This window comes from Anabaena sp. AL93, from assembly GCF_001672085.1.
GTDB lineage: Bacteria > Cyanobacteriota > Cyanobacteriia > Cyanobacteriales > Nostocaceae > Dolichospermum > Dolichospermum heterosporum.
In genome coordinates, this window is sequence record NZ_LJOU01000028.1 from 1 (window position 1) to 53,653 (window position 53,653).

The 53,653-nt window shown below is 38.4% G+C and carries 46 protein-coding genes, 1 tRNA gene, 1 pseudogene and 1 riboswitch; of the genes and pseudogenes, 17 read left to right on the plus strand and 31 right to left on the minus strand.

The window, feature by feature from the left end; genetic code table 11:
* Positions 1-436: 436 nt before the first annotated feature.
* Positions 437-1,543, minus strand: coding sequence for an RIP metalloprotease RseP (gene rseP / locus AN486_RS09340; RefSeq protein ID WP_039200560.1), 1,107 nt, complete (start codon positions 1,541-1,543; stop codon positions 437-439).
* A gap of 397 nt (positions 1,544-1,940) precedes the next feature.
* Between rseP and AN486_RS09345 the strand changes: the two genes are divergently transcribed.
* From AN486_RS09345 to AN486_RS09360, 4 genes are all read left to right on the plus strand, one after another.
* A complete protein-coding gene (locus tag AN486_RS09345; protein ID WP_168465170.1) occupies positions 1,941-2,561 on the plus strand; it encodes a Uma2 family endonuclease in 621 nt (206 codons plus the stop codon).
* Positions 2,562-3,452 (plus strand): ABC transporter permease, encoded by an 891-nt coding sequence (locus AN486_RS09350; protein WP_053539409.1) that lies wholly within the window; start codon positions 2,562-2,564, stop codon positions 3,450-3,452.
* A gap of 153 nt (positions 3,453-3,605) precedes the next feature.
* Positions 3,606-3,770 carry a hypothetical protein gene (locus AN486_RS09355; protein ID WP_168465168.1) on the plus strand — a complete coding sequence of 55 codons (165 nt, stop codon included), beginning with the start codon at positions 3,606-3,608 and terminating at the stop codon, positions 3,768-3,770.
* Between the two features lie 65 nt (positions 3,771-3,835).
* Complete coding sequence (locus AN486_RS09360; protein ID WP_290600312.1) at positions 3,836-4,735, plus strand: ROK family protein; 900 nt, start codon at positions 3,836-3,838, stop codon at positions 4,733-4,735.
* Positions 4,736-4,988: 253 nt separating this feature from the next.
* Here the strand turns inward: AN486_RS09360 and AN486_RS09365 are convergent, their stop codons facing one another.
* Positions 4,989-6,623: a CTP synthase gene (locus AN486_RS09365; protein ID WP_168465166.1), complete on the minus strand. Its 1,635-nt coding sequence runs from the start codon at positions 6,621-6,623 to the stop codon at positions 4,989-4,991.
* A gap of 208 nt (positions 6,624-6,831) precedes the next feature.
* Between AN486_RS09365 and AN486_RS09370 the strand changes: the two genes are divergently transcribed.
* The gene (locus tag AN486_RS09370; protein ID WP_290600315.1) at positions 6,832-8,586 is read left to right on the plus strand and encodes an N-acetylmuramoyl-L-alanine amidase; all 1,755 of its coding nucleotides are present in this window, start codon (positions 6,832-6,834) and stop codon (positions 8,584-8,586) included.
* Positions 8,587-8,632: 46 nt separating this feature from the next.
* Here AN486_RS09370 and AN486_RS09375 read toward each other — a convergent pair whose 3' ends face one another.
* The 12 genes and pseudogenes from AN486_RS09375 to AN486_RS09430 all read right to left on the minus strand — a co-directional run bounded on the left by AN486_RS09375 (position 8,633) and on the right by AN486_RS09430 (position 19,150).
* Positions 8,633-8,878 (minus strand): HNH endonuclease, encoded by a 246-nt coding sequence (locus AN486_RS09375; protein ID WP_053539405.1) that lies wholly within the window; start codon positions 8,876-8,878, stop codon positions 8,633-8,635.
* A gap of 165 nt (positions 8,879-9,043) precedes the next feature.
* A complete protein-coding gene (locus AN486_RS09380; RefSeq protein ID WP_081424369.1) occupies positions 9,044-9,166 on the minus strand; it encodes a KGK domain-containing protein in 123 nt (40 codons plus the stop codon).
* Positions 9,167-9,296: 130 nt separating this feature from the next.
* Positions 9,297-9,515 (minus strand): type II toxin-antitoxin system HicB family antitoxin, encoded by a 219-nt coding sequence (locus tag AN486_RS09385; RefSeq protein WP_053539403.1) that lies wholly within the window; start codon positions 9,513-9,515, stop codon positions 9,297-9,299.
* The gene (locus AN486_RS09390; RefSeq protein ID WP_168636932.1) at positions 9,508-9,720 is read right to left on the minus strand and encodes a type II toxin-antitoxin system HicA family toxin; all 213 of its coding nucleotides are present in this window, start codon (positions 9,718-9,720) and stop codon (positions 9,508-9,510) included. Before AN486_RS09390 ends, AN486_RS09385 begins: the two co-directional genes overlap by 8 nt.
* 286 nt (positions 9,721-10,006) lie before the next feature.
* Positions 10,007-10,381: a KGK domain-containing protein gene (locus AN486_RS09395; protein WP_053539402.1), complete on the minus strand. Its 375-nt coding sequence runs from the start codon at positions 10,379-10,381 to the stop codon at positions 10,007-10,009.
* A gap of 157 nt (positions 10,382-10,538) precedes the next feature.
* Entirely contained in the window at positions 10,539-10,907 is a 369-nt protein-coding gene (locus AN486_RS09400) for a KGK domain-containing protein (RefSeq protein ID WP_053539401.1), read from the minus strand.
* An 86-nt stretch (positions 10,908-10,993) separates the two neighbouring features.
* Positions 10,994-11,936 (minus strand): annotated as a pseudogene (locus AN486_RS09405) (dynamin family protein).
* 54 nt (positions 11,937-11,990) lie between these two features.
* Positions 11,991-14,480 (minus strand): U32 family peptidase, encoded by a 2,490-nt coding sequence (locus AN486_RS09410; protein ID WP_053539398.1) that lies wholly within the window; start codon positions 14,478-14,480, stop codon positions 11,991-11,993.
* A gap of 59 nt (positions 14,481-14,539) precedes the next feature.
* Positions 14,540-16,648 (minus strand): TonB-dependent receptor, encoded by a 2,109-nt coding sequence (locus AN486_RS09415; RefSeq protein WP_290600320.1) that lies wholly within the window; start codon positions 16,646-16,648, stop codon positions 14,540-14,542.
* Positions 16,649-16,905: 257 nt separating this feature from the next.
* Positions 16,906-17,793 (minus strand): hypothetical protein, encoded by an 888-nt coding sequence (locus tag AN486_RS09420; protein ID WP_290600322.1) that lies wholly within the window; start codon positions 17,791-17,793, stop codon positions 16,906-16,908.
* A gap of 60 nt (positions 17,794-17,853) precedes the next feature.
* Entirely contained in the window at positions 17,854-18,363 is a 510-nt protein-coding gene (locus AN486_RS09425) for a hypothetical protein (protein WP_053539395.1), read from the minus strand.
* Positions 18,364-18,502: 139 nt separating this feature from the next.
* Entirely contained in the window at positions 18,503-19,150 is a 648-nt protein-coding gene (locus AN486_RS09430) for a class I SAM-dependent methyltransferase (protein WP_053539394.1), read from the minus strand.
* 111 nt (positions 19,151-19,261) lie between these two features.
* On the opposite strand from AN486_RS09430, the gene AN486_RS09435 reads away from it, so the two are divergent.
* A complete protein-coding gene (locus tag AN486_RS09435) occupies positions 19,262-20,914 on the plus strand; it encodes a glycosyltransferase family 39 protein (RefSeq protein WP_053539393.1) in 1,653 nt (550 codons plus the stop codon).
* A gap of 332 nt (positions 20,915-21,246) precedes the next feature.
* Positions 21,247-22,113, plus strand: a complete 867-nt coding sequence (locus AN486_RS09440) for a hypothetical protein (RefSeq protein ID WP_290600327.1) — start codon at positions 21,247-21,249, stop codon at positions 22,111-22,113.
* Between the two features lie 189 nt (positions 22,114-22,302).
* Here AN486_RS09440 and AN486_RS09445 read toward each other — a convergent pair whose 3' ends face one another.
* The 5 genes from AN486_RS09445 to AN486_RS09465 all read right to left on the minus strand — a co-directional run bounded on the left by AN486_RS09445 (position 22,303) and on the right by AN486_RS09465 (position 28,309).
* Entirely contained in the window at positions 22,303-23,136 is an 834-nt protein-coding gene (locus tag AN486_RS09445) for an ABC transporter ATP-binding protein (RefSeq protein WP_053539391.1), read from the minus strand.
* A gap of 17 nt (positions 23,137-23,153) precedes the next feature.
* The gene (locus AN486_RS09450; RefSeq protein WP_053539390.1) at positions 23,154-24,596 is read right to left on the minus strand and encodes an ABC transporter substrate-binding protein; all 1,443 of its coding nucleotides are present in this window, start codon (positions 24,594-24,596) and stop codon (positions 23,154-23,156) included.
* Positions 24,597-24,663: 67 nt separating this feature from the next.
* Entirely contained in the window at positions 24,664-25,509 is an 846-nt protein-coding gene (ntrB, locus tag AN486_RS09455) for a nitrate ABC transporter permease (RefSeq protein ID WP_053539389.1), read from the minus strand.
* Between the two features lie 98 nt (positions 25,510-25,607).
* Positions 25,608-25,804: riboswitch (cyclic di-AMP (ydaO/yuaA leader) on the minus strand.
* 510 nt (positions 25,805-26,314) lie between these two features.
* Positions 26,315-26,992 (minus strand): ribonuclease III, encoded by a 678-nt coding sequence (gene rnc, locus AN486_RS09460; RefSeq protein ID WP_290600331.1) that lies wholly within the window; start codon positions 26,990-26,992, stop codon positions 26,315-26,317.
* A 600-nt stretch (positions 26,993-27,592) separates the two neighbouring features.
* Positions 27,593-28,309 carry a GUN4 domain-containing protein gene (locus AN486_RS09465; RefSeq protein ID WP_027401595.1) on the minus strand — a complete coding sequence of 239 codons (717 nt, stop codon included), beginning with the start codon at positions 28,307-28,309 and terminating at the stop codon, positions 27,593-27,595.
* A gap of 309 nt (positions 28,310-28,618) precedes the next feature.
* Between AN486_RS09465 and AN486_RS09470 the strand changes: the two genes are divergently transcribed.
* Positions 28,619-30,040, plus strand: coding sequence for an NADP-dependent isocitrate dehydrogenase (locus tag AN486_RS09470; RefSeq protein WP_027401596.1), 1,422 nt, complete (start codon positions 28,619-28,621; stop codon positions 30,038-30,040).
* Between the two features lie 139 nt (positions 30,041-30,179).
* On the opposite strand, the gene AN486_RS09475 is transcribed toward AN486_RS09470, so the two are convergent.
* Complete coding sequence (locus AN486_RS09475) at positions 30,180-30,641, minus strand: hypothetical protein (RefSeq protein ID WP_039200761.1); 462 nt, start codon at positions 30,639-30,641, stop codon at positions 30,180-30,182.
* A 769-nt stretch (positions 30,642-31,410) separates the two neighbouring features.
* On the opposite strand from AN486_RS09475, the gene AN486_RS09480 reads away from it, so the two are divergent.
* Together AN486_RS09480 and AN486_RS09485 are read left to right on the plus strand one after the other, a co-directional pair.
* Positions 31,411-31,914: a DUF4112 domain-containing protein gene (locus tag AN486_RS09480; protein WP_039200762.1), complete on the plus strand. Its 504-nt coding sequence runs from the start codon at positions 31,411-31,413 to the stop codon at positions 31,912-31,914.
* 19 nt (positions 31,915-31,933) lie between these two features.
* Complete coding sequence (locus tag AN486_RS09485) at positions 31,934-32,869, plus strand: alpha/beta hydrolase (RefSeq protein WP_039200763.1); 936 nt, start codon at positions 31,934-31,936, stop codon at positions 32,867-32,869.
* Positions 32,870-33,374: 505 nt separating this feature from the next.
* On the opposite strand, the gene AN486_RS09490 is transcribed toward AN486_RS09485, so the two are convergent.
* Positions 33,375-33,869 carry a hypothetical protein gene (locus tag AN486_RS09490; protein WP_290600336.1) on the minus strand — a complete coding sequence of 165 codons (495 nt, stop codon included), beginning with the start codon at positions 33,867-33,869 and terminating at the stop codon, positions 33,375-33,377.
* Between the two features lie 91 nt (positions 33,870-33,960).
* Positions 33,961-35,022, minus strand: coding sequence for a D-alanine--D-alanine ligase family protein (locus AN486_RS09495; protein WP_053539385.1), 1,062 nt, complete (start codon positions 35,020-35,022; stop codon positions 33,961-33,963).
* 224 nt (positions 35,023-35,246) lie between these two features.
* Between AN486_RS09495 and AN486_RS09500 the strand changes: the two genes are divergently transcribed.
* Positions 35,247-35,441: a hypothetical protein gene (locus AN486_RS09500; RefSeq protein ID WP_290600338.1), complete on the plus strand. Its 195-nt coding sequence runs from the start codon at positions 35,247-35,249 to the stop codon at positions 35,439-35,441.
* Positions 35,442-35,486: 45 nt separating this feature from the next.
* Here the strand turns inward: AN486_RS09500 and AN486_RS09505 are convergent, their stop codons facing one another.
* Entirely contained in the window at positions 35,487-36,896 is a 1,410-nt protein-coding gene (locus AN486_RS09505) for a 1-acyl-sn-glycerol-3-phosphate acyltransferase (protein ID WP_290600341.1), read from the minus strand.
* 116 nt (positions 36,897-37,012) lie between these two features.
* On the opposite strand from AN486_RS09505, the gene AN486_RS09510 reads away from it, so the two are divergent.
* Positions 37,013-37,645: a DUF938 domain-containing protein gene (locus AN486_RS09510; protein WP_053539383.1), complete on the plus strand. Its 633-nt coding sequence runs from the start codon at positions 37,013-37,015 to the stop codon at positions 37,643-37,645.
* A 75-nt stretch (positions 37,646-37,720) separates the two neighbouring features.
* Here AN486_RS09510 and AN486_RS09515 read toward each other — a convergent pair.
* Positions 37,721-37,793 (minus strand) — tRNA-Ala (locus AN486_RS09515).
* 79 nt (positions 37,794-37,872) lie between these two features.
* Here AN486_RS09515 and AN486_RS09520 point away from each other — a divergent pair.
* The 3 genes from AN486_RS09520 (at position 37,873) to AN486_RS09530 (ending at position 43,590) form a co-directional block, all read left to right on the plus strand.
* Positions 37,873-38,775, plus strand: coding sequence for a rhodanese-related sulfurtransferase (locus AN486_RS09520; RefSeq protein WP_290600344.1), 903 nt, complete (start codon positions 37,873-37,875; stop codon positions 38,773-38,775).
* A gap of 132 nt (positions 38,776-38,907) precedes the next feature.
* Positions 38,908-41,769: an aminomethyl-transferring glycine dehydrogenase gene (gene gcvP, locus AN486_RS09525; RefSeq protein ID WP_290600346.1), complete on the plus strand. Its 2,862-nt coding sequence runs from the start codon at positions 38,908-38,910 to the stop codon at positions 41,767-41,769.
* A 186-nt stretch (positions 41,770-41,955) separates the two neighbouring features.
* Positions 41,956-43,590, plus strand: coding sequence for an ATP-dependent endonuclease (locus tag AN486_RS09530; RefSeq protein ID WP_290600348.1), 1,635 nt, complete (start codon positions 41,956-41,958; stop codon positions 43,588-43,590).
* Positions 43,591-44,237: 647 nt separating this feature from the next.
* Here the strand turns inward: AN486_RS09530 and AN486_RS09535 are convergent.
* The 7 genes from AN486_RS09535 to AN486_RS09565 all read right to left on the minus strand — a co-directional run bounded on the left by AN486_RS09535 (position 44,238) and on the right by AN486_RS09565 (position 51,329).
* Positions 44,238-44,633 carry a GxxExxY protein gene (locus tag AN486_RS09535; RefSeq protein WP_053539380.1) on the minus strand — a complete coding sequence of 132 codons (396 nt, stop codon included), beginning with the start codon at positions 44,631-44,633 and terminating at the stop codon, positions 44,238-44,240.
* A gap of 450 nt (positions 44,634-45,083) precedes the next feature.
* Positions 45,084-45,431, minus strand: coding sequence for a type II toxin-antitoxin system RelE/ParE family toxin (locus tag AN486_RS09540; protein ID WP_053539379.1), 348 nt, complete (start codon positions 45,429-45,431; stop codon positions 45,084-45,086).
* Entirely contained in the window at positions 45,428-45,682 is a 255-nt protein-coding gene (locus tag AN486_RS09545) for a hypothetical protein (protein ID WP_053539378.1), read from the minus strand. The genes AN486_RS09540 and AN486_RS09545 overlap by 4 nt, the downstream gene beginning before the upstream one ends.
* Positions 45,683-46,358: 676 nt before the next feature.
* Positions 46,359-47,603, minus strand: coding sequence for a DUF4912 domain-containing protein (locus tag AN486_RS09550; protein WP_290600353.1), 1,245 nt, complete (start codon positions 47,601-47,603; stop codon positions 46,359-46,361).
* 484 nt (positions 47,604-48,087) lie between these two features.
* The gene (locus tag AN486_RS09555) at positions 48,088-50,376 is read right to left on the minus strand and encodes an IMS domain-containing protein (RefSeq protein ID WP_290600354.1); all 2,289 of its coding nucleotides are present in this window, start codon (positions 50,374-50,376) and stop codon (positions 48,088-48,090) included.
* A 251-nt stretch (positions 50,377-50,627) separates the two neighbouring features.
* Complete coding sequence (locus AN486_RS09560) at positions 50,628-50,936, minus strand: DUF3067 family protein (RefSeq protein ID WP_015078574.1); 309 nt, start codon at positions 50,934-50,936, stop codon at positions 50,628-50,630.
* Positions 50,937-51,188: 252 nt separating this feature from the next.
* The gene (locus AN486_RS09565; protein ID WP_290600356.1) at positions 51,189-51,329 is read right to left on the minus strand and encodes a hypothetical protein; all 141 of its coding nucleotides are present in this window, start codon (positions 51,327-51,329) and stop codon (positions 51,189-51,191) included.
* Between the two features lie 318 nt (positions 51,330-51,647).
* Here AN486_RS09565 and petC point away from each other — a divergent pair, with 318 nt between their 5' ends.
* Complete coding sequence (gene petC, locus AN486_RS09570; RefSeq protein ID WP_148761332.1) at positions 51,648-52,187, plus strand: cytochrome b6-f complex iron-sulfur subunit; 540 nt, start codon at positions 51,648-51,650, stop codon at positions 52,185-52,187.
* Between the two features lie 124 nt (positions 52,188-52,311).
* Positions 52,312-53,313, plus strand: a complete 1,002-nt coding sequence (gene petA, locus AN486_RS09575) for a cytochrome f (RefSeq protein WP_053539374.1) — start codon at positions 52,312-52,314, stop codon at positions 53,311-53,313.
* Positions 53,314-53,653 lie beyond the last annotated feature (340 nt).

The following is a 53,653-nucleotide window of genomic DNA, read 5'->3' on the forward strand; positions in this document are numbered from 1 at the left end:
AATTCTTAGTCATCTTGAGATGACTTTTGCTATTAGACTGGGAATTCATTCCCAGGCGGGCTATGGGTTTTACTTAAGTTAGAAATGGCTTATCTGTTTGCTGCCACACCCGCCCTGAAATTCATTTCAGGTCTAATAGCCAAAGTTTACTAAAGTAAACTGAGGATTTAGACAATTCTTAGTCATCTTGAGATGACTTTTGCTATTAGACTGGGAATTCATTCCCAGGTGGGCTATGGGTTTTACGTTAAGTTGACACATATCAGCTTTTGCTTTAAGTAGGTGAACAGAAAAATTTAAAGGTATATAACGGTATGTAAAGTTGTCTCAATGCGAGATTCTGATTGGGTTTCAGCCATTTTACAAAACGCAATACCCCTCATTTTTATTTTGTTTACCTACTTACCCCTACAATTCCTATTGAGAATAGCTGGAGTTACAATTTTTGAAACAATTGTTGTACCCATTCTAGCTGGGATGTTAATTGGGTTGTTTCTTTGACAATTAGGAAAATACCTAATCCTAAAAGTAACACTAAGCCAGTTTGCATCACACCTTCTTGAATTTTGTTAGGTAAAGGCTTACCAAATAATCCTTCAATGAGTAAAAATGCTAATTGTCCACCATCTAAAGCGGGAAGAGGCAAAATATTAATAATTGCCAAGTTAATACTAATAATTGCCGCAAAAGAAAATAAATTGGTACTATCACTAGCTGCTAATTGTGCGCCAATTTGGACGATTTTCACGGGACCAGAAACTTGTCCCACCGTTTGCCCAAAATTAGTAATTAACTGCCCAAAACCTTGAAATGTTCCTACAACTAACTGTTGGAAGCGATTAGCAGCAACTTTGATAATCTCGACAATATCTTGAGGACGACGATAAATTGCTTTACCATTTGGACCCAATTCAATTCCTACCACACCTTTACCATCAGCACCTTGTTTGGGTGTTAGTTTCAGGTTGGTTTGTTGGGTTTCGTGTTGAATTTTCAGGTCAATTTCTTGATTAGGGTGGGTTTGGATTTCCTTGGTTAATAATGTGGTTGCATCTTTACCTAGTGGAATTTCTTGACCATTCACAGCTATAATAATGTCTCCTTCCCGAATCCCTGCTTGATAAGCGACGGATTGTTCGTTTACAGGTTTGACAAGTACACCTGGTTGATACTGAAATTCTTGGGGTATACCAACGATTCCCAGTTGTAAAGCCAACATTAAATACGCAAAGATTAAATTGGCGATTACACCAGCACTAATGACTATAGCACGGTCTAAAACTGGGCGGTTACGCAGCAAGTTCGGGTCATTGGGGGGAATTTCGCTATCTGGATCATCATCGGGAAAGCCGACAAAGCCACCCAAAGGGAAGGCACGGATAGTGTATTCTGTTTCTGATCCTTGGTACTTTAAAAGAATCGGACCAAAACCCAAGGAGAAGCGGTTAGCATAAATGCCTTGAGAACGGGCGGCTATGAAATGTCCCAACTCATGTACTAAGATCAAAATAGCCAAGACTGCGATCGCTGCTAAAACTGACATAGAGCAAATTAATCAAAATATTCGGATATATATTCTTATTCTAGTTTGGGAATGGGCAGACAGAACCCATTTCCTGTATTAGTTTTGTCTCAGTTGGGCTATCCTTGCCCAGATAATGCAGTTACGTTACTTTTTTGATATAATCATGGGCTGCAAATATGATATGGTGTGATCCACTTGAATGGAGTATAAAAATTAGGTCAAAAGCCATATATCACGGTACTCTTATGGTTAAACATAGCTAACTCACTCTACAATTTTATAGGCGGGTAAGTAGGTGAACACAATAAAACCAATCTGTGTAAAGAAAAGTAAAATCGCCCAAACCCTCTTCACTCTTGCCTCTTGCCTGTTGCCTTGCCATAACGACGATTTTCAATGCTAACCTACTTAAATTATGATTCAAGCTTTACCTCAAACTAAATTAGTCAGCTTTGAAGAGTTTACAGAGTGGTATCCAAATACAGGAGTCCGCTATGAATTACATGATGGAGTAATTGTAGAAATGACACCACCCGTAGGAGATCATGAAGAAATTGTTGGATTTTTAGCTACACAAATTACATTAGAGTTTAGTCGGCTAAGACTTCCTTATTTCAGCCCCAAAACAGCTTTAATCAAATCAGCAAACAGCAAATCAGCATACTTACCAGACATAATACTGTTAAATCGGTCTAATCTTGTCAATGAACCTTTGTGGAAAAAACAGTCTACTATTAGTGAATCTGCGTCTGTTCCTCTTGTAGTGGAAATTGTCAGTACAAATTGGCGTGATGATTACCACAAAAAACTGGCTGATTATGAACAAATGGGGATTGTTGAATATTGGATTGTTGATTATGCTGCTTTAGGTGGTAGAGCATTTATTGGCAATCCCAAACAACCAACTATTTCTATTTATCACCTAATAGATGAAGAATATCAAGTTAGTCAGTTTAGAGATAATGACCTGATAATATCACCAAGTTGGCCAGAGTTAAATTTAACTGCTAATCAAATTTTTAAAGCCGGTGTTTAGATGACAATCACAAAAAAGCAATTACCCAATTTCTGGAAATTTCCCAAAAATCCTAGCCTCTCCCAGCGATTAATGCAGATTGGGTTGGGTATGACTCTATTTTTCATCTTTTTAGCCTTTTTTGCTCCTGTTTTTCAAGGTTGGGGGTGGTTGCAAAACCCGAAGGAATTTCTTGCTAACCCTATTCATGAAGCACCTTCGGCTAAACATTGGTTTGGCACAAGTCGTTTAGGTTATGATGTCTTTTCTCGCAGTGTGTTTGGTGTGCAAGCGGCATTGCAAGTTGTGACTTTAGCAACATCTTTGAGTATGATTATTGGTGTGCCGTTGGGAATGGTTAGCGGTTATTTGGGAGGAAAATTAGATAAAGCTCTACTGTTCTTTATGGATAGTATTTATACATTGCCAGGATTACTACTGTCGGTAACATTGGCTTTTGTCGTGGGAAGAGGTATCTTAAATGCTGCGATCGCCATTAGTATAGCCTACATTCCCCAATATTATCGCGTCGTTCGTAACCACACCGTTAGCGTCAAAACTGAAGTGTACATCGAAGCTGCACAAGCAATGGGGGCTTCTACCTGGGTTGTCTTATCTCGGTATCTATTTTTCAATGTTATTCAAAGCGTCCCCGTCCTCTTTACCCTCAACGCCGCAGATGCCATATTAGTCTTAGGCGGTTTAGGATTTTTAGGTTTAGGATTACCCGAAGAAGTACCGGAATGGGGATATGATTTAAAACAAGCTCTAGAAGCACTACCTACAGGCATTTGGTGGACTACCTTATTTCCTGGTTTAGCAATGACAACTTTAGTTGTAGGGTTATCACTACTTGGTGAAGGCTTAAATGAATTTGTCAATCCTCGTCTGAGAAGAGAAAATAGGCAATAGTCATTGGTCATTGGTCATTGGTCATTGGTCATTGGTCATTGGCAAAAAATAACTAATGACAACCAACAACTAACAACTAACAACTAACAACTAACAACCAACAACCAACAACTAACAACTAACAACTAACAACTGACAACCTGAGAGAGTTTTGTGAACGATAATATTACTTTAATTGCGGCTGCTACAGGTGGATTCATGATTTCTGTAGCTTTATCTGGTATTTTAAAAGGCGCACCCATCACAGATTGGCAACAAGCACACAAAACTTCATACCCAATTGCAAATGTGCAAGTTATGAAAAAGGGTAATGGGTAATTGGTAATTGGGAAAAATAACAACTGACCGCTGACAACCAACAACTGACAACTGACTAATGACTAATGACAAAACAAGTAATTGGAATTGACTTAGGGGGGACTGCGATTAAGTTGGGACGATTTACAGCAGATGGTAATTGTTTACAATCTTTATCTGTGGATACTCCCCAACCGGCAACACCAGAGGCGGTATTATCTGCTATTGTAGATGCGATCGCCCAAATTGACCCCAATAATGAAAGTATCGCCATTGGTTTGGGTACTCCGGGTCCTGCTGATGCTACGGGACGCATTGCCAAAGTTGCCATTAATCTCGTAAGATGGCATGATGTCCCCTTAGCAGATTGGTTAGAAGCCAAAACGGGTAAACCGACAATTTTGGCTAATGATGCTAACTGTGCAGGTTTAGGAGAAGCTTGGTTAGGTGCAGGCCGAAATTTCCCCAATTTGATTTTACTAACTTTGGGAACTGGCGTTGGTGGGGCAATTATTCTTGATGGTAAATTATTTGTCGGACATCAAGGTGCAGCAGCAGAATTAGGTTTAATTACCTTAAATCCTGATGGACCGATGTGTAATAGTGGCAATCAAGGTTCATTAGAACAACATACTTCCATATCTGCTATCCGTCGCCGCACAGGCAAAGAACCAGCAGAATTAGGCGCACTTGCCCAAACCGGAAATCCAGAAGCCTTGACTTTTTGGCAAGAATATGGTAAAGACTTAGGAATTGGATTAACGAGTTTATTATATGTGCTAACACCCCAAGCCATTATTATTGGTGGTGGTGTAAGTGCAAGTTTTGAGTTTTTCTTACCGTCATTAACAGCAGAAATCGAAAAACGAGTTTTACCAACTTCCCGCGCAGGTTTGCAAATTCTCCCCGCAGAATTAGGAAATACAGCGGGAATGGTAGGCGCTGCTAAATTAGCATTAACAATTAGACAAATATGCGTATCCTAAAACCTTTGTAGAGACGTTCCATGGAACGTCTCTACATTATTTATCGGAGATGTCTATTAAATAATGGGACAGAGTTAATTATACAACTGAATTTTTCTGTTCCCTGTTCCCTGTTCCCTGTTCCCTGTTCCCTGTAACCTGTTCCCTGTTCCCTGTTCCCTGTAACCTGTTCCCTGTTCCCTGTTCCCTGTTCCCTGTAACCTGTTCCCTGTTCCCTGTTCCCTGTTCCCTGTTCCCTGTAACCTGTTCCCTGTCACACTTGTACAGGCTTAGGTGTAGCAGTTGCAGAATGGGATTGAGAAATGGCAGCGGTCATAAATCCTTTGAATAAAGGATGAGGTGCATTAGGGCGAGATTGAAATTCAGGGTGAAATTGACAAGCGATAAAGAAGGGATGTTTGGGATATTCGACAATTTCCACTAATCTACCATCTGGAGATGTGCCACTCACTAAGTAACCAGAATCTAATAATTGACTGCGGTAAACATTGTTGAACTCGTAACGGTGACGGTGGCGTTCGTAAATGACTTCTTCTTGATAAAGTTGGAAAGCTAGAGTGTTGGGAAGTACCCGACAAGGATATAACCCTAAGCGCATTGTTCCGCCTAAATCTACCACATCCTGTTGTTCTGGTAACAGGTTAATAACTGGATTGTCCGTATATGGGTCAAATTCGGCACTATTGGCATTAGATAAGCCTTCGACATTTCTCGCCCATTCAATCACGGAACACTGCATTCCTAAGCATAAACCTAAAAAGGGAATTTGGCGATCGCGTGCGTATTTAATCGCGGCAATTTTCCCGTCTATCCCTCGACTACCAAAGCCGCCAGGAACGATGATACCATCAACACCTGAGAGATAGTTTTCCGGTGGTTCATTTTCCAAAACTTCCGAGTTTACCCACCGCAGACGCAAATCACCATGAGTTGCAATAGCCGCATGACGTAAAGACTCAACCACAGAAAGGTAGGCATCACCTAACCGCACATATTTACCAACAATGGCGATTTCGACGGTGTGTTGAGGATTATACATCCGGTCTACCATCGTTTCCCATTGTGTCATATTGGGTTGACGTTGTTCCATTTGCAGTAAGTTGAGAACTTGTTCGGCTAATCCTTCCCGTTCTAAAATTACTGGGACTTCATAGATACTACGGGCATCTGGACTGGTAATAACACATTCTACAGGGACATCACAAAACTCTGATAACTTTTGTTTCAAGCCTACAGGAATGGGGCGATCGCTCCGACATACTAGAATATCTGGTTGAATGCCAATGGATCTCAATTCTTTCACAGAATGTTGAGTAGGCTTGGTTTTCATCTCTCCCGCCGCAGCAATCCAAGGCAACAAAGTAACGTGCATATATAACACATTACGCTTTCCTACTTCCTTTCGCAATTGGCGAATTGCTTCTAAAAAAGGCAGTGATTCAATATCACCCACAGTCCCACCAATTTCCGTAATTACTGCGGAAGGATTAGTTTCTTTAGCAACTCTGAGAATTCTGTCTTTGATTTCATTGGTAATGTGAGGAATTACCTGAACAGTGCCGCCATTGTAGTCGCCTCGGCGTTCCTTGTTAATAACTGACTGATAAATTAAGCCAGTAGTAACACTGTTTAATCGAGACATAGAAGTATCAGTAAAGCGCTCGTAATGTCCCAAATCCAAATCTGTTTCTGCACCGTCTTGGGTGACAAAAACTTCCCCATGTTGAAAAGGACTCATTGTGCCTGGATCAACGTTAATATAGGGATCGAGTTTAAGAATCGAAACCGAATAATCCCGCGATTTAAGCAAACGTCCCAGACTTGCTGCTACAATGCCCTTACCAATACTGGAAACAACGCCCCCAGTTACAAAGATAAACTTAGTCATAGTATTTTCAATTTCTAGCAACTCTTAATAGATTTTGTTCCCGCAGGAGAATTTGTGTAAACAATGTTGGAGGCTTGTATGCAGGATGAATTTTACCCGATTGAATTCTCTTATTTGAGACCAATGTATTGCCACTTTTGCATTCATATTTGATTCCATCTTGGCTATTGTGCCACAGTCTCTATCCTCAAATCTTCTGTGTTTGTCCATGAAAAAACTCTTAGGGTTAGTATTATTTAATTTCTTAGTCACCTCCTCAGTTGCATTAGCACAAGAACCACTTTTAGTAGTTTTTCCCCCGACAAACTACCAAACCAGCACAGAAAAAATATTTTTTATCGGTACAGCCCCCCCCAAAGGTCAGGTTTTAATTAATGGTAAGCTGATTAACCGTAGCAAGGCTGGGCATTTTTCCCCTAGTTTTCCCTTGCAGTTAGGGGAAAATATATTTAAAGTCCGTTACCAAAATCAAGAACGAGAGATTAAGATCATCAGGGTGTCTACTCAACCTGAGTTACCCCAAGGTCTAGGCTTTGCTAAGGATTCCTTGATTCCTGCTGCTGATATTGCCAGATTACCAGGAGAATTAATTTGTTTTAGTGCAGTTGCACCACCTCAAGCTACTGTCTGGGTGAATCTGGTAAATCAAAATATTGCCCTTTTACCCCAACCTTCCCAGGCACAATTACCTCCAAATTCAAGTGTCTTGACGGGGTTAAATCAGCCTAATCTTTCTAGTCTTACCAAATACCAAGGTTGTACAACAGTCACAAATGCTGCTGATTTAGGAAAACCTCAATTTAATTTACAAATTAATGATCAAAGAATAACTCAAACTGGTTTAGGCAAAATCGAAATTCTGTCCCCGACACAGTTACCAGTTGCAGAAATTGCATCAGAATCAGGCGTTACTCGCACGGGATCTAGTACCGATTATTCACGACTTACACCATTGCCAAAGGGAACTATGGCGAGTGTTACGGGTAAGAACGGTGAATGGTTGCGCTTAGACTATGGGGCTTGGATTAATAGCAAGGAAACTAAAATTATATCAGGTGCGGTTGCACCACAGACGGTGATTCGGAGTGTGGGTTATCGGCAATTAGCTGAAGCGACGGAGATTCGTTTCCCTTTAGAAACTGCTGTGCCGGTGAGTGTGGAACAGGGAAATAATGCTTTCACTCTTACCCTTTACAATACCACTGCCCAAACAGACACAATTCGCCTAGATGATAATCGCCTGATTTCTCGCCTAGATTGGCAACAGGTAAGCCCCACACAGGTCAAATATACTTTTAACCTCAAAAACATCCAACAGTGGGGCTATAAGCTGAGGTATGATAATACAACTTTGGTTTTAACTTTACGTCATCCACCCCATCTTGAAAATAGCAAACGTTCACCTTTATCTGGCATCAAAATTGTACTTGATCCGGGACATGGTGGTAAAGAATCTGGTGCTAGTGGTCCAACTGGGTATTTAGAAAAAGATGTGAATTTGATAATTTCTCAATTGCTGCGAGATGAGTTGGTGAAGCGCGGCGCTAAGGTGGTGATGACGCGGGATGATGATCGAGATGTGTCTTTGGGGGAACGTCAGGTAATTATTAATACAGAAGAACCTGCGATCGCTCTTTCCGTTCATCATAACTCTTTACCAGATAATGGTGATGCGGAAAAAACTAAAGGCTTTGGTACTTTTTGGTATCATCCTCAATCACACAGCCTCGCAGTATTTTTACAAAATTACGTAGTTAAAAAACTTGGTAAACCTGCCTATGGTGTGTTTTGGAATAATTTAGCCCTGACTCGTCCCCATGCTGCACCGGCGGTATTATTAGAGTTAGGTTTTATGAGTAGTCCTTATGAGTTTGAGGAAATAGTTAATCCCCAAGCACAGAAGAAAATGGCTAATATTTTAGCTGACGGGATAAGTGAATGGTTTAAAACGGTGAAAGAATAAGAATCAGATCCCCGACTTCTTAGAGAAGTCGGGGATCTAAATATCACTAAGTTTCAAAATGTCGTCGAAAACGGTTATCAATGTTATTAGTTTTTTGCTGATTACAAATTAAGCAGAGAGTTTGTAAATTACTAATATCGTTTCTTCCCCCACGAGATAAGGGGATAATATGATCAATACTGAGTTGAGTTTCTTGGGAGATTTTACCGCAGCTTTGACATTGATATTTGTCTCTTTGGAAAACGTAGGTTCTGACTTCTGGGGGTATAGGAATGCGTGGGGTTTTGTTCATGTTTTGGTTTCGCGCAAAGGCGCAGAGTCACAGAGGAAAGAAGATGAGGTTATGTAGCATCATTGATCATTCGTCGTAAGTCGTCAAGGTAGTTATTCACTCCCCCCCCTCTAAAATTATCGAAACCCTTGATCTCTCGTTAAAGATAGGGGGGGGTGTGAACAGTTACTCGTCAAGGGGTGATTCTGGTTCTTTGATTTCTTCAATTTCTGGTTCATCAGGACAAAACTGGAGAGTAACTTTGATTCTAAGTTTTCCTTTTTGCCAATTTTTACCAGGTTGTAAAATGAAACAACAATATCACCTTGTTTATCATTTAAAATTTGAAACTTCTCTTTCATCTCTCCTCCTCTTTGCGCCTCTGCGTGAAAAAAAATGCAGCAAAACGTTACTCAAGAAAATCAATAAATTCTTGAATTTATGCAGCTTGATTAAATGTTGGTTGTGGCAGAGTTTCACCTGTTGCTTGATAAGCGATTACTAATGATTCTAAAGCCTCAATTCCATTATTAACTGCTTCTTGATAAGTGTCTCCATGTGTACGCCAAATTTGTCCAGGAAAGTCAGGAAACCCTACTAAAAAACAGTTATCTTCTTCTGACCATTGAATTATCATTTGATATTTAAGATTAATCATTATCTGTTTCACCTTCTATTTTCTTAATAGCTTGTTGCACCTCTTTTTCTTGATACCTTTTAGCATCTGCACTATCTTTACCAGAAACAGTTACTTTTCCATTATATAATGGGTGTATCCAGTTTGTGTGACTTCCTTTACCAGGAATTTCTGTAAACCCTGCTTGATAAAGCATTTGTTTTAGTTCTCGAATTTTTTTAGGCATTTATTTAATATTTTGTCTGAATCAGGATTTCCAGGATTTGAGGATTTACAGGATGTAGTTTGGTGTTTGTATTTTTAGAATAAAATTTTCATTCTTTACTATCTTCACTAATCATACTAATAAATATATCATCAATTATTAATCTTAAAATAAATTAACTTTTTAGAAAATCCTGATTCTGACAATTAATAATCCTGTCAATCCTTAAATCCTGGATATCCTGATTCTGACAATTAAGTAAAATCGCATCCACACAAACAAATTCTATCTGTGTGGACTAATTTATTTATGATGTAGCTTCGTTTATCTTACGTCGTAAATCATCAAGAGGTGATTCAGGTTCTTTGATTTCTGTGTGTTCTTCTTCAACATAAAATTCAATGCTAAGTTTAAATCTCAATTTTCCTTTCTTCCAAGATTTATAACCTAAGTTTAGCATTTTAACCTCCATACCTTCCTTGAAGCATTCAGTATTATAATGTCTGTCTTGTAAATAATGAATTTTTTGTCTTCGTAATGCTTCCCATAAAGAACTTAAAAAGTTTGTATCACTCCCTATAAATTCAAATGCTTGTTTCAATTTATTAACTTTGTAAGTTAAATCATTACATTCAATCACATCATCATCATTGCATTCTATCAACTTAAAATTATCTTCCATCTCTTTCTTCCTTTGCGTTTTTACATGATAAAACTCTGATTTGGACAATTAATAAATTAATAATCCTGAAAATCCTTAAATCCTGGACATCCTGATTCAGACAATTAATTAAAATCGCATCTACACAAACAAAGTCCACCTGCGTAGACTAATTAATTTATGATGTAGCTTCATTTAGCTTACGTTCTATCTCCTGAAGGAGTGATTCTGGTTCTTTGATTTCTGGTTCGTCAGGACAAAATTCTAGAGAAACTTTCATTCTTAATTTTCCTTTTTGCCAATTTTTACTAGGTTTTAAAATCTGACAATCAACACCATTATTTATCCAATCATCAGGTTTTTTCACGGATGGTAAAACACGACTATTTATAGATTCTAGTTCATGATTTAAGTGCTTTAAACTACCCTTATCTAAGATTACTTTTGACAAAGCTAAATCTAATTGACTGGCTTTTAAAATATAACCATCAAAATCAATCACAACATCACTTTGTTCAGAACTTATAATTTCAAAATTATCTTTCATCTCTTTCTTCCTTTGCGTCTTTGCGCCTTTGCGTGAGAAAACTCCTATTAGGTGAACACAGAAAAACCTCGTATTCACCCAACACATTATACCTCTTCCTCCCCAATTATCGGCAGTAAATGTTCATACAACTGCATCGCTTGTAAACAGCCATTAATTCCCGCAACTGCTGTATTATACTCCTCAATTTTCCCCTCAACCTGACTCAACAAACGTTGATTATTAGCAATCTTTTCCTCAGATTCTTGTTGCAAATTCTTCTCTAAATAAGCCCGCGCATAAGTATATTGTTGTAATATCTCATCTGCTTGTTTTTCCACCATTGGTAACAACTGAATTTTAATACTTTGGTTGATGGTTTGACGGAAAGATTGACGAATACTGTAAGAAACTTTCGGTTCAAAATCTAACTTTAATAATTGTCTAATTGGTCTAATTGCAGGTTCAGCGTCAACTATACTTTCTGCGTCGTAACCTTGCGAAGTTTGTTCTAATACTTGTCGAAATTGATAGATAGAAAATGTGCCTTCGTTATAAAATCTGGGACTTTCTCTGACAAAGCGATCGCAGTTCTGATTTACTCTCTCCTCCTTCTTGTTGAATAATTGCTGTACAACCTTGATGCAATAAATCAACTACATCTTGTTTATGGATATTCTCTACGGTATTAAATCCCAATTGCTGACATAAAAATACCGCTTGTTCTTGAATTTCTGCTTCACTCAAAAAGGTTAAAACAACTCTTTCTGAATCTACAGGTGCATATTCAATTTTACATTCTGTACCAGTCGCGTGTCCTTCTGCACTATATAATAATTCCCTCTCTAATAGGGCATTAATCAACATGGATTTACCCGCACTAAAAGCACCAGCAAACACAATTTCAAACTTGGGACAAACTGCTTTATCCAAAGAAATTTGCACAGATGTAATATCTTGAGAACGCAAAGCTGCTTCTTGCTGTAGAAGTTGGAGAATAGATTCAACTTGTGCTTGCAATTGCTGGCACTGGGGCATTAAACTGGACATAAAAAGTAGTAATCAAGGTGCATAAGTATTGTAATACTACTTATTGCCATTTAGCTACATTATCCCCAATGCACCACGAGTCACACCTAATTGGTTTTGTAGCTTCAATTCTCTCCACAGTTGCGAACCGATGATTTCTCCTTGGAGTAATTTCTGATAGCTATGTATGGTTTTTTCCACTTGTTCCGGTGTTTCGCTGACAAATTCAATCCGTAAGTGCTGTAAACCCAATGAAATCAGCCGTTGTACGTATTCTGCTCCGGTTTGTGCCGTTGCGTTATATACTGTATTTCTACATCCTGCGTCTGCTTTAAGAATGTGTTCACTACCTACTCTGTCTCTGATTGTAACCGCTTGTGTATCGCAAGGTCTACCACAATTGGTGTAATCTGTTCCTTCAGACAGAAAAGCGCAGAATACACAATGTTCCATGTGAAACATAGGGATATGTTGATGAATTGTGACTTCAAAATTTTGTGCTGGGTAATTGGTAATTAGATCTTCGAGTTGATTAATATTTAAGTCGTAAGATGCTGTTAATCGTTCTAAATTAAAGCCGTTTTTAAAGTAATCTGCGGTTAAAGGGTTAGCAATATTTAAGGAAAAGTCACCAACACATCTTTCATTCGCAAAATATTCTAATTGGTCATAATTTCTAATTAAATAACCATCAGCTTGGGAAGCAAGAACTTGTTTTAAAATCCAGGTTTCTCCAGGTTTGGTTATCCGGGGTGGTGCGACAAAAATACTAATTTCTTCCTGTTTTGATTCTCGCACTATTTTTACTGCTTCTTTATAATTGCGAGGATCTTCAAATTCACAATATATAGTTTTGATATCTGTTGTTAATACTGCTTTTAATTGTTCGATGTTTCTCACCAAAACAATCAGGGAAGGGGAAGCAGGAATTGGTGTAGATTTAGAACTAATTAAATCTTGCCATTTTCCGTGATGATTTAATTCCCAAAGTTTGGGTCTACTTCTTAATTCCTCTAATTTGCTAACTATTTCCCGACGCATTCGGTTTAACTCACTCACAGGTAACATAATATTACCGTTGAGATTATTTATAAAAGTATCTAAATGGAAAGGTGTATTTCCTAACCTGCCAAATTGTTCTTTTAATCTTTCTGTAGAGAGGGGTTTTGTATGTGCCTCAGCTATTAATATTTCTGATTCTACTTGCACTATATTCCAAGATTGATCACGGGATATAGCTATTAGTTTTTCGCCAATCTCTCCATGTACTTCGATATTAATCGGTCTGGTAAATTGGGGATGTTCTCCAGTATAACTTTGACGGATTTGTTTATCCAATTCTGGATCATTTGTCTTCCAAACTTTATCACCTATATGGATATTATGGAAATTTAAATCATTTCTGCCAAAAGTTAAGATGACATCCTGACCATTAGGAATAACTGCATATATTCGTCCCCCTTCTTCCTTCCTTTCTGGGTGTCCGCAATCAAAAACAATCCCATCTCCCGGTTTGACAGGTGCTTCTAACTTTATTGTTATTTCGGCATTTCTAATTCGGGTAACTTCTCCCAAATAAACACCCCGTTTTTTACCAAATCTCCCATGCACTAACTCTTGATTATTAATTCCCTCAAACCAACCTGTATATAGTCCGCGAGAAAATGCCATTTCTAACTTATATTGGTCTTTCTTTCGACTAGAAAACGTCTCTACATTTGTTTCTAATAGTTGATTTAAAGCTTGACGATAAACACGAGTTACATTAGCAACATATTCCGGTGCTTTCAACCGTCCTTCAATTTTCAAAGAAGTCACTCCAGATTTTACTAACTCTGGTAAAACGTCTAAACCTGCTAAATCTTGAGGACTTAATAAATATTTGCGATCGCCTAAATTCACAACTTCCCCATCTGCAATTAAATCATAAGGCATTCTACAAGCTTGAGCGCATTCTCCCCGATTTGCAGAACGTCCTCCTAGTGATTCACTGGTTAAACATTGTCCAGAATATGCGACACACAAAGCACCGTGAACAAAAACCTCTAAAGGTAAGGAAGTATTTTTTTGAGATATTTGTTGTTGAATTTTATTAATTTCAGAAATCGAACATTCTCTTGCCAAAACTACCAATTGACAACCCAAAGATTTAGCAAATTCTACCCCCGCAGCACTGGTAATAGTCATTTGGGTCGAAGCATGAATCGGAAAGTCAGGGGAAAGATGACGAATCAACCGACAAATACCCACGTCTTGAACGATGACAGCATCAACACCAGCAGAAATGATAGTTTTGAGGTATTGCTGTGCTTCCGTTAGTTCCTGGGGAAAAATCAAGGTATTCAGAGTGATATAACCTTTGACTCCCCGCAGGTGCAAAAATTCCATTAATTCGGGTAAATCTGCTTCCGTGAAATTCTCAGCCCGCATTCTCGCGTTAAACTTTTCTAAACCAAAATAAATCGCATCCGCACCATTTTCTACTGCGGCTTGAGCGCATTCCCAGTTACCCGCAGGTGCTAGGAGTTCGGGGATTTTGAGGGTAGGGGTGGAGATGCTTGTCATTTTGGTTAAGTCAAGGTTATGTCAGCTTATAGATTGTACCTAAATTGAGGGAAAGTTGCCTACAAACTAGAAGTTAGACCCACACGGAAAGTAAAACCAGGACTATATATCCGATTCACTCGTTCATATTGTTCACCCAGAAGATTTTCTAAGTAAAAAGTTAATCCCAAATTTTTATTTACAGGAATCCGTCCACTCAAATCTAAATTAAAGAAAGACGGGACAAAATCTGTACTTTTTTCTCCTGCTGCGGCATTATTAAAAACAGAACGACGAGAACCACTATTATAAGTAGCATATAAATTACCTTGCCATCCATCCTTTTGATAACCAATTCCAGTTTGTAGCAAAGAATAGGGAATTAAGCCTAATTGCAACCCCTGTTCTGTGCCAGTTTTGATTTGAGCATCTGTATAAGTATAGTTGATAAAAGTTGACCATGCACTGGCAATTTTTAATTGCAATGCTGCTTCTAAACCATTGGTATCTACTAAACCAATATTTTGCCATTGATTATTAATAACTCCCAAACGATTATCTAAACTACTGCCAAAATAAGTAAATTGTCCTAAGAGATTTTTTGACAAAATTACATCTACTCCCGCAGTCCAAGTAGAACCTGTTTCTGGTTTTAAATCAGGGTTAGGATTCCAATTATGCACCGTATCAAAAACATATAATTGATCTAATCCTGGATTGCGCTGCGCCCCTGCCCAACTTCCCCGCACTGCAATAGCTGGATTAACTGCATAACGTAAACCCACACTAGGATTGAAATAACTCCCAAATTGACTATCAAAGTTTTGTCTTACCCCTAAATCTGCTTGCACAGCATCGCTAAGTTGCCAAGTATTAACAGCAAATAAAGCCGTATTAAATGTACTTCTATCTTCTTTTTCATTGTTAGCAATTCTCGCTGGATCTGTACTCAAAACATCGCCAATTAAATCGGTATTTTTTAAATCTAATCCCCAGCGCAATTGATTATTCGGAGTAATTTTCCATTCATGTTCTATTCTAGCTTTGAATTGTTGTGTATCTAAAATTCCAGTTCTATAATATTCTCTACCGCTATTATTAACGGTTGGTCCATAGGTGCTAAAATAATCTCGGTTGTAACCAAATGTAGTTGTTAAATTGGAATTATCTCCCTTACCAAGTCGAGTTTTCCAAGATAACCCAAGATTCAAACCATCATGATCTAATCTGTCTTTTTGTAGTTGTAAGCCAGAATATCGAGAACCAAAATAAGTTAACCCCCGACGGCTACTGAGTGCAGTAACATCCAAATTCAAAGAGTTTTTAGGATCTAAATCTATTCCGACACTACCAAAATAAGTGCTGGTAGCTGTGTCTGCATTAGAAAAATATCCTTGAGCATCACGATTTGCAGCACCAACAGGAACGCGGTAACGATTATCTATAAAGAACCTTTCAAAGCTAAAGTTGTATTTTACTTTATTCGTTGATCCACTATAAGTTACCTGTTGATTATTTAAGTTTAATGAGCCAAATTCGGCACTAGCATTTAATTTTGGCTTGCCATAACCTTCTTTAGTAATGATATTTACAACTCCGCCAAAAGCAGAAGAACCGTATAGAGAAGAAGCCGTACCGCTATATAATTCGACTCTTTCAATAGACTCTATCGGAATACTATTTAAATCAGTTGAACCATGATAAGTATTGATATTACTATTAATTGGTCTACCATTAATCAAAAATACAGATTGATTAATTGAAGCTCCTCGATAGTATGTACCTGTGTGAATATCTGCGCCATGTCCCACATCATTAATAGCAAAACCGGGCATTCTTTTTAAAACATCAGCAACACTAGTTGCACCCTGTTTTTGAATTTCCTCTTTTTCAATTACATAAGTGGGAGTAGATTCAGGGAGAACATCTTTTTCCCCAATGGTTTCTATGGAAATATCTGCATCGTCTGTAGGAGTTAAATCTGTTTCTGGGGCGGGTTCTGGCTTAACTTCGGTTACTGTTGGTTGTTGGGTTAATAATTGAGCATTTGTGGCGGTTAATTCAATTTCACTTAAATTAGGAATATCTAAATTGACTGCATTTTGATTATTTTCATTATCAGCAGCTACAGCAGGAAATGTCACCAGTAAACTTAGTAAATAAACTGGTAGGAAAAAATTCTTAGTCATATTTTTGGACTCACACCCGGTAATAACAATCACTAATTTCCATTTTCCCTATAAATAGAAATTGTGTCAAAAGACAAGCTGTCATACTTATACTCATAAAGACTCAGATTTAAAAGGATGAAGTCCAAATTTATCTGCGTTTATCTGCGTCCATCTTCTTCCATCTGCGGTTAATTATTTCTTCTTGTACTTCAAAATATAGTGGTTATCGCTAGAATTCAATAAAATAGAGGGCGCAGACCCTGCGCCCCTACAGACTAAATTTCAGCTACGGCTCGTTCAATTAAACGTCGTGCTAAAGTCTGAGTTCCTGTGTGTTCATAGTAATTTGTAGACACATCTATAAATGCTGCTAGATAATCTAGCTTGTCATCAGCAATTTGTGTGAAAGATTGCAAATTACTAATTACTTTTTGTGGAGTTAGATTATGGCTGTTCACAAGTCCACTCATCCAACCGCTAACTGATTGAAAACTGTTACCGATAAAGTCGAGTTTACCAGAATCGCTATTGCCAGGAATAGTATTTTTGATGCTTTGGAAAGTCTGGTTTTGGTTTAAATCCTGGGGATTCATTCGACTAATCCCAGATAAGGCTTTGTTAATAAAATCTGGTCCCAGGGGTATTAAACCATCAACACAAACTAATGCCACCATGCGGATAAGTGACTCACCACCATACTCACCTAAAGAGCCGACAAAATCGCCGATACTATCTCCAGGAATACCGTTAATTTGACAAAAGGCGACGACTTCAGCTACTAATTTCAGGGTTAAGTCAATGGTTTGAGCTTTGTCTGGTTTGGGAGTCAGAGAGTTTAAAAAACCGAGCATGGGAATGTTTTCCCCAATTTTATTAGCCAAAGCTGCTGCACCCAAAGCCTTATCTGCACCGTCAACGGTTTGATAAAGCCAGAGGGCGGTTTGATATCCTTGGGATTTATCGTTAAATAAATAAATTGCTCTTTCGCCAATTTGTTGAATTAAGTCTTCGTCAGTTTCCCCGGTAACAGTTTTAATGGTATTCACAAAACCAACTGTATTTTGCCATTCACCAGGAGCAACAAAATCTAAAGCGTTCAACATGGAAACAGTCAAGTTACTGGTTGGTAGTTCGTCAACTAGCTGCTGAATTGGTTTACTCACAAGATTCTCCTTATGTATGTTTTGTATTAACGTCGGTTGTTAGTTAGGGAAGCGATTAAACTATTTCAACGTTGCTAAACCATCAAGATTAAATTTTCCTATCCAAGCTGCGCGATCGCTCGCAGTAAATGATGGACTTTTAGAAATCACCTTCACTTGGTACTTATTCACTAGCACAGAAGTTTGAGTATTACCAACTTTTACTGCGGGATAACCACCTATTTTTTCGGTGCTATTAGCAAATTTAGCCGCTGCCCCTGGTATGCTACTAGTATCAGAAATAGCGAGTTGGGCAACTACCTTACCACCCTTTTTCAAGTTTGCCTCAGAAAAGCCCTTTTTCTCTTGGGTGTAGACTCGATCATAGCCATCTCCGCCACTGGGGAAGAATTCATTTAATTTACTACCCTGAGTTGCATTTTTAACTACTGCCTGTCCACTTCTTTGCTTCGTACTTTCCTGTTGTACTTGATCAAAACGACTGGGTGCTTTTGTCGCGCAAGCTGTAGTCAGTAGTACAATTGATAGCAGTACAGCAGCTAAAACTCTCCGCCCACGATTTATCACCATTTTTGGCTTCTCCTTGATACTTGAGCTTGTGAGGCAATTATCAACTATTTTGTCACTTACAAACTAGAAAATTTACTTTTAAATAATGATTGGAGGTAGTGATCATCACAAAATATTTGGATATTTTTGTAGTACAAGACTACGCGAGACGTTGAGCTATCACTGCATAAAAAGGATCTCCACCTGCTACTCCCAACCACTGCAAGAAAATTGGTGCTGTTGAGGTCGAACAAATCACTTCCGGGGTCGTGAATCCAGGAACTGAGGTAAAATAGCCCTTGACCAATTCTACTCTAAAAGCTTCCGAACCATCTCGCCAGGCTTGAATTGCCTTTTGAAAAAACATCCGGTTAGAAAAACTAATAATTGCGATCCCACCGGGTTTAAGAATGCGGTGTATTTCCGAAAATATAGCCTCTGGGTATTGGATATATTGCACAGAAACACAGTTAATAACAGCATCAAAGTCTTGATCTGGAAAAGGTAACTGGAGATTTGTATTGAGATTTTGGACAAAATAATGATTTAATTGAGTATTTCGGGCTAGTTCTTCAGCATTTAGTCCATGTCCTTGTACATGAGCAAAATCTATCTCTGTAGGTAGATGCGATACCCAGCTACTCATTAAATCAAGAACACGCATATTTGCTCGAAGTCGCTGATAATATAAATCAGTTAATTGTTGAATAAAACCATTATCTACATGAGTGACAAAGCGAGGGTAATTATAGAATAACTGATCATCCGATTCATCTAACTTAATCCGTTGATTTGGTTGCAGTAGCATAAATGTCTTTTTTACCTGATCTAAAAATTTTGGCTAGTATTCTAATTGGTAAGTTAGTTTTGATAACTTCACTTATTTTACATGAAAAATACTATATTTTACAATTCATAAATGTTTTTTAAATCACCACGAATCATCAATATTATCCAATTAATTCGGCTATTTTGGCAATTCCCATATTGCAAGTTATTAATTTGGCTACTTCCTTTATTGTTATTTACTTCTGGGGAAACCAGTCTCATGGCTCATGATGAAACACTTTATGCTTTGAGAGCCAGACAAATGTTGGAAACAGGTGATTGGGTATCACCTTGGGGTCATCCTCATCATAAGACCCCTGGTTTTTATTGGTTAATTGCTATTTTTTATCAAATATTTGGCGTTAGTGATACAACCGCGAGAATACCGACAATGATTGCGGGAATTTTGAGCATATTTGTTATTTATAAAGTGGGAGAAATTCTTTTATCTCAAAAATTAGCATTTTGGGGAATTATTATTCTCAGCGTAGAATTTTTGTGGATACAATATTGTCGGTTATCAACACCAGATTTACCAACTATATTATTAGTATTTATAGGAATTTTCTTTTTATTAAAATCTGATATAAATCCTCAAGAACGATATTTATATGGTTTTATCACCGGGGTGAGTTTTGGCTTAGGTTTTTTGATAAGAAGTTTAATGATTTTTCTGCCAATGATGGCATTATTACCTTATTTAATCATAGATCATCGTCGTCATCGTCATTTAACTAACCCCATGTTGTATTTAGGGTTTTTGGTCGGTTTAATTCCTACCTTAATTTGGCTTTATTTTAGCTGGTTACGTTATGGTAGCGATAGTATTGCAGCTTTATTGGGATTTGTTATAGAACTAGGTAGTCATGAACAACATAGAAATGGCATTTTATTTTATGTATGGAATCTAGCTTTAAAATCTTTTCCTTGGTTCTTTTTTAGTTTATTAGGAATAACATTAGTAATTCGGTATTCAATTTCTAAATATCCATTAATATTAATCGGGTTTCCCGTTATCTTATTTACTGAATTGAGTATATTTTCCACTCGTTTATCTCATTATAGTCTTTGCATTTATCCATTTATTGCTTTTTTATCTGCGGTGGGTTTAGATTGGTTAGGAAAAATTTACCAAAAAGGATTTGATGATCAATATTCATCTCATGAGATGATTTATTTACCAAGAAATATCAGTTGTGCTTGGGGAATATTAGGCATAATTTTAGTTTTAGCCGGAATAAGTATTTTAGTTTGGGGTGAGGTAAATATTCACAAATATGCAATTCTGATGATATGTTCTGGTTTTGGTAGCTTAATTGTGCCGTTAATCTGGATAGGTAAGTTTTATTATCACCGTAAGTTTTTAACTTCTCATTATTGGCTAGGTAGCTTATTAATTAGTTGTTGGTTATCTGTAGCTACAGCAGGTAATTTAGGTTTGTTAGGTGATTTCAACCCAGATTTTAGAGTATTTTACAAACAAGAAACAATTAATAAAGTTTTGCATAATCATCCGATTAACTTTGTTAAAGGTAAAGGATTTAATGATAAAGAATCTCTGCTAATTTACTTCTATACACCTCAATATGGGAAGAATGTAGATTTAGTTTCCCAGTTACCTATTTTGAGTTATGCTTGGATTTACCAACCGAGTTTTGTTGAGTTACCAATACATTATCGGGTTATTGGTAGTTTTAAAGATTATCAATTAATTCAGGTTGTATCTAAAAAAATTCTGATATAGGAGTAATATTTTATTTTTGATAACTAGTAGTCTGTCAAATAAATTTTGACGGATAAAGAAGAAATGAACCACGTTCGCGGAGCGTGCCGTAGGCATTAGGACGCAAAGAGCGCGAAGAAAGAAGGAAGAAGAAAAATTTATTTACCCGTCAATTAGTTCTTGACAGACGACTAAGGTATGTTAGCTACAGCGTAACTCACCATGATATTAAAATTTCTCAAATATCATTCATGATTTCTATTTTTATATGTGAAAATTCCTGATAAATATTAAAAGTATAATTTAGGTTTATGTTAAAATACGGGAATATTCTCGATTATTGTAATTTCACCATGAAAAAATTAATTCCCGCAATTGCTGTCATTCTTAGCTATGTACCTTTGATAGGTTGTGGTAACACACCCAAGGTTGCAGTTCAAGAAAATTCGAGTAATAGTGTTACTGAAAGTCCAACGGAAACTTCTCCAGTAGCAGTCAGTGAAAAAGAAGATAAACAAGCATCAGAAACACAAAGAAATAAAGATAATAAAGAACATAAGAGAAAATTTTTTCGTAATAATCTAGATAAAAATACTAAAACGGGTACAAGTATAAAACCCAAGGAGGGAACGGTTACAAAATTAGTCAATGGTGATTTAATGTGTTACGTCACTTTAGTAGATAAAAAAGGAATTGAACACAATGTTGGGGCGACTTTTGAAATGTGTGCTGATGAAAAAAAGGTGTTAAATAAAAAAGTTAATGCCGTTTATGAAATCCAATCAGTGAGTGATTGTCAAAGTGCAGAACCTTGTGGTAAAACTCGCAAAGAATCCATTATTACAAAAATGGAAGTTGTAAATGCAGGTGTAGAGGAAAAATCACCAAGCAGTAATTCCCAAAGTGGTAAATCACAAACTTTAAGTAATGATAAATGGACAATTACTTTGAGTAATACTGATTCTTGGAATGGAGTTAATGGTACGGGAGATGTCAGTTATCAAGGATGTGATACTAATGGTAAATGTCTCCAGTTAACAGGTGGTAAAGTCTCCTGTCGAGATGGTAAATGTGTTACAGGTTGGAAAAATGGGGATTATGTCTACATTTTAGAACAACCTATAACTGAAGATGGAAATTCTACCTCCACTTTAATAGTGAGAAAAGATAATACTGAAATTTTAAACTCTCCGGGCTTAAAAGTTGTCTCTGGTAATTAGGGAACAAAAATTTGGCGTTGCTGATTAAGGGTATGAATTTTAGTCTCACGCCAAGGCGCAATCACGCACTGAGGTTTGAGTTTTAAAGGTTCAATTTGGGAATTTCATACCTCGATATGGCTACGCCACGCAGGCTATCAGCAACGCCAAAAATTTAAGCAAATCTGGTCAACTACGGGGGGTTTGTCCCTACTCTGGTGTGAAATTTTGATCAAGAAAATTCAGAGCATGATTGCGAAGTTCAAAATATTCTGTGGAGTTACGCATGGCTATTCTATCTCTGGGATGTTCAAAAGGAACTTTTAAAATTTCTCCTATTTTTGCCGATGGTCCATTCGTCATCAAAATAATTCGGTCTGACATATAAATTGCTTCGTCAACATCATGGGTAATCATCATGACTGCTTGACGATGATGTTCCCAAATATCTAATACTTGACGTTGTAATTTACCACGAGTTAAGGCATCCAAAGCCCCAAAAGGTTCATCCATTAATAACATTTTGGGACGAATTGCTAAAGCCCTAGCAATACCAACCCTTTGTTTCATTCCTCCAGAAATTTCATCAGGGTATTTATCTGCGGCTGGGGTTAAGTTTACCATTGCTAAATGTTCATTGACAATGCTAATTTTTTCGGCACGGTTGGCATTTTTCAAAACTTCATCTACTGCTAAACGGATATTTTCGCGGACAGTTAACCAAGGTAATAATGAATAATTTTGAAATACCATCATTCTATCGGCTCCTGGTTTACGAATCTCTTTTCCATCTAAGCGAACTGAACCAGATGTAGCTTTTTCAAAACCACCAATTATTTTTAATAATGTGGATTTACCACAACCAGAATGACCAATTACAGAAATATATTCATCTTCCTTAATAGTCAAATTAACATGATCTAAAACTGTGAATTTTCCTTTGTCCTGGGTTGGATAGGATTTAACTAAATTTTCGATTTCTAAAAATCCGTTACGGGGCAAAGTTTCTGTAATATTATGTTGGGATGAAGTTATATATTCCATAATTAATTACCTATTTTTTAGGATAAAAAAAACTGAGAAGGAGCGTTAGCACGGATATCAAAACTATGAAGATATCCTACAGGATTACTAGGATCAAATCCTTTTTTATCTATAAATGCTTCAGGAGGTTCAACTTTATAATCATCTTTGGGACATTCAATTCCCATTTCTGCGGCTATCTCTCGATATAAATCGGTTCTCCAACCTTTTGCGGCTACTTCTTCAGCATTTTTAGGAATTTCTTTGATTTGTCCCCACCGTGCTGCTTGAGTCATTAACCAAAGACTGCGAGAACGCCATAAAAATGTAGAATGTTCCCCTTTTTCGAGGGGAATACTGTTAGGAAGATCATAAAAAATTGTGGTGTCATCTGCTTTGATAGTGCGGTCTTTGCCATCAAAACCACCATAATTATAATTGCCAATAATTCCCGGTCCAGTAAATTTAGTAATAGGCACACCCGGCTTTTTAGGTTTCGCACCAGTAAATGATCTTTCTGTCAGTAATTCGGCTATTTCTTGACGATTTTCGGGTTTGCTACAATATTGACAAGCTTCAATCATTGCCTTTACCAAAGAACGGTAAGTTTTAGGATAATTAACAATAAAAGATTCCATTACACCCAGGAGTCTATCTGGATGTCCGTGCCAAATTTCCTTACCTTGAGCGAATGTAAAACCAATACCTTCATTACCTGTAATTGCTCTAGTATTCCAAGGTTCGGCGACCATGTAAGCTTGCATTGCCCCAATTCTCATGTTTGTTACCATTTGCGGTGGTGGAACAATTATGACCCGAAATTCTTTAAGAGGATCAACACCCGCAGCAGCAGAAAGATAGCGAGCAAAGTATTCATAAATGGCAGAACTGAGGACTACAGCCCAGATTTTCTTTTCTGGGGGTTGTTTGTCAAAATAGCCGCGAAAGTCCTTCCCAAAGGCTTCTAAAGCCCCATCACCGTATTTTTGTTGATATTCATACCAGGGACGAATGCCATAGTCCCACATATCCCGATTCATGGTCATGGCGTTACCATGTCGGTGGATGGTCATTGCTGCACATAAGGGGGCATGACGCGCACCTTCTGCACCTATTCTAGCGTTGGTAACAGCACCGGAGACGACGGGGGAAGCGTCGAGACGACCGAAAATTAAGCCGTCGCGGGAGGTAGCCCAACTGGCTTCGCGGTTGAGTGTAACATTTAAACCATATTTGCGGAAAAATCCTTTTTTCCAAGCGATCGCAAATGGCGCACAATCATTAACAGGAACATAACCCACAGTAATGTCCGGTTTTTCTAAATCTTGGGATTTGACTACTGGTATCACCGCTAAAGCTTCTTCTGTTAGTCCCTTCGCAGATTTATCTCCCGAAACAGCACAGGATGATAATATTATTCCCGCAGTTGTCGCCCCCATTCCTGCAATAAAATCTCTGCGAGTTAAATGATTTTCAGTCATAGTAATTGATAATTATATTTGAAAAATTCTTTTCATCCTCTCTGCGCCTCTGCGTGAGATAAAATCATCAACTTCCTGGACGGTGAGTAACTAACTCTTGAAGTTTGCCCACACCGTAATCTAAAATCAACCCAGTTAAGCCAATTATAAACACTGCTAAAAATACAGAACTCAGATTTAAACGACTCCATTCATCCCAAACAAAAAAGCCAATTCCTATTCCACCTGTCAACATTTCTACAGCCACAATTACCAACCAAGCAATACCTAAACTAATTCGCAAACCTGTAAAAATATAAGGCAAACTAGCAGGTAGAATAATTTTAGTAATCTGTCGCCAACGGGGCATTTCTAGGACTTGTGCTACATCTAAATAGTCTTTTGGTACACTAGAAACTCCTAATGCTGTATTAATAATAGTTGGCCAGAGGGAAGTAATGAAAATCACAAAAATAGCGGAAGGATCTGCTAAATTAAACAGAGATAAAGAAATTGGCAACCAGGCTAAGGGTGATACAGGTTTGAAAATCTGAATAATGGGATTAAAAGCCAGCATTGCGGGTCTTGAAATTCCAATCAAAAAACCCAAGGGAATTGCTACTAATGCCCCTAAACCAAATCCTAATATTACCCGCCGTAAACTGGCTAATAATAACCAACCAATTCCTAAATCACCTGGACCTCTCTCATAGAATGGATGTAAGATATAGTCCCAATTGGCAATTAAAGCTTCCGGTGGTGTGGGCATTAATTCATGGTTAGCTAGTGCTACTACCCACCACAATAAAATAATTCCTAAACAGCCGAGTGCGGGAAATACGAAAGTATCTTGAAAAATTACTGGTTTGGTTTTTCTCCAAATAGCTTTTCCAGCAACTGCGACAATGGCAGCTAAATTTAGTTGCAATATCATTTATTTCACCTCAGCAGAGTTAAGCTTGGTTATGGAAACATTAACTAGTACCAACCTTGGACACTGATAAGATCAGAAATAATTAAAATTCTGTCTCTTCAGTCTCCTCTCAATGCCTACGAAGTTAGCTGACGGGCTAAGGTTGAGAGATACCTTTTTTTGCTTGATTTTAGATTTGATTTGAGTTTTAAATCTTAAATTCCTAAATTAGTCAAGACAAAAATACGCCCCACAATTTGGTTCCTCCGTTCCAGCACTATTAAATTAAATGTACTGGATTAAGCTGACTTACTCAATTCTGAATCATGATAGAACATTAACATTTATATTCAGTAATAACATCAGTATTCGTCATGAATAATAGTTTCCGGCGATTATAAATCGCTACTACACAGGCTAAGTCCACCTGCGTGAACTAATGAAAAATCAAGGGTTTGAAACCCATGTATCCCTTAGAGGATGTTTTAAAAGTGGTATCCCGTAATTTTCATCATATTGTTACCCCCCTTAAGTAGGTTGGCGTTGAAAATTGTCGTCATAGCAAGGCAAGAGGCAAGAGTAAAGAAGTTTTCAGGGATTTTACGTTTCTTTACACAGTTTGGTTTTATTGAAACAAGAAAATCCAGTTCCCTCCCCTTTATAAGGGGAGGGTTAGGGAGGGGTAAAACATTTGATACAGCAATCATGAATTTTCAAACACCCTCTCACGGGACAGCAGGAATAGATGAGTTCTGTCTGTGTAGCTGCGAATTATATTCGCCAATACAAGCAGAAAATCAACAATTATCAAGTTAATAACCATTTTCTACAAGTTATCTAACGCATTTTCAGCAGCAGCTTTTTCTGCATCTTTTTTATTGCGTCCTTGTCCTTTTCCCCGCCATATTTCTTTCCCATTCACTACTTCAAAGACATCAGATTCAAATATTGGTGTATGAGATTGTCCACCTATTTGTCTTGTAACATATTTGGGTGGAGTTGTGTTACCACTACTTTGTACCCACTCCTGAAGGCGGTTTTTTGAGTCTACATTAGAGCGAGATACAACAATATTCTCAGGTACAGAGGCAAAAAGTTTTTCTACAATAGGGCGAAGTAATGCAATATTACAATTTTTATCTAGATAATAAGCACCAATAACTGCTTCAAAGGTACTACTTAATAAGTTAGGATTATTATATCCTCCATCAAGAATTGCACCTTGTCCTAAACGGATTCTCAAGTCTAGACCTACTTCAATCGCAAATTTTGCTAATTGTTTTTCATCTACTAATGCAGAACGACGACGAGTTAATTCATCTTCTCCTTTTTCTGGATGAAGTTGATAGAGATATTCACCGCTTAAGAAATTGAGAATAGCATCACCAAGAAATTCTAAACGCTCGTTGTGTTCACCTTCTCCTGGGTGTTCGTTGACATAAGAACGGTGAGTTAGTGCTTGATTCAGTAATGTTTTATCTTGGAAAATTAAAATATCGTGCATTTTATGTTCCTCTTATTAAGTTTCTCTAAATTGCAGTTGATTAATTTCAGATTCCAGATTTCTCAAACAAGTTGGGGATCTAACAAACTCATATATATTGCGATTAGAGACTTCCAAATAAAAGAATATCCTCAAATTTCTTGTGGTGCAATCCGAAAATAATAATAAGTAGTGAGACAGAATTAATTACACAATGTCATTGCGTAAGCGTAGCGTGGCGTTAGCCATATGGAACGAAGTGAAATGAAGCAATTCCAAGGGTTGTGATTGCTTCCCTTCCCTCGCAAACCCACAAGAGGAACGCGGTAGCGTTGGAGGCTTCGCGTCTTCAGACCGAAGGGGAAAACGCACACAGGCGAATTAATTGCCTTCAATATTCGTGATACAATTAAATTGTCACTAAAGACGTAAAAAGCTACCGGGGGACTCTCGGAAAGTTACGCTTGTCAGATATGATTTCGCCCGTCAGGGCAAACGAAATCAGGGCAAGAACCCAAATATTTAAGGCAATGCCTGAAACTGGGATAACTGAGGGATATAGACTGAAACTCTCTAGAGAATCTCCGCGTCTTTAGACCGGAGAGTGTCAAAGTAAAAGGTCTACTTAATCCAAGCTGGATGGGACAATAAAGAAGACATGGCTCGCACCCCGCGCAGTTGGTTAGAGAGCGGTAGATGACCTCTAGGGGCGCTTAAATCCCATGTGAACCCGTTGGGATATCTTGTCCAGTTATTACCATTCTTCCAGTTAATTTTTGGCCATAAGTTGACCCAATTTTTACTTAAACCTAACCAAATTTCGCGCTGGACAGAGAAGCCAAATTTACCTTCTGAGTGAACTACCCAGAGTTGATTGATAGTGCGTAAGTCTTGAATTGGTAAACCTTCTACCTCGGTAAAGTATAGCCATTTTCTTTGTACTGCTTGGGGACTTGCCGCTTCACACATTTTTTGAATTGTCAAGAGATCAGCCGCTTGAAAATCCTGATTGGCAAGTAACTTTTGCAAAGAATTGTAACTGATCCCACAGTCCGATTTTAGAGGTACAATTCCTTCAGGAAAGTTAGTTTGTAGAAATTCTTGATCTGTCGGTGCATTAGTATTATAGATGACTTGGTAGACTTTACCATCAATCCAAGTTGCTGGGGTATCACGACGTTTCAGCAAAAATTCCTTCAACACATCTAACCCATCATTACCCAAGTCAGCTAACTGCGGGATGATTTGTTGTTGGACTTTTTCGGACCCAGCGATTAACTTTTGGCGGAGGGAGTCGAGATCATTTGTAGTGCCTGATACAATCATTGGGTCTGTCATGCCGTTACTCGTGTTAGCGTGAGCGTGAATAAACTATCTATTGCTATCGGTTATTCTACAAAATGAAGGACGAATAGCGAAGTGAATTTGCAAAGTCTTTGAGTGTGTGTCTGAAAAAATCACTCCCAGTGGCTTGTGCAAATCCTAACTAACAATACTTTATCAGGTAAGGGGTCATAGAATCCAGGGGTTACTGTAATGATCTTAGGGCGCAAGACCTGGATCTTAGGGCGCAAGACCTGGATCTTAGGGCGCAGGCCCTGCGCCCCTACGAACTTGTGAATTTCTTCTATTTGGAATGTGTGAATTATGTACGAAAAGATTACTCCTCCCACTATCGGCGCGAAAATTACCTTCAAAAATGGTGAACCGGTTGTTCCTGAAAATCCAATTATTCCTTTTATTCGCGGTGATGGTACGGGTATAGATATTTGGCCAGCGACGGAAAAGGTGCTGGATGCGGCGATCGCTAAGGCATACAAGGGCAAAAGAAAAATTAGCTGGTTTAGGGTTTATGCTGGTGATGAAGCCTGTGATCTCTATGGTACATACCAGTATTTGCCCCAGGATACATTGACGGCGATTAAAGAATATGGCATAGCTATTAAGGGTCCTTTGACTACTCCTGTCGGTGGGGGGATTCGGTCTTTAAATGTGGCATTACGCCAAATCTTTGATCTTTATACTTGCGTGCGTCCTTGTCGTTATTACGCTGGAACTCCTTCTCCCCACAAAACTCCTGAAAAACTGGATGTGATTGTTTATCGGGAAAATACGGAAGATATTTATTTGGGGATTGAGTGGAAGCAAGGTAGTGAAATCGGCGATCGCCTGATAAAATTCTTGAATGAGGAATTGATACCTGCTACCCCAGAACATGGTAAAAAGCAAATTCCCCTGGACGCTGGTATCGGCATCAAACCCATCAGCAAAACCGGTTCTCAGCGTTTGGTGAGACGTGCCATTAAACACGCTTTGTTATTGCCCAAAAATAAGCAACAAGTCACCTTGGTGCATAAAGGCAATATCATGAAATACACAGAAGGCGCTTTCCGGGATTGGGGTTATGAATTAGCAACCAGCGAATTTCGTCAAGAGTGCGTGACAGAACGGGAATCTTGGATTTTGGGTAATAAGGAAAAAAACCCCAATATTTCCTTAGAAGAAAATGCCCATGAAATTGATCCTGGTTTTGATTCCCTGACTCCAGAGAAAAAAGCCCAAATTGTCAAGGAAGTTGAAACCGTTCTCAATACAATTTGGGACAGTCACGGAAACGGTAAATGGAAAGAGAAAATCATGGTCAATGATCGCATTGCTGATAGTATCTTTCAACAAATCCAAACTCGACCAGATGAGTATTCTATTCTGGCGACAATGAACCTGAACGGTGATTATTTATCCGATGCTGCTGCTGCTATTGTTGGCGGTTTAGGTATGGGTCCAGGGGCAAATATTGGCGACTCCTGCGCGATTTTTGAAGCTACTCATGGGACAGCACCAAAGCACGCGGGCTTAGACAGAATTAACCCCGGTTCGGTGATTCTTTCCGGTGTGATGATGCTGGAATATATGGGTTGGCAAGAAGCCGCAGATTTAATTAAAAAAGGATTGGGTGATGCGATCGTCAATGGTCAAGTTACTTATGACTTAGCGCGGTTAATGGAACCACCTGTACAACCATTAAAGTGTTCTGAATTTGCAGACGCAATCATCAAACATTTCGGTTAATTTCTACTATTCTCAAATTAAGATCCCCGACTTCTTTAAGAAGTCGGGGATCTAAGCATCACATAATTGAAATGATTGCTGTATCAAATGTTTTACCCCTCCCTAACCCTCCCCTTATAAAGGGGAGGGAACTGGAGTGTCAATCACCTCCTGTATTTTTGCTGCCCGCTCTTAAACGGGCTAAACTATCAATAGCATCACCTAAAGCTGTAGTAAGACTTTTTCGAGTTTGAGCGTGATTTTCTTGCTCAAGTTTCAAAGCTTGTAATAGACAATCACGTTCCTGTATGACTTCTAACAATTGAGTTTGTAACTCTTCTATAGAATTAAACTGGGAAATTTCTTGCTGAATAGCTGTAGTCATATCAGTTCCTGTTTCCCCATTAACAACCGAAAATTTTTGGACTTCAGCCTTTATAGACACCATAGCTTCTTGGTGCATTTTTGCGTCTACACGCCGTTGTTCTGCTTCGGTATTATAAAGTTGTCGCCATTTTTGCGAACTTTCCCAAGCTTCATCTCGTTCCCGCTGAAATTTCGTCATCTGTTGTGTGAGAGACTGAATTTCGGTTAACCATTTTTGTGTGAGATCTTGAGTCATAGAAGTTTTTTGTAGTAGAGATAGGTTTAACCTTTTTGATAGAACCAATAGAGTAGTAGACTAGAAAAAAATTATCAATGTTGATTGTCACCGAATAACTCAATCTAAGTAGGTTGGCGTTGAAAATTGTCGTTATGGCAAGGCAAAAGGCAAGAGGCAAGAGGCAAGAGGCAAGAGTGAAGAGGGTTTAGGCGATTTTACATTTCTTTACACAGTTTGGTTTTATTGTGTTCACCTACTTAGTCAGAGCTTAAATATGTTGAGAGATAAATTTGCAAACAACTTGGGAATTAGTCAAGCTCGTAAAAAACAAGTATACCTGGATATATGTAGGGTTTGCTGATAGCGTAGCGCGGCGTAAGCCATAAAAGTTATCTGTGAGGGTAGGGGAACTCTTAACTGGGTACAGGGAACAGTTTCAGCCTGGATAGTCTCAATTTCCCATAAGTAGGTTGGCGTTGAAAATTGTCGTTATGGCAAGGCAAAAGGCAAGAGGCAAGAGGCAAGAGTGAAGAAGTTTTCAGCGATTTTACGTTTCTTTACACAGTTTGGTTTTATTGTGTCCACCTACTTATCCGATCAGGAAAAATGCAACTGTTTTGAGACACCATTAGCTAAAAACTTGCACTTTTTTATGATCAAAATATGCAAAATCCTTATTGGTAAATGGTTCTAGCTTTATTCAGCCAGCCCTAAATATGAAAAAATTTGAGTTAAGAAAATGAGATAATAAGAAAGTTGATCACTCAGTCAGTGGAAATAATTAATAATGCCTAATTCTTCTGAACCATTTGTAATTACACCTGATGGTTATGCACCTCGATTAAAGCGTCTACGTCAATTTAGTGGACTATTAGATAATATAATTACTATTCCCGGAACACAAATAGGAGTCGGGTTAGATCCAATTATTGGATTACTACCCATAGGTGGTGATGCTTTAGGATTAATATTTTCATTTTATATTATCATGGAAGCCGCACAATTAGGCGTACCCGTAGCCACATTAGGACGGATGGTAATGAATGTAATTGTAGATTCCTTAGTTGGGGCTATTCCCATGTTAGGAGATTTGTTTGATTTTGCTTGGAGAGCGAATAATTACAATATCATTTTATTGGAAGCAGCTTTAAAATCTCCGCATCAAAATCAAAAAGCAGATAATTCATTTATCCTCATTTTTAGTATTGGCTTATTTCTACTGGCTATTGTTTTAATATCCATACCCGTGATATTAATAAGAATATTATGGCAAATTTTTACTGGTAGTTAAATGACTTATCTATAAAATCATGAAAGATTGGTGGCAAGATAATTTTCCTCAAGGGCGGCAAAATCTGATTATTAATGATTCTCAAGGTTATCCAATTCAAATAGCCTATGGTGAAAAAGGTAACGGGAGACCGCTGATTTTATTACATGGTTTAGGCAGTTGGAGTTATAATTGGCGGCATAGTATTGAACCATTATCTCGATATTTTCGAGTAATTTGTTGTGATTTTAAATGTTTTGGTTTTTCAGAAAAGCCCGTATCTCGTCGAGAAGAAACAGGACATCAAATTATTGAATTAAAACGCATTATTCAAGCTTTATGTGATGAACCACCGATAATTGTCGCCGAATCTATAGGGGCATTAATTTCTCTGGGATTAGCTGGTAAAAGTCCTGATTTAATCGGACGGTTAGTAGTAATTAACGCTCCTATTTTTACAGAAACTTTACCTCATTGGTCTATGGGTTTACTGGCACAAACACCAATAGAAATTATCCATGCAATTGATGATTTACGTCTTGCATATTGGTTTGCACCTTTAGTCAGAGAAGTGATGGGAGCAGAAAGACGCAAGGTATTATATAATCCTTCATTATTAACAGAAGAAGATATTTATTGGATTACTTACCCATTCATTGAAATTCCGGGGACTTTGGTAAAAGTGGCTGAAGAGTTACAAATTGCTGCTCAAGAAATTGAGAATTTGCGAAAAAATCAGCCAAGTATGCTGAAAAATATTCAAAATAATCTCAAAAATATTGAATGTCCAACTTTGGTTTTATGGGGTGATCAAGATAGTTGGTTTCCTGTTAGTCATGGAGAAAAATTACATCAACATTTGCCTAATTCTCGCTTACAAATTTTGCAAAACTGTTATCATGATGCGTCAACTGGTTCTGCTGATGTGGTGAATGCAGCAATTTTAGAGTTTTTAAAAGAGACCGATTTCTGTTGAATTTTGAAAATTGACTAATGATAGAAATTCAGGCAATTTTCCGTACCTGCCTCGTACCTGCGCTAAAACCCTCTAAGATACAAGGTTGTTATAAATAAAAAGAGAGTGGGAGAAGGCATACCAAAAGCCTAAAATCTCCCACTCTACATTTACTGCTGTAGCGTTTGGGAACATATATAAATACTGCCAGTTATTTAGGGGGGTTGATTTAACAACGACAGTATTTATATGCGGTTAATATTCCCTTTGCAGCAAATGTCAAATCTGATTATTGTGATTATTTTTGATTCAATTAATGGTCAATCAAGTGTTTATAAATCATTGTTATTTACGCTGAAAAATGTGAGCATAAATTAAGGGTAAGGGATTGTTTGAAATAATCAATATTTAGTAAACGTTAATAACCACAGAATTGAGGTTGTTTATCTTGCATCAATGTAACTTAGGTAATTAAAACTTGGTTGCCAAGTTGGCATTTTCTTGAAAGTCTTGTATTGCTAGGTTTTCAGAGAAATCGTGAATCTTGTCTGTCTTTGACAAATTCTGTATTGGCATGAAGGGGATAGATTTTTTCTGGAGGCGAAATTATGAGCAAATTTTTACTATTAGTGGGTTTATAACGCTTTCGGGAGGGCATTTTTTGACTATTGCGATGGCGTTGACTAGTTCTTGTGCTTTCTTTGGAATTTTGTAATAGGTAGAAAATTACCAACGAACCGCTGGAACAGCAGAAGATGACGGCAATGATCAACCATAGAGGTAGGGGATTACTAGTATCGGAAAATGTAGAAATGGTTAATTGTACGGGGATATATGGAGTTTCTGCCTGTTTTACCTGTGGCACATAGCCAATATAAATTAGTTGATTATAGGCAATAATTACAAATCCTATCGGAATTATTAACAAACTCAAGAACCAGATTCCAGGGTATTTTTTCAGTAGATTTACTAGAATTCTTCCAGTGTTTCGCTTTTCTTTTAACTCTTGTTCATTATCCATCACATTAATCAGATAAATCATATTTATGACAATAGGAAAAAGAAATATTTTCCCCTTTTAACTAATCCGCTATCTCCTATCCCTAATCCCCTTAATTAATGGGAGAATGCCTGGCGATCGCTAGTTGAATTAACTGATGTACTAATTGGGCAAAGGGTATACCCGTATTAGCCCAGAGTTGGGGATACATACTTGTGGAGGTAAACCCTGGGAAAGTGTTAATTTCGTTAATAAAAAGTTCTCCGGTAGCTTCTACATAGAAAAAGTCTACTCTGGATAAACCAGCGGCATCAACAGCCGCAAAGGCTTGTAAAGCCATGTCTTGAATTTGCTGTGCCACTGTATCTGGTAAATTTGCGGGAATGAATAAATCGGCTTTCCCAGGGGTATATTTGGTTTCGTAATCGTAAAAATCACTATTAAAGGTAATTTCACCAACAACGGAGGCTTTGGGGTTTTCGTTACCTAAAACGGCACATTCGACTTCTCTGGCTACAACTCCAGCTTCGACAATAATTCGCCTATCATGGGTGGCGGCATTATCTAAAGCTGTTTCTAATTCTTGACGCGATCGCACTTTGGCAATTCCCACCGACGAACCTAGATTAGCAGGTTTGACAAAGCAGGGATAGCCCAATGTGGCTTCAATTTCATCACACAGCTTGGGAAATACACAAGCATTTGACCAAACTTGCTCTCTGCTGACAGCAATATATTTTACTTGAGGTAATCCCGCTTGGGCAAAAGCCATTTTCATGGCAATTTTATCCATTCCTATGGCTGAACCCAAGACTCCAGAACCCACAAAGGGAACTTGCATCAAAGTTAGTAAACCTTGAATTGTACCATCTTCGCCATTAGGACCATGAAGCACGGGAAACCAAAGATCAACTTCTTGAGTTTCTGGAGGAAATTGCCATAAATTAGGGGTTATGGAGGGGATTTCATGGGGAACACCAGATGTTAAAACCTGTTGTGCAGTAACTCCTGCTTGCCAACTGCCATTCTTTTGAATGTAGAAAGGTAAAACTTCGTATTCTTTAGCATTTTCTTCTAAAGTGAGGGCATGGGCGATCGCCCCGGCTGAAATTATTGAAACCTCATGTTCTCCAGAACGTCCACCAAACAGTAAACCCACCCGTAACTTAGTCATTTTCTTCTATATCTCCACAGATTCGCAATTTCTATTATCACCAAAAAAAGGGAACAGGTCATATCAAATCCGGTTAAATTCACATAGTAAGTAACTGAACAAAAATATTGACAGTCATTGCGAGGGAAGGGAAGCAATCACAACCCTTGGAATTGCTTCATTTCACTTCGTTCCATATGGCTAACGCCACGCAAGGCTTACGCAATGACATTGTGTAATTAATTTTGTCTCACTACTTAAAGCTGTGGTTAGTTTGCGTGGACATATTTTCTATTTTCATACTTCAATTTACCAATATCGGGGTTTCTGGTTTTTTGGCGATCGCTCTCAGCAAGTATAATAAAGTAGATGAGGTCATCTCAAAATATTTTGATGTTCCTTTACCTGAAGATATTTTGAATAGTTTCGCCGATAGATGAAACTATTACAAAACCTCTTCGCGCCTCTGCGTCTGGAGTGTGAACTTAGTCCTGAATTAACCCTTCCAACATCACTTGTAAATCCTGCGTCAACTCACTTACACCCTTTCGCAAAGCTTGTTTATTCCCTTGACAATTTTCCCATCTTGTATTCACATTAATCGGTTCACCAACAAAAATCATAGCTTGTTTCCAACCTAAACGCGGTCTTCCTGGTAAAGTAGAATTCTGAATGCGAGACAACATATCAAACATTAATAAAAGCGTTTCTGCAAATCTTTCTGGTGTGGGTTTTTCGAGAATATAATCAGCAGTAACCGCCACAAAACTTTCAGCAATTCTCATATGCTGCATTTTTAAATCGGCTTCTTCAGCTACCCAATCAGCTAGACCCCGTTTAAAAGGTGGTAAACTTGGAATATCGGCAATATCGTCTCGATAAATATAATTCCAACCAGCATCCTCTAAACGGCGACATCTATCAATAAAATTACCTTGAGGCTGGATATTAAAATACTTTTCCGTAATTTTCAAAGCAGTGTCCATCAAACGGTGTAATCTAGTAGTTAACAATTCATTTATAGGAACTTCTGAACTGATAATTTCTGGAAAATCCTGATGATAGAAACGGCGATAAAATTCCTCCATTTCCGAAATTAGATATTCAGCTAAACGTAAAACCCGCTGATATAAAATTCCTTCCCGTTCCTTTCCATTTGTACTAAGTTCCGTCCCAGGTAAACCGCTATCAGCTTCCAATTTAGATAAAAGCCAATCTATTTTTTGCCAAGGGGGATTAACATAACTATATTTAATGCCAATAGGAATAATAAAAACCTGTTCTTCGCGGTTAGCCTTTTTTAAATCTTCCACACACCAAAAACCCAATTGCGCCACACCCGGTTCTAAAGGACTGACTATACTACTATGTCCATTTGTACCACCTTCAGGAGCGATCGCTATCGGCATTTCGGCATTAGCAAATAATTCTCTGGCCGTTTGGATAGCATTTCTATCTACGCGTTTCCCTCTACGAATAGGTACACCACCAAGTCTAGAAAATAACCATCCCAACCAATTTCCTGCCCATAAAGTCATTCCTCGTTCATACATAAAATGACTGTGAACAGGGTATTTGAGACTAATACCTTTTTCCCTGGCTGCCTGGGGGACAATTCGTGATAGTAGGTATAACATAGATAGAGGATCTTCCACCTCTGGGTGACGGAAAGCAATTAAAAATCGGACTTTACCTGCTTGAAATTCGTGGTATAATTTAGCTAAAACTTCGGCGTTTTTGGCTTCAATATTGACAATACCCGCAGGTAGCCAAGGTCTAGTTCTCACCCGCAAAATCAAAGGCAAAAACCAAGACACGACTTTAACAACGAAGGGATTATGACGTTGAGGAATAAATTTTAGGGGAGGTTGGGTAGAATGAATAGACTTAGGCAAATTGTTCTCCTGTAGTGTGGCGAAAAAAGCTAAAATTGAGCGATAGCGTTCGCGGTAGCGTCTCGAAGAGATAGCGAGACCTAGGAAGCGCTGCTAATTTAATTATCATAATCATAATGAACACACCCGCAGACCAGCGAAGATTTGCCCCCGCAACCCAGCGCAACCGCGAACCGATTCTAGAATTGCTTTTACAAATATTGCCTCAACATGGGACTATTTTAGAAATAGCCAGTGGCACAGGTGAACACGCCACATTTTTCTCCTACCACCTCGCACCTCGACAATGGCTACCTTCAGACCCTAACCCAGAACTGCGTGCTAGTATTAGCGCCTGGACTGAATTTTTCCCCTGTAAAGCCATGCAGCCACCCCTAGATTTAGATGCAAGTTCACCAATTTGGCCTGTGGAAAAAGAGATAATACCACAACCACCTATTTCTGCCATTGTCAATATTAACATGATTCATATTTCCCCTTGGTCATCCTGTTTAGGACTAATGGCAGGGGCTGGACGGATTCTGCCACCTGGTGGTATACTCTACTTATATGGTCCCTATAAACAAAATGGCGAACATACCGCACCCAGTAACGCTGATTTTGATGAGTCTTTGCAAGCGCAAAATCCAGACTGGGGAGTGCGTAACCTAGAAGATGTAGTTAAAGCTGCTGAAGCCCAAAATCTGATATTGCACCAAACTTACCCCATGCCAGCAAATAACCTTTCCTTAGTATTTAAACATAATTAGGGCTTGCTGGATTGAAATGTGGCTTTTATTCTTTGCGCCTTTGCGCCTTTGCGTGAGACGTATTTCGTAAATCAATGGAGGTTAGCGGACTCGAACCGCTGACATCCTGCTTGCAAAGCAGGCGCTCTACCAACTGAGCTAAACCCCCAAGTGTGTTTTTTATGTAAAAAGGGTTGATTTTACATAACTAAGTCATCATAAACTATTATTATTAATTTGCCAAGACCATGAACCAAGAAAATCAGACAGTTGTTGCTGCACTATATAAATTCGTGAATCTCCCTGATTGTAGCGAACTGCAAGCAGCTTTATTGTCCTTTTGTCAATCACAAGGAATTAAAGGAACTATATTACTAGCACAGGAAGGAATTAACGGCACAATTGCTGGTTCTCGTCAGCAAATTGACACAGTTTTAGCCTTTCTTCGCAATGACTCGCGGTTTGCAGATTTAGAACATAAAGAATCCTACACAGAAATTCCCCCATTTGAGCGGTTAAAAATCCGCTTAAAGCCAGAAATTGTCACTTTAGGCTTACCAGAAGTAAACCCAGCGGAAAAAGTAGGAACTTATGTCAAACCCGAAGACTGGAATGATTTAATTTCTAACCCAGAAGTCACAGTCATTGATACCCGCAATGATTATGAAGTCACCATTGGGACTTTCAAAGGAGCAGAAAATCCGCAAACTCAGATATTTCGAGATTTTCCCGAATATGTACAAAAACATCTTGACCCCAAAAAACATAAAAAAGTAGCCATGTTTTGTACTGGAGGAATTCGTTGCGAAAAAGCCTCATCTTATTTACTTTCTCAAGGTTTTGAAGAAATTTATCACCTCAAAGGAGGCATTCTCAAATATCTAGAAGAAGTTCCCCAAACAGAAAGTTTATGGGAAGGAGAATGTTTTATTTTTGATCAAAGAGTCGCAGTTAGTCATAACTTAGAAACAGGAAATCAGGAATTATGCTTTTGTTGTGGATATCCCATTTCCGAAACAGATAAAACCTCCCCAGAATATGAAAAAAATATTTCCTGTCCTCACTGCTTCCATACCTTAACACCCGAAAAAAGAAAGCGACTACAGCAAAAATGGAAACATTACCAATCAATAAATTCAACCAATACTTAAACTTCAGATTTCTTTCTTCCTTTGCGTCTTTGCTCCTTTGCCCCTTTGCGCGAAACAAAATTTAGAAAAAACCCTAATATCCAAAAGTGATCATTACAATATATTAATACAGAACTCCTTGGAGAACGATTTGTGGTAGCTAATCCCCCGCGCACTCAAACCAGCACATTGAGCAACTTTACACAAAGACACATTGGACCAAACCCTGATGATGTCAAGCAAATGCTTGATATATTAGGTCTTTCCAACCTTGATGACCTAATTGATAAAACAGTACCACAGGCAATTCGGTTTCATCAAACCCTAAATCTACCAGCAGCACAAAGCGAATATGCAGCACTGGCAAAATTAAAGCAAATAGCGGATAAAAATCAGGTTTATCGCTCATTTATCGGTATGGGATATTATGACTGTATTACCCCTACCGTCATTCAACGCAACATCTTAGAAAATCCCGGTTGGTATACAGCATACACCCCTTATCAGCCAGAAATTGCCCAAGGACGTTTGGAAGCGTTGTTAAATTTCCAAACCATGATTATTGACTTAACGGGGTTAGAAATTGCTAACGCTTCTTTACTTGATGAAGGAACAGCAGCCGCAGAAGCCATGAGTATGAGTTATGGAGTCTGCAAAAACAAATCCCATAACTATTTTGTGTCTAGTGAATGTCATCCTCAAACCATTGATGTATTGCAAACACGCGCAAAACCTTTAGGCATCAAGATCATTATCGGTGATCATCAAACCTTTGATTTTACCGAAACTATCTTTGGTGCGATTCTGCAATATCCCGCAACCGACGGGACAATTTACGACTACTGCGATTTTATCACAAAGTCTCATGCTCAGGGTGCATTGGTGACTGTAGCCGCAGATCCTTTGAGCTTATTATTACTTACATCTCCCGGTGAATTAGGGGCTGATATTGCCGTAGGCAGTACCCAACGCTTCGGAATTCCTTTGGGATTTGGGGGACCACACGCTGCTTATTTTGCCACGAAGGAAGAGTATAAACGGCTTGTTCCAGGGCGCATTGTGGGGGTATCAAAAGATGTGAATGGTAAACCTGCCTTACGTTTGGCGTTGCAAACCCGTGAACAGCACATACGCAGAGATAAAGCCACCAGTAATATCTGCACAGCCCAGGTTTTATTGGCAGTGATGGCGAGTATGTATGCAGTCTATCATGGACCGGACGGACTGAGAGCGATCGCTCAAAATATCCATGAACTTACCGCAACTTTAGCCGCAGGACTGAAAAATTTAGGTTATAAAATCAGTTCGGAAAACTTCTTTGATACCTTGCGGGTAGAATTAGGAAATACCAAATTAGAAGCAATTCTCGACGCTGCGAATGAGAGAAATATCAATTTGAGAATTTTTGATAATTCAACTGTGGGTATTTCCTTAGATGAAACTACCACAGAAGCAGATTTAATTGACTTATGGCAAATTTTCGCACTGAAAGATCAATTACCTTTTACCGTTGAAGAATTACCAATTTCTCATTCTCAATTATCACGTCAAAGTAAATATCTCACCCACCCAGTTTTTAACCGTTACCATTCAGAAACTGAATTATTACGTTATTTACATCAACTAGAAAGCAAGGATTTATCATTAACAACTTCGATGATTCCCTTGGGTTCTTGTACTATGAAGTTAAACGCGACTTCAGAAATGATTCCCGTCACTTGGGCAGAATTTGGGAAAATACATCCCTTTGCGCCAATTTCCCAAACTAGAGGTTATCAAATCCTATTCCAACAACTAGAAGCATGGTTATCAGAAATTACAGGTTTTGCGGGAATTTCCTTACAACCAAATGCAGGTTCTCAAGGTGAATATGCGGGACTTTTGGTAATTCATGAATATCATCAAAGTCGCAAAGAAGGACATAGAAATGTTTGTTTAATTCCGCAATCTGCCCATGGAACAAATCCCGCGAGTGCGGTAATGTGTGGAATGAAAGTTGTGGGAGTTGCTTGTGATGATCATGGTAATATTGATGTTGAGGATTTAAAAGCCAAAGCTGAAAAACATAGTCATGAATTATCAGCTTTAATGGTGACATATCCATCAACTCATGGGGTATTTGAAGAAGCAATTCAAGAAATTTGTGCAGTAATTCATAGTCACGGTGGACAAGTTTACATGGACGGCGCTAATATGAATGCCCAAGTAGGTATTTGTCGTCCTGGTGATTTTGGTGCAGATGTCTGTCATTTGAACTTACACAAAACCTTCTGTATTCCCCATGGTGGTGGTGGTCCGGGAATGGGTCCCATTGGTGTCGCTTCCCACCTTGTCCCGTTTTTACCAGGACATTCTGTGGTGAGAATGGGTGGTGAATTGGGTGCTGTTTCTGCTGCACCTTGGGGTAGTGCAAGTATCCTAGTGATTTCTTGGATGTATATTATCATGATGGGTGCAGATGGGTTGACGGAAGCAACCAAAATTGCCATTTTGAATGCTAATTACATGGCTAAGAAATTAGAGTCTTATTATCCGGTTTTGTATCAGGGAAAAAATGGTTTGGTGGCACATGAATGTATTTTAGATTTGCGAAGTTTGAAGAAATCAGCGCAGATTGAAATTGATGATGTTGCGAAGCGGTTAATGGATTATGGTTTTCATGCACCTACTGTTTCTTGGCCTGTTGCTGGGACAATTATGGTTGAACCAACGGAAAGTGAATCTAAACAGGAATTAGATAGATTTTGTGATGCTTTGATTGCGATTCGTGAGGAAGTTGCGGCAATTGAATCTGGTAAAATGGACATTCACTATAATGTTTTGAAAAATGCCCCTCACACTGCGGAAAGTTTGATTGTTGGTGAGTGGAATCATCCCTATTCCCGTGAACAAGCTGCTTATCCTGCACCTTGGAATAAGGAATATAAGTTCTGGCCAAGTGTGGGGAGAATAGATGCGGCTTTTGGGGATAGGAATTTTGTTTGTTCTTGTTTACCGATGGAGGCTTATAGTTAATTTGTAGTCTCTAAGATCCCCGACTTCTGATATCAATTTATCATTTATTGGGAAGGTTGAAAAAAGAAGTCGGGGATCTAAATTTTTGTAATGTTTTGTAATGTGCTGTTTTGATTGTGTTATGAAAATAGTGTATTATAATTTAGTTTTAGCTAATCAACTTTTTTCACTAAGATATAGGATTGTATGGAAGTTCTAATCACTATCAAAAATTATCGCTGTTTTTCAGACTCTAACCCAGCGAGAATAAAAATCAGAAACGGTTTCACAGCATTTATAGGAGTTAATAATTCAGGGAAGTCTACTTTACTTAAATTTTTTTATGAATTTCGTCCTCTTTTTGCGTCACTCTCCAATCATGGTGAGTTTATCAATATTGTAAAGGGTGGTTTATATTCATCCAAGTTGCAGGGAGATGTAGATTTAAAGGAAATATATTGTAATGAGAATAACCGTCCGCTAACTATAAATTTTCAATTCTTATTTGAAGATAATCATATAGTGCAAGATAATGTAAATATTCTGAGTGAAGTAAACCTAGTATTTACAAGAGATGATGTATACACTGGCAGTATAAAAATTGGAAATACAGAATTTAGTAATGATACTGAGAATGTAATTGCTAATCTTATGAAAAACTCTGGTGATATATCATATGTTTTAGAAATTTTTAAAAAATTGAGTAATACTTTATATGTTGGTCCCTTCAGAAATGCCATTAGTGTGCTACCTATCATTGATATTACTTACATGAGGGTTATAGATAGTAAATATTTAAATTATTACGATATAAAAGTTGGAAGAGATTTTATTCAGCAGTGGCGACAATTGAAAACAGGAAATGATAGAAATCATAATAAAACTACATTAAAATTAACCAATGATATTAAACGTATATTTAACTTTGAGCAATTAGAAATTAACTCTTCTAATGATGATCAATCATTACAACTATTCATTAATGATCAAGCCTATAATCTTTCAGAGCTTGGTTCTGGACTTGCTCAATTTATTCTGGTTCTCATTAATGTAGCTATACAAAAACCATCTTATATCCTTATTGACGAGCCAGAACTCAATCTTCATCCTTCACTCCAACTTGATTTTTTAACTACATTGGCAAATTATGCCTCAGAAGGAACTCTCTTTGCAACTCACAGTATTGGACTAGCAAGATCAAGTGCAGACTACATTTATACGGTAAAGAAAACATCAAGAGGAAGTGAAGTAAGAGAGTACGAACAAAATCCTAGCTTAGTAGAGTTACTTGGAGAACTTAGTTATTCAACTTATAGAGAGTTTGGTTTTAAGAAAGTTTTACTGGTTGAAGGTAGAACTGAGATCAAGACATTTCAGCAGTTTTTACGAAAATATAGGCAAGATCAACATATATTAATTTTATCATTGGGTGGGAAAGATTTTATTAATGGGCATTCAATAGAAGAACTTAGAGAAATTCAACGTATTTCTGACCAAATTTATATTCTGATAGATAGTGAGAAAAATTCACCTAGTGCAGAATTAGAACAATGTAGACAAAAATTCAAACAAAACTGTGAGATGGATGGTATTCATTGCCATATTCTAGAGCGTCGAGCTACTGAAAATTACTTCACAGATAGAGCAATAAAATCAGTAAAAGGAGATAGCTATTCAGCACTTGACAATTATCAACTATTAGGAAATGCTTCACTTGGCTGGAGTAAGTCAGAAAATTGGCGAATTGCTAAAGAAATGACGAAAGAAGAATTAGAATCAACAGATTTAGGTGAATTTATAAAAAGAATTTGTGATTTAGATGAAAGTATTAGCTTAGATTAAGAAACGTAACCCAACATAATGAAAATATCTGATTCATATTTTTTTTCTGAATCAGGATGTCCAGGATTTTAGGATTTACAGGATTGTGATTTGTAAGTTATTGGTGGGATGCTGAAATTGTAATTGTCTGAATCAGGATGTCCAGGATTTTAGGATGTACAGGATTGTTATTGATGAATTGTCCGTGAAGATTTGAAGATTATAAAATACAGTTACAGTAATAGTCAAGAATTAACAGCGGATAATTTAACTGATAACTTATCTATCATCCCAAAATCTCTATATTTTATAGACAATCAAACAACTACATCCTGAAAATCCTCTAATCCTGGTTATCCTGATTCAGACAAAAAAATCTTCAAAATCCCCACGTCAAATAAACAACAACATCCTGAATATCCTGTAATCCTGGACATCCTGATTCAGACAAAAAAATCCTCAAAATCCCCACTGAAAATAAACAACAACATCCTGAAAATCCTAAAATCTGTACTTCCCATAGACAATCAAACAACCACATCCTGAAAATCCTTTAATTCTGGACATCCTGATTCAGACAAAAAAATCCTGAAAATCCCCACTTCAAATAAACAACCACATCCTGAAAATCCTCTAATCCTGGACATCCTGATTCAGACAAATTAACCCTAATATCTAGGATTAAAAACCTTCTTATATTCCAACTTCAACCCACCAAAATTAATCAATAATCCCACAGGAAAATTATAAGCAACCAAATAATTTTTCGCTTGCGCTAAATGAACATCTTCTAAAGAAATAACCGCTTTCAACTCCACCACAACCTGATTTTCAACTATAAAATCCGCCCTTCGTGTTCCTACTTCAACTCCCTCATAATAAATTACTTGTTCTACCTCTCTTCCAAAACCTAAACCTGATTTTTTGAGTTCAATTTCCATACATCTTTGATAAATAACCTCCTGAAAACCATTTCCCAAAGTTCGGTGTATTTTCATTGCACATCCATTTATTATGTATGTAATTTCGTCTAATTTTAGATTTTGGGTATTAGATGTGTTCATGGATTTACAGGATTGTGATTTGTAAGTTGTTGGTGGGATGCTGAAATTGTAATTGTCTGAATCAGGATGTACAGGATTTTAGGATGTACAGGATTGTTATTGATAAATTGTCTGTGAAGATTTGAAGATTATAAAATCCAGTTACAGTAATAGTCAAGAATTAACAGCGGATAATTTAACTGATAACTTATCTATCATCCCAAAATCTCTATATTTTATAGACAATCAAACAACTACATCCTGAAAATCCTCTAATCCTGGTTATCCTGATTCAGACAGATTGTTATTGATGAATTGTCTGTAAATATTGAAAAATGATAATTACAATCACAGCATATTATCTATCATCCAAAAATTTCCATTTTTCCTAAACAATAAAAAAATTACATCCTGTACATCCTCCAATCCTGGGTATCCTGATTCAGAGAATATCTCATCAAAAATGCGATATTATTCTTGTGCAAATTCATCAGGAACTTCACCAATAGTCTGCTGTGCTGCATGACGAATATGAAGAACACGAACTGTAGAAATTTCTTCTCCTTCTATAATTGTGAAAATAATCCTGTATGCGTTGCGTCCTTTACCATAAATTATCTGCCGAATTTCTTGACTAAAATAATCATTTTCTCTAGCTAAAGAACATCGTTTTGGCATTTGTGATAAAGATTCAATTAGTTGTAGTAAACCTGCATACCACTGACTTGCTTTTTCAGAAGAAGTTATTTGAGACATTTGTAAAAATGCTTTATCTGCCTCGGCTTCTGCTATACTAGAAATATCAATATAGTATTTCATACTTCACGGGGCAGGTTATATTTACGACGTTGTTCATTAGCAAAATCATCAAAAGACCGAAAGCGACCTGCTTCAAAATCATCTAATCCTTGCTGAATACCTTGAATAGCTACTTGTGAATCTTCTAATTCCCAATCTAGGATATTTTTCAATAATTCAGCCGCTACTAAACTGATATCTTTTCCTTGTTGGGTTGCTTTTTCACGTAGTCTTGCTTCTAGTTCTGGAGTCAGGGAAATAGCGATCGCCATAACTGTATATTTTGATGAAAGTTTATAAATATTATAACATCCTGTAAATCCTAAAATGCTGGATATCCTAATTCAGACAAAAAAATCCTCAAAATCCCCACATCAAATAAACAACAACATCCTGAAAATCCCGTAATCCTGGAAATCCTGATTCAGACAAAAAAATCCTCAAAATCCCCACATCAAATAAACAACAACATCCTGAAAATCCTAAAATGCTGGAAATCCTGATTCAGACAAAAAAATCCTCAAAATCCCCACATCAAATAAACAACAACATCCTGAAAATCCTAAAATGCTGGAAATCCTGATTCAGACAAAAAAATCCTCAAAATCCCCACATCAAATAAACAACAACATCCTGAAAATCCTCTAATCCTGGAAATCCTGATTCAGACAAAAAAATCCTCAAAATCCCCACATCAAATAAACAACAACATCCTGAAAATCCTCTAATCCTGGAAATCCTGATTCAGACAAAAAAATCCTCAAAATCCCCACATCAAATAAACAACAACATCCTGAAAATCCCGTAATCCTGGGTATCCTGATATGGCTGGCGCCACGTTACGCTATCAGACATTGTTGATTTTCTTTCCATAAAAAACCCGCTACAGTAATCCTATAACGGGTGAATTTATTAATTGCAGTTATGGTTAATCTTCAAATACAGAACTTATACCATCCATTCCAAAACAGCTTCATCTTTAGTATTAGTATGACGAGAAGGTGTTTCGCGCTCAAACTTCATGTGAATAGAACGGGTTTGTTCACCATCAGCCGCAACAGCTAAAATTGGGTAGTCAATTAAACCATCTTGGAAAGACATTTGGAAGCGGAATGTACCATCGGAATTAAGTTTAATGGGACGACCACCAATGGTTACAGTTGCATCAGGTTCGGTTGCACCGTAGACAATCAGTTCAGCATCAGCAACTAACCAGAATTTGCGAGGACGCGCAGGAACAGCAGAAGCGGAGAAACCGGACATTCCCACACCGGACATAGTTAAACCAGATACGGTAGGAATAGCCCACATACCTACACCAGATGGGAAAACGTAGGAACTGAGAGCTTGTTCGGGAGCAGCAGAACCGGGGACGTGCTGCATAGAACCGAATATAGAACCTGCAACCCGTTGAGCTTCAGCGGATTCTGCTAGACCAAAGATTTGTTCGTAAATGGGATTTCCACCACCCGCAGCAGCAGTAGCAGTTGGTAATTTCTTGGATGGGGGAACTAGTTCGTAGAAGGTCTTACCACGTAGGTCTTCTTCAAAGTCTACGGTGATGAAGACATCTTCAATCCAGTCAGCAGGATAGACGGGGGGAATATGCACTCTCGCGGAACGCGCTAATACCAACCAACCACCATCAGCGGTGCGATAACCGACATCTATCACATAATCGCGATCGCTCACAGGAATTGGCAAATACCATTCTCTCGCTAGTTCATCAGCAGGGTATTCTTGAATACTGTGGGGACTTTGATAATCTAGATCAACATCAGTGACATCATAAATCCGCAATGCTAGGGTCTGTCCACCTTGACGACGCAATTCTTCTTTATGGTCGTTAGGAATATCCCAGTAAGTATAAGCCCATTGAGGATCACGGGGTAATAAAACTATCCGGCTGTCACCATAACCTGCGGGTAAATCGGCTAATGCTTCATCAACATCAGCGAGAGAACCACCAGTCCGATCTTCTTGACCTAACTCAAATTTTGCTGCTTCCACGGTTTCTTGTGCCTCCAGATTAGGGGATGAACTGAGCGAGAACTTACTATGCTGAACTTCTTCAATTGATGCTAATAACTGCGATTTCCGCATTCTGCTATAACGAGATATACAATATTCACTGGCAACTTTGCGTAATTGCCGTAGGGTCATCTCTTCTAGCGGTGGGCGTTCTTTTGCCATTAATTTGGACTCCAGTAGTTTACAAGGTAAATTATTTTTTCCGGGTTAAAAAAATTTTAAATTTTGATGAAATATCATCTACCCAGATTTTTTTATTCCTGACTCCCGGTTTTGCCCCAGTTTTAAATTTGTTTACTGTTTGTTTTTTATTAAGATACCAACTCATCGAAATTCCTGGTTATGCCGTTGTTTTGCATTTATTGAGGATTGCAAAGAGTTGTTAAGTAAATATTAACCAGTAAAACTATCTAGGGATCAAGGGGTCTAAAGATAGGTTTTACTATATTTCACGTAGTTATCAGCCCTGCGGGGATCAATATGTCATGAAATCTTAATATAGCGATCTCAGTCAGGGCATTAGTGTCAAAGTTTCATAACATTAAGGGAAGAGTCAGGAGGTAGGGGCGCGGGCCCCGCGCCCAGTCAGGAGTCAGGATGAAGAAAGAAATTTTTCCCCTCTTACCTCTTACCTCTTGCCTCCAACTTACAAAAAATTCTGAATCACTGACATTTTCTGAATCAGCCATTTGCCTTCTTTGCGAACCAAATCATAACGAACCCGCAAGTTTTCACTAGAAGACTTTTGCTGCTGACTATTTTGATAGAACTTGGTAACTTCTTGTACTTGAGCATCTACAGATACATAATCTTTGTCTGTACCCTTGTTAGAGACAGTGACTATTTCCACATTATGCTTGTACTGGCGATGGCGTTGATCTTCTTGTTCTTGCTGGGCTACTGACTGCCATTGGGATAAAACTGCACCTGTTAAAATTTCCTTTAAACCATCAATGTCATGATTTTGCCCCAAAGCTGAGGTTTTGGCAGATAACCAAGTTTCAATTACTTCCTTTGCTGTCTCCTTGGTCAGTTCTTCATTATTGGTGGCCTCAGGTTCGCTGTTGGGGTCAGGAATGTTGATGGGTGGTTGATTTAGTTGTATTGCTAACTGTTCTCCCTTTAATGATGGACTGGGAAAGAAGATATTTTTGACCAAGCCAAAAGTTGTTGATACTAATAACGAAAAAATTAATACTCCTCCCAATGAGAAAAAAACTAACCAAACTAAGCGTGTTTTTGGATCTAGACTACTGAGAAAATTAGCTTGAGACTGGATGAATCGCTGGGGAAGTGTATTAGCAGTGGGTTTGCGTCTTCTGCGTTTGGGAGGCTGCTGGTTTGTTACTGCCGTCGGATGATCATTAACTGGATGTGTTCTTCTGTTTGGGTTTGCTGCTGTTAAGGGTATTTGTGATATTTGATTTCCCTCATTTCCATCTGTTGATGGATGATTCCACCTCGGTATAGAACCCTGGGAAGATTCAGGTTGAGGTCGAGGATGGGTTTCTGGTAACTCAGGATTGACTGGTTGATGATGTTGTGGTGTTTGTGTGGTGTTATTATTATGGTGACGGTAATGATGAATATCTGGCTGGGGAAAGGATTGATGGTTAATTACTGCCCATTCATTGGTAATTTGGGCATCGTTGGGTAAAGATTCTAGATAAGCTTGTACTTGTCTATCAGCAAAGTATTCTTTTAACGAGGCTTGCTGTTTTGCCAAATCTCGAAAGTGGGGAAATACTTCTTGCTGTAACCATTGTTCACTGTATAAGCATAGTCCGGGTAATAGGTCTGGTGAGTCTTGCGATTTTTCCCGAATAAAAGCTAAGGCTTCATATTCTTGACTTAGTTCTAAGACGCGGGTGGCTTCTTCCGTTTGTCCCATGAGTAAAGCACAAAGGGATTGTTCTAAATGCACGTCTTGGCGTTTGCCTAATTGCATTAATAGTTGCTTGGCTTGACGAATTAATGCTGGTTGGCGTTGGGCAAAACCTCTGGCGATTAAGGAATATACTGCTAAATATGTAGCCACGGCTGAGGGGCGTTTACTTTCTAATTCAAAGAGTTTATGCTGTTCTGAGACTGTTAAATAATGGCGAATTTGTTGGATAAATCGTAAAAAGTCATCTATGTTAAGTCCTGATTGATCGTTGCCTGTACCATCAATACCGCCACGATCTTCTAAGATACTTTGTAATAATTCTAATCCTTGCCGACGTTTGGGAATTTGTGTTTGTGGTAGTGCTAATAGTTCCAAGATGCGGTAGGGACGCAGTTTGTAAAGATCAGCGGTCATTTCAGCGCGGACGCTGGGAAATAAGCCTTCTCGTGCTAATAATTCCTCACCTGTTTCTAAGGATACGGCGGCATTTTCATAGTGACCTTGTTGCCATTCTTCCCGTCCTAGTTCTAGGCAAGCTAGGGAGACGGTGAGGATAATATCTGGTAAGTCAGAGTTTTCGGGAATTTCTATTTGGGTAGCACGATGACCTGTTTTCAGACTAACTGAACTAGGTTTATTAACTAGGTACGGGCGACCAAGTTTTAATACTAATTCATATTCTCCTAGTTCTTGGAGGATTAACAAAGAGCCAACAAATCGCTCTGGGGTGATTTCAATGCTGAGACTTTGAGCATCTTGATCTTTGGAGTTATTATCTGTTAGGGTTTGTTGTGGAACTTGATCAGCAGTTTTGTTAGGAGTATAAACGTGAGCTAGATAAAGCTGATCGTAGGCTTTGCGCTCTTCGGTATCTAATAAAACCATATAAGCTTCTTCAATCAGCTTCTTGCGAGAAGATATAGATGTAGTCGAATATTCCCGTCGGGGCAATTGGACAATGCGATCGCTGTATGCCTGTCGCAATTGTTCCTCATTGGCCGCCAACGGTAATCCTAGAATTCGGTAATAATCAAGCGGAATTCGCACAGCTTACGTCCCCTGCACTGTGTTCTCGTAGCATCTCGTAAAAATTAACATAATTTACCCAGAGCGTTCCAGGCTTCTAAAACCGTCCCATAATCATAGCTTGATTAATACCGTGTTGACCTAGTACAATAAGTGTAGATAGTAACAGATATATTAGTCATTTCCGTTAATTTTTTTATATCTTCAGTTTAAGGTTATGGAGTTGGGAGTCAGGAGTTAGGAGTAACACCTTATTACCTATTGCCTAATTTTTAAACAATCCATTCTGAAGCGCGTTCACCTAAGTCCAGGGGGATACTAACTGCTTTACCAAGACGGGGACGCTCTTTGGTTTCTAGAATGAAAGTTTGTACTTGTTGTATTCCTCCCAAGGCATTGAGATAATTAGCAATGCTGTCAAGATGATCTTGGTAATCAGTTTCGCTTAAAGGGAAAGAGGCTTGTCCAAAATATTTCCACATGATTTGTAGAAATATTTTGCCCTGGGTGCGGCGAAACTGGACATCATAAGGTTGTCCCCATTTATCAATCAACAGTTGGCGTAATTCCTTTCCGGTCATAGCAATTTTGGTCAGTTGTCAGTTGTCAGTTGTCAGTTGTCAGTAGGGGCGAAGCATTTGGAAGATAAATTATCGGTCATTGCCAAAAATAGTTCTCCAAATGCTTCGCCCGTACAGTTGTCAGTTGTCAGTAGGGGCGAAGCATTTGGAAGATAAATTATCGGTCATTGCCAAAAATAGTTCTCCAAATGCTTCGCCCGTACAGTTGTCAGTTGTCAGTAGGGGCGAAGCATTTGGAAGATAAATTATCGGTCATTGCCAAAAATAGTTCTCCAAATGCTTCGCCCGTACAGTTGTCCATTGTCCGTTGTCCGTTGTCCGTTGTCCGTTGTCCGTTGTCCGTTGTCCGTTGTTAGTAGGGGCGAAGCATTTGGAAGATAAATTATCGATCATTGCCAAAAATAGTTCTCCAAATGCTTCGCCCGTACAGTTGTCCGTTGTTAAGAAGTTTCCTTCTGTTCCCTGTTCCCTGTTCCCTATTCCCTGAGCTTATCTAGATTTTACATTTAGTTATGATATTAAGTTCCGTGACTCCAGTATGATAAGGATATAAAGAAATGTAATGCTAACAGATAAAGATGCTCACTATGTCTTGCAACTGAGAATTAGGGTATCGCTGTGAGCGTTATGATTTCGATTCAGATAAGAGTGGCTCTTGTGCTGGTACTCTTGTCAAAATGATTAATAAATTACACAAACAGCGCGGAGATTATGGCTCAATTTTCTGAATCAGCAGATGTTCCCGATATGGGTCGTCGTCAGTTTATGAACCTGCTCACTTTTGGGACTGTTACCGGGGTGGCGTTGGGTGCATTGTACCCTGTTGTTAGCTACTTTATTCCTCCTGCTAGCGGTGGTGCTGGTGGCGGTACAGTAGCCAAGAATGAATTGGGTAATGATGTTAGTGTTAGTCAATTTCTAGACAGCCATAATGTGGGCGGTCGCAGTTTGGTACAAGGACTCAAGGGAGATCCTACCTATATTGTAGTGGAAAGTAAAGAAGCGATCGCTGACTACGGGATTAATGCTATTTGTACCCACTTAGGTTGTGTTGTCCCTTGGAATGTGGCTGAAAATAAGTTTAAATGCCCTTGTCATGGTTCACAATATGACGCTACTGGTAAAGTAATTCGCGGTCCTGCACCAAAATCCTTGCCTCTAGCCCATGCCAAAGTGGCAGACGACAAAATTCTGTTAACACCTTGGACAGAAACCGATTTCCGCACTGGGGATGCCGCTTGGTGGGCTTAAATAGTGCAAAAGTTATTAGTCTCAAGTCAACAATCTAGGGCTTTTAATCAACTCTTGACTACTGACTACTGACCAATGACAACTGACAACTGACAACTGACCACTGACAAATGACTTTATAGAGATGAGAAATGCCCTTACACCTGCGAGGTTAACTCGCACTGCTAAAGCAATGGTTAATACATTGCTTATAGCGATCGCTACTGTTACCTTTTTATTCACTAGCGATATAGCCGTCCCACAAACTGCCGCTGCCTATCCCTTTTGGGCGCAACAAACCGCTCCTGCCACCCCCCGCGAAGCCACAGGGCGAATTGTTTGCGCTAACTGTCACCTAGCTGCTAAACCCACAGAAGTAGAAATTCCTCAATCTGTACTTCCTGACACTGTATTTAAAGCCGTTGTCAAAATCCCTTACGATACCACCGTGCAACAAGTTGGTGCTGATGGTTCTAAGGTTGGTTTAAATGTTGGTGCTGTATTAATGTTGCCCGAAGGCTTCAAGATTGCCCCAGAAGATCGCATTCCTGAAGAAATGAAAGCAGAAGTGGGTGATATGACATTCACCCCTTACAACGACACCACAGATAATGTTGTCATTGTTGGTCCATTACCCGGTGAAGAATATCAAGAAATCGTCTTCCCGATTCTTTCTCCTAACCCCGCCACAGACAAAAATATCCACTTTGGCAAATACTCTGTTCATGTAGGCGGTAATCGCGGACGTGGACAAGTTTACCCCACAGGTGAGAAGAGCAATAATAACTTATTCAACGCTTCTGCTGCCGGTACAATTAGCAAAATTGCTCAAACAGAAGATGAAGACGGTAACGTTAAGAATCTAATTAGCATCACAACCGCAACTGGTGATGTTGTTACCGATACAGTTCCCGTTGGACCTGAATTAATTGTGACTCAAGGACAAGCCGTTGCCATTGGTGATGCTTTAACCAACAACCCCAATGTTGGTGGTTTTGGTCAAAGAGATGCAGAAATTGTTTTGCAAGACTCTTCTAGAGTTACATGGTTAGTTGCTTTTATCTGTTTAGTGATGATGGCACAAATCATGCTAGTTCTCAAGAAGAAACAAGTAGAAAAAGTCCAAGCTGCGGAAATGAATTTCTAAATCATAACTATGATTGGTGTGATTTATTTGATTTAGATACTTCATGAATCGGAAAAATCACTGTTGAGAATGATTACAAATTCTTTGCTAAATCATCGGTTATTTGACAGGCTTTTTGCCTGTCTTTTTTCTTATCATGGGCAATAAACTGATCAAAGTTCTCAAATCCAATGTTTATTTGCTATAGTCCTCCCCTTTCCCCTTGTAAAGGGGGAAACAATAAAAATCTAGTTCCCTCCCCAAAGCATCGGGGAGGGTTAGGGTGGGGTAATTTGAGGAATAATGGTGATTCGATAACTTGTGTGTACACCGTAGCCTTTATAAGGGGAAGGTTAGGGAG

Bases quoted from the DNA above. Each gene is read 5' to 3' on its own strand.
- rseP (WP_039200560.1), bottom strand. From the start codon at position 1,543: ATGTCAGTTTTAGCAGCGATCGCAGTCTTGGCTATTTTGATCTTAGTA.
- AN486_RS09345 (WP_168465170.1), top strand. From the start codon at position 1,941: ATGATTCAAGCTTTACCTCAAACTAAATTAGTCAGCTTTGAAGAGTTT.
- AN486_RS09350 (WP_053539409.1), top strand. From the start codon at position 2,562: ATGACAATCACAAAAAAGCAATTACCCAATTTCTGGAAATTTCCCAAA.
- AN486_RS09360 (WP_290600312.1), top strand. From the start codon at position 3,836: ATGACAAAACAAGTAATTGGAATTGACTTAGGGGGGACTGCGATTAAG.
- AN486_RS09365 (WP_168465166.1), bottom strand. From the start codon at position 6,623: ATGACTAAGTTTATCTTTGTAACTGGGGGCGTTGTTTCCAGTATTGGT.
- AN486_RS09370 (WP_290600315.1), top strand. From the start codon at position 6,832: ATGAAAAAACTCTTAGGGTTAGTATTATTTAATTTCTTAGTCACCTCC.
- AN486_RS09375 (WP_053539405.1), bottom strand. From the start codon at position 8,878: ATGAACAAAACCCCACGCATTCCTATACCCCCAGAAGTCAGAACCTAC.
- AN486_RS09385 (WP_053539403.1), bottom strand. From the start codon at position 9,515: ATGATTAATCTTAAATATCAAATGATAATTCAATGGTCAGAAGAAGAT.
- AN486_RS09390 (WP_168636932.1), bottom strand. From the start codon at position 9,720: ATGCCTAAAAAAATTCGAGAACTAAAACAAATGCTTTATCAAGCAGGG.
- AN486_RS09395 (WP_053539402.1), bottom strand. From the start codon at position 10,381: ATGGAAGATAATTTTAAGTTGATAGAATGCAATGATGATGATGTGATT.
- AN486_RS09400 (WP_053539401.1), bottom strand. From the start codon at position 10,907: ATGAAAGATAATTTTGAAATTATAAGTTCTGAACAAAGTGATGTTGTG.
- AN486_RS09410 (WP_053539398.1), bottom strand. From the start codon at position 14,480: ATGACAAGCATCTCCACCCCTACCCTCAAAATCCCCGAACTCCTAGCA.
- AN486_RS09415 (WP_290600320.1), bottom strand. From the start codon at position 16,648: ATGACTAAGAATTTTTTCCTACCAGTTTATTTACTAAGTTTACTGGTG.
- AN486_RS09425 (WP_053539395.1), bottom strand. From the start codon at position 18,363: ATGGTGATAAATCGTGGGCGGAGAGTTTTAGCTGCTGTACTGCTATCA.
- AN486_RS09430 (WP_053539394.1), bottom strand. From the start codon at position 19,150: ATGCTACTGCAACCAAATCAACGGATTAAGTTAGATGAATCGGATGAT.
- AN486_RS09435 (WP_053539393.1), top strand. From the start codon at position 19,262: ATGTTTTTTAAATCACCACGAATCATCAATATTATCCAATTAATTCGG.
- AN486_RS09440 (WP_290600327.1), top strand. From the start codon at position 21,247: ATGAAAAAATTAATTCCCGCAATTGCTGTCATTCTTAGCTATGTACCT.
- AN486_RS09445 (WP_053539391.1), bottom strand. From the start codon at position 23,136: ATGGAATATATAACTTCATCCCAACATAATATTACAGAAACTTTGCCC.
- AN486_RS09450 (WP_053539390.1), bottom strand. From the start codon at position 24,596: ATGACTGAAAATCATTTAACTCGCAGAGATTTTATTGCAGGAATGGGG.
- ntrB (WP_053539389.1), bottom strand. From the start codon at position 25,509: ATGATATTGCAACTAAATTTAGCTGCCATTGTCGCAGTTGCTGGAAAA.
- rnc (WP_290600331.1), bottom strand. From the start codon at position 26,992: ATGCACGATATTTTAATTTTCCAAGATAAAACATTACTGAATCAAGCA.
- AN486_RS09465 (WP_027401595.1), bottom strand. From the start codon at position 28,309: ATGACAGACCCAATGATTGTATCAGGCACTACAAATGATCTCGACTCC.
- AN486_RS09470 (WP_027401596.1), top strand. From the start codon at position 28,619: ATGTACGAAAAGATTACTCCTCCCACTATCGGCGCGAAAATTACCTTC.
- AN486_RS09475 (WP_039200761.1), bottom strand. From the start codon at position 30,641: ATGACTCAAGATCTCACACAAAAATGGTTAACCGAAATTCAGTCTCTC.
- AN486_RS09480 (WP_039200762.1), top strand. From the start codon at position 31,411: ATGCCTAATTCTTCTGAACCATTTGTAATTACACCTGATGGTTATGCA.
- AN486_RS09485 (WP_039200763.1), top strand. From the start codon at position 31,934: ATGAAAGATTGGTGGCAAGATAATTTTCCTCAAGGGCGGCAAAATCTG.
- AN486_RS09490 (WP_290600336.1), bottom strand. From the start codon at position 33,869: ATGGATAATGAACAAGAGTTAAAAGAAAAGCGAAACACTGGAAGAATT.
- AN486_RS09495 (WP_053539385.1), bottom strand. From the start codon at position 35,022: ATGACTAAGTTACGGGTGGGTTTACTGTTTGGTGGACGTTCTGGAGAA.
- AN486_RS09510 (WP_053539383.1), top strand. From the start codon at position 37,013: ATGAACACACCCGCAGACCAGCGAAGATTTGCCCCCGCAACCCAGCGC.
- AN486_RS09520 (WP_290600344.1), top strand. From the start codon at position 37,873: ATGAACCAAGAAAATCAGACAGTTGTTGCTGCACTATATAAATTCGTG.
- AN486_RS09530 (WP_290600348.1), top strand. From the start codon at position 41,956: ATGGAAGTTCTAATCACTATCAAAAATTATCGCTGTTTTTCAGACTCT.
- AN486_RS09535 (WP_053539380.1), bottom strand. From the start codon at position 44,633: ATGAACACATCTAATACCCAAAATCTAAAATTAGACGAAATTACATAC.
- AN486_RS09540 (WP_053539379.1), bottom strand. From the start codon at position 45,431: ATGAAATACTATATTGATATTTCTAGTATAGCAGAAGCCGAGGCAGAT.
- AN486_RS09545 (WP_053539378.1), bottom strand. From the start codon at position 45,682: ATGGCGATCGCTATTTCCCTGACTCCAGAACTAGAAGCAAGACTACGT.
- AN486_RS09550 (WP_290600353.1), bottom strand. From the start codon at position 47,603: ATGGCAAAAGAACGCCCACCGCTAGAAGAGATGACCCTACGGCAATTA.
- AN486_RS09560 (WP_015078574.1), bottom strand. From the start codon at position 50,936: ATGACCGGAAAGGAATTACGCCAACTGTTGATTGATAAATGGGGACAA.
- AN486_RS09565 (WP_290600356.1), bottom strand. From the start codon at position 51,329: ATGATCGATAATTTATCTTCCAAATGCTTCGCCCCTACTAACAACGGA.
- petC (WP_148761332.1), top strand. From the start codon at position 51,648: ATGGCTCAATTTTCTGAATCAGCAGATGTTCCCGATATGGGTCGTCGT.
- petA (WP_053539374.1), top strand. From the start codon at position 52,312: ATGAGAAATGCCCTTACACCTGCGAGGTTAACTCGCACTGCTAAAGCA.